This window comes from Streptomyces sp. NPDC127100, from assembly GCF_042724095.1.
Classification (GTDB): Bacteria; Actinomycetota; Actinomycetes; order Streptomycetales; family Streptomycetaceae; genus Streptomyces.
Genome location: NZ_JBHXFL010000017.1, coordinates 56,716 through 113,259, shown reverse-complemented (window position 1 = coordinate 113,259; position 56,544 = coordinate 56,716). Strand labels below are relative to the sequence as shown.

The window sequence follows — 56,544 nt, the reverse complement described above, 5'->3', positions numbered from 1 at the left end:
CGTGCCGTCCGGCGCCCGCGGCCGCTTCGGCGTCGGAGCTGCCGGCGAGGCTGCCCGCGATCTGTTCGACGGTGACGCGGACGGTCGCGCCGGGAGGCGGGAACAGGGAGCGCAGTTCGTCCTTCTCGACCTGCGGGCGCCCGCGTTCGCGCCGTCCCGCGACGATGCGCTCGGGCCGGAGCAGGACGCCCAGCAGGCCCCGGATCTCGTCCAGCGCCTGGCCGGGGACCTTGCCGACGAGGTAGGCGAGGGTCCGCAGCAGCGTGCCGAGGACGAGGCGCAGCAGCACCCAGGGCAGGGCGGCGGTGCGGACGTTGACCAGGAGGGTGTGGACGGCGCCGGCCTTGTCCACCTTGTGCGGGGAGGCGGTGGTGCGCCCCGCGCAGTCGACGGCGCGGCGTTCCCGGGAGGCCGCCTCGGCGTGGCGTACGACCGCCTCCGGGGCGACCAGCACGCGCAGCCCGGCGGCGTGCGCGCGCCAGCACAGGTCGACGTCGTCGCGCATCAGAGGCAGCCGGCGGTCGAACCCGCCGAGCCGCTCGAAGACGTCACGTCGGATCAGCATGCCGGCGGTGGACACCGACAGCACGGACCGGACGTGGTCGTGCTGGCCCTGGTCCTGTTCACGCCGGTCCAGGCCGGTCCAGCGGCGGCCGGAGTTGGCGATGGAGACGCCGACCTCCAGCAGTTGCCGGCGGTCGTACCAGCCGCGGAGTTTGGGGCCGACGACGGCGACGTCCTCGCGGCCGAGTTCGTACTCGTTGTCGACGACGCGCAGCAGCTGGGCCAGGGCGTCGGGTTCGGGAGCGCAGTCGTCGTGCAGCAGCCACAGCCACTGCACCGGGTCTCCGTGCGGGAGTTCGGGCAGGTCGTAGGCGTCGTCGCGCCAGGTGCGCGTGACGGGGTCCCAGCCGCTGGGCCGCCGCAGGTATGCCAGGTCCTCGGGGGTCAGGTGCGGTGCGGTGCGCTCGGCCTCGGCGACGGCCTGGCCGAAGCCGGTGCGCCGGGCGAGGTGCAGCACGCGGTCGTCGCCGAGGGCCTCGGTGACCAGCCGGGCGGAGTCGTCGGCGCTGCCGGTGTCGGCCGCCACGGCGTACTGGACGGGGCGCTCCTGGCCGAGCAGCCCGGCGAGAGCGTCGGGCAGCCAGCGGGCGCCGTCGTGGGAGACGAGGACCGCCGTCACGACGTGGCGCGGGAACTCAGGTGCGGCAGCGAGGTCTTGCTGGGCTGCCGTGTGGCTGTGCACGGACATCGAGGTACGGGCCCCGGTTCGGTGGACTGCGGTGGACACCCGTGCCTGTGGGGAACGGCGGGGCGTCTCGGACGAGCGCCCACACTATCGGCAGATCAAACCGGGCGGCGCGAAGCGCCTCGTCGAGGGGCGCCGGCCGGGAGACGGGCGGGCACGACGACGGCCCGCCGCCGGTGGACAACCCGCCTGCGAGGGGCCGTTCATGTCGTGGGGTACGCGCGGGGTGCGCCGCTCGCCGGACGGTGGGCCGGGGTCCGCAGCGGACGCCGGGTCAGACGGCGGCCTTCTTCAGACGGCGGCGCTCCCGCTCGGACAGTCCGCCCCAGATGCCGAAGCGCTCGTCGTTGGCCAGGGCGTACTCGAGGCACTCGGAGCGGACCTCGCAGGCGAGGCAGACCTTCTTGGCCTCCCGGGTGGAGCCGCCCTTCTCGGGGAAGAAGGACTCGGGGTCGGTCTGGGCGCACAGTGCGCGCTCCTGCCAGCCGAGCTCCTCGTCCGCGTCGTCGACCAGCAGTTGCTGCACCAGCTCGGTCATGTGCGCCCCTCGTCCGTCCTTCACGTCCCCGTGATCCAGCCGTTATCGATTCCGACTGAACGACACGAGTGAAATTACAAGTGTGCTGCTCCGGGCGAGTCAAGCCGAGATCTGCTATTAGGCCCCTTATTCACTCTGCAGAACCAAGGCCTTGCAGAAAGTGTTCAAATCGCCATAAACCTTGACATGCCAACGAGGCCGCAGAAGCCCCCGCCTCCGCACAGAGCCTGTACGGAGGAGGACGCTTCGGCGTTCGCGCTCGTTCCGGCACACTCACCGAAGCGAACCGGATCACATTCGGATCACGGGATCGCAACGGGGGTTGTGCGCCCGGCTTGTGCCGCATGTGTCCCGGAACCCCCAGGAGCAAACCTTCCATCGCGGAGATGAACCGGATGAGGTGAAACACGTCCCACATCACGGGCATCAAGTTGACAGTGCTGGTGTGAGCCGCTGTCCTTGTGGGCATGCTCGCGAACTTGGCACTCGCCTCGACCCGCACCGCCGGGTCCCACGGTGCTGCCCGCGCTCGCTGTAGCTGTCGCCGCTGTTCCAGCTGTTGAGCCGACCACGCTCCGGCTGACCCGGGTCCACTCGACCCGGCTGTGATCCCACGCCCCGACCAGGGCGTTCTTCGCGTCTCGCTCCTCTCCGCATTTCCCCGCACCCTTCCGCCGAGGAACCACCGCACCCATGAACAGCGACAGCGACCTCCAGATCGCCGGCGACATCCTCGAAGTCCCCCACCTCCTCCAGGCACCGCGCGAGCACCCGGCCACCGTCGCCGAGTTCGCCGGGCTGGTCCGCTCCCTCGCCGCGGACCGCTCCCAGTGGGAGCACCTCGTGCAGTACGACACGACGACGCGCTGGTACCACCGGCTGCGCACCGGCCCCGGCTACGAGGTCTGGCTGCTGTCCTGGCTGCCGGGGCAGGGCAGCGGGCGCCACGACCACGGCCCCTCCTCGGGTGTGTGGACGGTCCTGGACGGCTCCCTGACCGAGCGCACGGAGCGCGGCACGCGCGTGCTTGGCGCGGGGACGCAGAAGGTGTTCGCGCCGGGGTACGCGCACGAGGTCGCCAACGACACGCTGGAGCCGGCGGTCAGCCTGCACGTCTACTACCCCGGCCTCACCGAGATGCCCATGCACTCCGCGCGGTGCTCGGCCGCCGCTCCGCACGACGCGGACGCCGGGGCCGGAGCCGGGGTGCTGTGACGACTGGCTGACGCAGTGTCGTGGCCGCCTGCGAGACTGGGTGCATGCGCATTGTGGTTCTGGCAGGCGGCATCGGTGGTGCCCGGTTCCTGCGTGGTCTGAAGCGGGCCGCGCCGGACGCGGACATCACGGTCATCGGCAACACCGGCGACGACATCCACCTCTTCGGGCTGAAGGTCTGCCCGGACCTCGACACGGTGATGTACACGCTGGGTGAGGGCATCAACGAGGAGCAGGGCTGGGGGCGGGCCGACGAGACCTTCCACCTCAAGGAGGAGCTCGCGGCCTACGGCGTCGGGCCGGAGTGGTTCGGTCTGGGCGACCGGGACTTCGCCACGCACATCGTGCGGACGCAGATGATCGGTGCCGGGTATCCGCTCAGCGCGGTGACCGAGGCGCTGTGCGACCGCTGGAAGCCGGGCGTGCGCCTCCTGCCGATGACCGACGACCGCGTCGAGACGCACGTGGCCGTCGAGCTGGACGGTGAGCGCAAGGCCGTGCACTTCCAGGAGTACTGGGTGCGGCTGCGGGCCTCGGTCCCCGCCGAGGCGGTCGTGCCGGTCGGCGCGGAGCAGTCGAAGCCGGCGCCCGGCGTCCTGGAGGCCGTCGCCGAGGCGGACGTGATCCTCTTCCCGCCGTCCAACCCGGTCGTCTCGATCGGCACGATCCTCGCCGTGCCCGGCATCCGGGAGGCGATCGCCGACGCCGGGGTGCCGGTGGTCGGCCTCTCCCCGATCGTCGGGGACGCGCCCGTGCGCGGGATGGCCGACAAGGTCCTCGCGGCGGTCGGCGTGGAGTCCACGGCGGCCGCGGTCGCCGAGCACTACGGCTCGGGCCTGCTCGACGGCTGGCTGGTCGACACGGTCGACGCCGAGGCCGTGACGCGGGTCAGGGCGGCCGGCATCCTGTGCCGCGCCGTGCCGCTGCTGATGACCGACGTCGACGCCGCGGCGCAGATGGCCCGGGAGGCGCTGGCGCTGGCGGAGGAGGTGCGGGAGACGTGAGCGACGGTGCTCCCGCATACCGGGTCCGGGCGGTCCCCGGCCTGCCTGAGGTGCAGCCGGGCGACGACCTGGCCAAGCTGATCGCCGCGGCCGACCCCGGCCTGGCCGACGGGGACGTGCTCCTCGTCACCTCCAAGATCGTCTCCAAGGCGGAGGGCCGTGTCGTACGGGCCACCGACCGGGAGGCCGCGATTGACGCCGAGACGGTACGGGTGGTGGCCCGGCGCGGGGCGCTGCGCATCGTCGAGAACCGTCAGGGCCTGGTCATGGCGGCGGCCGGCGTCGACGCCTCCAACACTCCCGCCGGGACGGTGCTGCTGCTCCCCGAGGATCCGGACGCGTCCGCGCGGGCCATCCGCGACGGCCTGCGGGACACGCTGGGCGTGGACGTGGGCGTGGTCGTCACCGACACCTTCGGGCGTCCGTGGCGGGCCGGGCTCACGGACGTGGCGATCGGTGCCGCGGGCGTGCGGGTCCTCGACGACCTGCGCGGCGGCACGGACGCGCACGGCAATCCGCTGGGCGCCACCGTCGTCGCCACCGCCGACGAGCTCGCCGCCGCGGGCGACCTGGTCAAGGGCAAGGCCGCCGGGCTGCCCGTCGCCGTCGTGAGCGGGCTGCCCGGGGTGGTGACCGGGGACGACGGCGAGGGGGCGCGGGCCATGGTGCGCGGCGCGCGCGACGACATGTTCCGGCTCGGCACGTCGGAGGCGGTGCGCCAGGCGGTCACCCAGCGGCGGACCGTGCGGGCCTTCACGGACGAGCCGGTCGACCCCGGTGCCGTACGCCGGGCGGTGGCCGCGGCGGTCACCGCGCCGGCGCCGCACCACACGACGCCGTGGCGGTTCGTCCTGCTGGAGTCCGCCGCCTCCCGCACCCGGCTGCTCGACGCCATGCGGGACGCCTGGATCGCCGACCTCGAGCGGGACGGCAAGAGCGAGGAATCCATCGCCAAGCGGGTGCGCCGCGGGGACGTGCTCCGCAACGCGCCCTGCCTCGTCGTGCCCTGCCTGGTCATGGACGGCTCGCACACCTACGGGGACGCGCGGCGCGACGCGGCCGAGCGGGAGATGTTCGTGGTCGCCACCGGCGCGGGCGTGCAGAACTTCCTCGTCGCGCTCGCCGGGGAGCGGCTGGGCTCGGCCTGGGTGTCCTCGACGATGTTCTGCCGGGACGTCGTGCGGGAGGTCCTGGGGCTGCCGGAGGACTGGGACCCGATGGGTGCCGTCGCGGTCGGCCACCCCGCCGAGGAGCCCCGGCCGCGGGCGGAGCGGGACGCGGAGGCGTTCATCGAGGTGCGGTGAGGTCAGGGGCGGGGCGGTACCGGGGCGGTGCCGTCCGGCGCGGGGGTGGTGCCGCGGGCCCGTCCCGGCGCCCGGCCGCGCCGCGACGGGGTGACGCTCTACCCTCGTAGAGGCCTCTCGTTCCGCAGGGGCCTCTCCCTCTCCCGTCCCAGGGGCTTCATCGTGGCAGGACGTTTCGCTCCCCGGCCCACGCGTACGACGGTGCGCGGCGGGGAGACCGTCGTGCCCGTGGGGGCGATGCCCGCGCCCCGGCAGGCCGTCGCGCCCGGGAAGGTGCGGGTGTGGGTGCCGGACGGACCGCTGGAACTGGGGCTGGTCCTCGGGCCGCTGCGGCGCGGGCCTGGTGACCCGACCTTCCGGACGACGCCCGACGGCTCGGTGTGGCGGGCCAGCCTCACGCCCGCCGGGCCGGGCACGCTGCGGGTCTCCGCGCGCGGCGGCGAGGTGCGGGGCGAGGCCTGGGGGCCGGGTGCGGAGTGGCTGCTGGAGCAGCTGCCGCGGATGCTCGGCGCCGACGACGACCCGTCCGCGTTCGTGCCCCGGCACCGGCTGCTGGCCCACACCTCGCACCGGCGGCCGGGGCTGCGGCTGACGCGGACCGGGCTGGTGCTGGAGTCGCTGATCCCGTCGATCCTGGAGCAGAAGGTCACCACCCTGGAGGCGTACCAGGCGTGGCGGGTGCTGGTACGGAAGTACGGCGAACCGGCGCCGGGGCCCGCGCCCGCGCGGATGCACGTGATGCCGGCGGCGCGGACGTGGGCGCTGATCCCGTCCTGGGAGTGGCACAAGGCCGGGGTGGACAACAAGCGGGCGTCGACGATCCTGCGGGCCGTGCGGGTCGCCGCGCGGATGGAGGAGGCGGCCCGGATGGAGCCGGCGGCGGCGCAGGCGCGGCTGGAGGTCGTGTCCGGCATCGGGCCGTGGACCTCGGCGGAGACCGTGCAGCGCAGTCACGGGGCGCCGGACGCGGTGACGGTGGGGGACCTGCATCTGCCGGGGATCGTGGGGTTCGCGCTGGGCGGGGACCGGGACGCGGACGACGCGGTGATGCTGCGGCTGCTGGAGCCGTATGCCGGGCAGCGGCATCGGGCGGCTCGGCTGGTGCTGTTGAGTGGGCGGGTGCCGGGGAGGCGGGCGCCGCGGATGGCTCCGCGGGGGATCGAGCGGATCTGACGGGGCGGGGCCGGGGCGAGTGCCTTCTGGGCGTCGACCGGTCTCCGGTGCTGGTGCGGGGCGGGGGTGGGTCGCGTGGCCCGGCGCTGACGGGTGCCTCCCCCACTCTCGGCTTCGCTCGAGCGGGGGGACCCCCACCGCCCACCCGTGCCGCCCCTGGGGGCACCTCCCAGGCCGTTCAGGCACTGGGGGAGGCACGACTGCCCGCAGCTACGCCCTTGGCTGCGTGGGTCGCCGGCACGACTGCCCGCAGCTGCGCCCTCGGGCTTCGGTCAGGCGTCGGAGGAGAAGCGGAGGGAGGCCGGGGGTATGTGGGCGTCGCACCAGACTCGGACGCCGGAGCGGAGTTCGTTGTCGGCGCCGACGACCGCGCCGTCGCCGATGACCGTGTCCGTGAGGACCGAGCGGGTGCCGACGCGGGCGCGGGTGCCGATGAGGGAGTCGGTGATGACGGCGCCCGGCTCGATGACCGCGCCCGGCAGGATCGTGCTGCCGAAGACGCGCGCCCCCTCCGCGACGAAGGCGCCCTCGCCCACGACCGTGCCGCCGGTCAGTTTGGCGTCGGGCGCGACGATGGCCGTGGGCAGGATCAGGCGGTCACCGCAGCGGCCCGGTACCGCCGGGGACGGGGCGCGGCCGAGGACGAGGTCCGCCGAGCCGCGGACGAAGGCCGCCGGGGTGCCCAGGTCGAGCCAGTACGTGGAGTCGACCATGCCCTGGAGATGCGCTCCGGTGGCGAGGAGCTCCGGGAAGGTCTCCCGTTCGACCGAGACCGGGCGGCCCGCCGGGATGGTGTCGATGACCGAGCGGCGGAAGACGTACGCCCCCGCGTTGATCTGGTCGGTGACGATCTCCTCCGGGGTCTGGGGCTTCTCCAGGAACGCCAGGACCCGGCCCGTGCCGTCCGTGGGGACCAGGCCGTACGCCCTCGGGTCCGTCACCTTCGTCAGGTGCAGGGAGACGTCCGCGCCCGTCGTCCCGTGGGTGCGCACCAGCGCGCCGATGTCCAGGCCCGTCAGGATGTCGCCGTTGAAGACGAGCACGGGCTCGTCGGGGCCCGAGTGCAGCCGCGACGCCACGTTGCGGAGCGCGCCGCCGGTCCCGAGCGGCTCCTCCTCCGTGACGTACTCGAGGTGGAGGCCCAGGGACGAGCCGTCGCCGAAGTAGGGCTCGAAGACCTCGGCCAGGTAGCTCGTCGCGAGCACGATGTGCTCGACGCCCGCCGCCTTCGCCCGCGCCAGCTGATGGGTGAGGAACGGCACCCCGGCCGCCCTGACCATGGGCTTCGGGGTGTGCACCGTGAGCGGGCGCAGCCGCGTGCCCTTACCGCCGACCAGGAGGATCGCTTCTGTCACCTGTCGTCTCTGCTTCCTGCCGGGACCGGCCGAACTGTCTTTCGGCCGGCCAGTGTATGCAGACCGTTCCCTGGCGCCTTCGATGGCCGTGCGGTGTTCCGTCCTCAGCGGCCCTGGTACTTCGCCGCCGAGGAACGGGCCGTGCCGAGCTTGCGGTAGAGCTGCTTGCCGGGGCAGCTCGTGGCGAAGCCGTCGCGGTGACCCGAGATGACGTTCAGTCGTACGTTCTTACCTTTTCGGTAGAGATTGCCACCACCGGACTTCAGGTATGTCTTGCCGCGCGGATTCATGCCGGCGAGACCGAGCTTCCACGCGGTGAGCCGGGCGACGGCCTTGACAGCGGCGGACGACGGCTTCTTCGAGCTGTACGTGCCGAGGACCGCGATTCCCATGCTGTTGGAGTTGAACCCCATGGTGTGGGCACCCAGTACCGGCTTCGTCACTCCCCCGGCCCGGCCCTCGTAGATCTTTCCGCACTTGTCGACGAGGAAGTTGTAGCCGATGTCCCGCCAGCCCATGCTCTTGACGTGGTAGCGGTGGATACCGCGAATGACTGACGGGGCCTGCGAGCAGCGGTAGTTGTTGCCCGTGGCCGAGTGGTGCACGAAGGCCGCCTTCACCTTCTTCGTGTACACGGGCTTCTTCCGGCGCAGCTTCTCGTCCGCGCCCCAGCCGCGCCTCGTGGTGATGCCCGGGCGCGCGCCGACGTACGGCTCGGCCCGCTGCCGCTCCGTCAGGACGCCGAGGGCGAGGAGCTCGCTCACGGTCCGGGTGCGGCTCAGTGCGGGGGTCTCGGTGGCGCGGGGGCGGCCGACGGCCGCCGGGTCCGTGCGGGGTCGCGGCGGGGTGCCCTTGCCGGGGTCGACGAGTTCGAGGCGCAGGCCGGTGGGGAGCGGGGACGTGGCGCCGCCGCGTTCGTCCGCCGCGCGGACCCGCACCTCCACGCCGTTCGACTCCCCCACCCACAGCGGTGCGGTGGCGCCGCGCACCCGGCCCGAAGCGCTCTCGGCGGTGCCCGGGTCGGCGGCGTGGTCGGCGGTGTGCGTGTCGAGGTCCTGCCAGGCGGACCAGGCGCCGGTGGCGGTGGCGCGGGTGCGGACCTGGACGCGGCCGTGCAGGGCGGTGGCCGGGTCGTCCCAGACGACGCCGACCAGGGAGAAGTGCCGGGTGCCCCGGCGGGTGACGCCCTGTTCGGCGGTGCCGGGGGCGGTGGGGGCGCGGTCGCCGGCGAGGGGCGTGAGCGGCAGCGACTGGGTGCTGCCGGGGACGTACGCCCCGGCGGGTGCGGATGCCGGCGCCGCTCCCGCGGCGGTTGCCGTCGCGGGTGCGGCGGTGACCGGGAGGGCCAGTGCGGCCGCGCAGGTGACGCCTATTGAGGAAGTGAGGAATCCATGCATGCCCTCGATCCTGGACACGGCCGGACATATATGTCCATACGGGATATGACGGCCCGTAGGGTTTTTCCCTCGATCCGGTGGCGGCGATGTGGCCCGTCCGCCCGGGGCACGCATGGGGGCCCGCGTACGCTTGCGCGGATGAACGCGACCGACCGCACCCCTGCCGACCTGCTGAGTTCCGCGCTCGCCGCGGACCCGGGACGCCCCCTGGTGACCTTCTACGACGACGCGACCGGCGAACGCGTCGAACTGTCCGTGGCCACCTTCGCCAATTGGGTGGCCAAGACCGCCAACCTGCTCCAGGACGAGCTGTCCGTCGAACCCGGTGACCGGGTCGCGCTGCTGCTGCCCGCGCACTGGCAGACGGCGGTGTGGCTGCTGGCGTGCGCGTCGGTGGGTGTCGTCGCCGACGTGGCCGGTGACCCGGCGGCGGCGGACGTGGCGGTGAGCGGGCCGGAGCCGGAGTCGCTGCAGGCGGCGCGGGCGTGCTCGGGGCCGCGGATCGCGCTGGCCCTGCGGCCGCTCGGCGGGCGGTTCCTGCCGGCCGCGCCGGAGGGCTTCGCCGACTACGCGGTGGAGGTGCCGGGGCAGGGGGACCGGTTCGTGCCGTACGCGCCGGTGGACCCGGAGGCTCCGGCGCTGATCGTGGCCGGGCGGGAGTTCAGCGGGGCGGAGGTCGTGGAGCGGGCCCGGGCGGAGGCGTCGGGGCTGGGGCTCACGGGGCCGGGGGCGCGGATCCTGTCGGGGCTGCCGTACGACACGTGGGAGGGGCTGAACGCGGGGCTGTTCGGGCCGTTGGCGTCGGGTGGGTCGGTGGTGCTGTGCCGGCACCTGGATCGGGCCGGGGACGGTGTGGTGGATCAGCGCATCGAGACGGAGCGGGTGTCGGCCACGGCGCGGTGAGGTTTTCGGGGGCGGGGTGACTCCGTCGGTGCGGGTGCGGGTGCGGGTGCCGGTGCCGGTGCCGGTGCGGGTGCCGGGTGCGCCCACCTGCCGGCGTCCGTCGGGCGCCCTGCGTCGGCCCGGGCGCCGGGTGGGTGACGCGGCCCGGCGCTGACCGGGTGCCTCCCCCACTCTCGGCTTCGCTCGAGCGGGGGGGACCCCCACCGCCCACCCGTGCCGCCCCTGGGGGCGCCTCCCGGGCCGTTCAGGCACTGGGGGAGGCACGACCGCCCGCGGCTCCGGGGCGGCGGTGCGACTGCCCGCAGCTCGGGGGGCGGTGCGACTGCCCGCGGCTCGGGGGGCGGTGCCGGTCGTGACCCGTTCGGCTCAGTCGGGGCCGGGGGTTCGGCGGGGTTCGGGTCATGATCGGGGGAGCGCGGGCGGGCAGGGCACGCTCGTACGGCACGAGGGGTTGAGGCTGACGTGAGCGACAGCGCGGGCGCGTCCCCCGACGGTGCCGGGCCCCTGGGACCGGGAGCGGGGGCGTCCGCGACCGGGGACGGACGGCGGCGGCGCAGGCGGCGCAGGCTGCGGTACGCGGGCATCGCGGTCGCCGTGCTCGGCGGCACCGCCGTGGGCATCGGGTGGGCGGTGTACGCCAAGCTGAGCGGGAACATCACCGCCGACGAGGCCGCGGCGGCGGAACTCGCGCGGTACGAGAAGGAGCGGCCCACCTCGCTGGTCCGCGGCGCCCAGAACCTGCTCGTCATCGGGTCGGACTCGCGCTCCGGCGACGGCAACGAGCGCTACGGGCGGGACACCGGGACGGAGCGGTCGGACACCACGATCCTGCTGCACCTCGCGGCGGGCCGGGACAGCGCCACCGCGGTCTCCCTCCCCCGCGACCTGATGGTGCGCGTGCCCGGCTGCCACCGCCGCGACGGCTCCCGCACCCAGCCGGTGTTCACCCAGTTCAACTACGCCTTCGAGGCGGGCGGTTCGGCGTGCACCATCCGCACGGTGGAGGGACTGACCGGCATCCGGATCGACCATCACGTGGTCGTCGACTTCCAGGGCTTCAAGAAGATGGTCGACGCCCTCGACGGCGTCGAGGTGTGCCTGCGCAGGCCGGTCGACGACAAGGACGCCAGGCTGAAGCTGCCCGCGGGCCGGGTGACGCTCGACGGGGAGCAGGCCCTCGGCTACGTCCGGGCCCGCAAGTCGCTCGGCGACGGCAGCGACACCGACCGGATGGACCGCCAGCAGCGCTTCCTGGGGGCGCTCGTCAGCAAGGTGCAGAGCAATGACGTACTGCTGAATCCGGTGAAGCTCTATCCCGTGCTGGACGCGGCCACCTCGTCCCTCACCACCGATCCGGGCCTGGCGAGCCTGCGGGGCGTGTACGACCTCGCGCGCGGCCTGCGCGGCGTCCCCGCGGAGCGTGTGCAGTTCCTGACCGTCCCGCGGGAGGCGTACGCGCGCGACGCCGATCGCGACCAACTCGTGCAGCCCGACGCCGAGAAGCTCTTCACCCGGCTGCGGACCGACGAACCGGTGGCGGTCGAGCGGGGCGCGCGCGGGAACGGGTCCGGTGCGGCCGGCCCGCGCGAGGCCGAGGACGCCGATTCCCCGCAGCCGACGTTCAGCGGCAACACCGCCGACGAGGACATCTGCGAGTAAAGCGCATCCAAAGACGGCACAAGGCGGAGCCAAGACATGCGCGACGCGGCGGACACTTGTCCAGGAAAAGGGTCGGATTGCCCAGTTGTAAGGACCGTGGAATGCGTCACCGTCGTCGCCGCGCGCCGAATCCGGCGGTTAATGTGAGCGATCCGGTGTGCCCGGCCACGAGGTTCTCTCCCGCGGTCGCGCACTGAGTGACCGAGACCGGGCGCCTGGAGGGGATGGCGCGCGTGGCCCCGACGGAGGATCGGACAACCGTGGACGCGCAAGGCCGTGGGCGGGCGGAGGACATCGACCCCGCAGACCAGTGGGTGCTCAACCCGGACACCGGCGAATACGAACTGCGACTGACCCCTTCCGCACCGCAGTCGGCGCCCCCGGCTCCCCGCGGTGCCGGATCCGGCGCACCGGGCCCCTCCGGCCCGGCACGCGCCCGCACCGCACAGGCGTCCGCCGCGACCACCCCGGGGCGTGCCGTCCCGGGCCCGCGCAAGCGGCGTACGGCGCCCGAGGAACCGCCCGGGCGGCGCGGCCGGCGGCGGCCGGTGAAGAAGAGGTCGACGGGCAGGAAGGTCCTGCTGTGGACCGGCGGCACGATGGCGTTCGTCGTCCTCGGTGCCGCGGCGGCCGGGTACCTCTACCTGGAGCACCTCAACGACAACATCCAGTCCGTCGCCGACGACGGCGCGAGCACCGGTGGCTTCCAGAAGGACAAGGCCATCAACATCCTGCTGATCGGCACCGACAAGCGCACCGGCGACGGCAACGAGGGCTACGGCGACAGCGGCAGCGTCGGCCACGCCGACACCACGATCCTGCTGCACGTGTCCAAGGACCGCTCCAACGCGACCGCGCTCAGCATCCCCCGCGACCTGATCGTCGACATCCCCGACTGCCCGACCACGCAGGAGGACGGGACGCAGAAGGTCATCCCCGGCTCCACCGGCGTCCGCTTCAACACCAGCCTCGGCCAGGACGGCCGTACGCCCAGCTGCACCATGCGGACCGTCACCGAGCTGACCGGGGTCACCCCGGACAACTTCATGGTCGCCGACTTCAACGCCGTCAAGACGCTGACCAGCGCGGTCGGCGGGGTCGACGTCTGCCTCGCGAAGGACATCGACGATCCGGACTCGCACCTGGAGCTGTCCGCGGGCACGCACACCATCGAGGGCGAGCAGGCGCTGGCGTTCGTGCGCACCCGGCACTCGGTGGGCTTCGGCGGTGACCTGAGCCGCATCGAGATACAGCAGCAGTTCCTCAGCGCGCTGATGCGCAAGCTGAAGTCGAACGACACGCTCACCAGCCCGTCCAAGATGGTGAAGCTGGCGGAGGCGGGCACCAAGGCGCTGACCGTCGACGCCAAGCTGGACAGCATCGGCAAGCTGAAGGACCTCGGTCTGGAGCTGGGCAAGCTCAACACCAAGAACCTGACCTTCACCACGGTGCCGGTCGTCGACAACCCGGCCGAGAAGGTCGCGGCGACGGTCGTCCTCAAGGAGGCGCCCGCCGCCGAGGTGTTCGGCATGATCCGGAACGACATCTCGTTCACCGAGGTCAAGCAGCAGCAGAAGCAGGAGGCCGCCGCCGTCGCGGCCCGCCTCAAGGGCACCAAGTCCGATCCTTCCGAGGTCCGCGTCCGCGTCCTCAACGGCGGCGCCGTGAGCGGCAGCGCCCAGAAGGAACTCCAGTACCTCCAGACCGAGGCCGGCGTCACCAGGTCCGAGAACGCCGGCAACGCCCCCGCCGAACTCGCAAGGACCACCCTGGAGTACGCCCCCGACCAGGCCGACCAGGCCCGCGCCCTCGCCGAGATCCTCGGCCTGTCCGGCGCGGCCATGAAGCCCGGCCGGAGCGTCACCAACGCGCAGGGCCTGCCCACCATGACCCTCACCCTCGGCAAGGACTTCAAGGGCGCCGGCGTCAAGCTCAACGCCCCCTCCGGAAAGGCTCCGGAGGGGGTGGAGAAGTCCACGGCGGACAAGGTCCAGTGCGCCAAGTGACCTGAGGGCCCTCTCCGACGTCTTACCGGACGGCCGTGTTGCGGCCGTGGCGGAACCAATCCGTCGGGACGGCCGTACAGCCAAAGGGGCCGTCCGTACGTCCAACTGTGCGAACAGGAAGCGCCCGTGGGCACGACGGCCGGCGCGAGGGGTGGGGAGAGGAACATGACGCAGAGCGATGTGCGCGGGCAGGGGACACGGTCCGGTGGTGCCCGGCGCGCCCGGCACGGGGGCGAGGACGGCCCCGGTGCGGGGGCGGCGGGAGACGGCACCGGCGGGCGCGGCGGCCGGCACGGCGCGGGGCGCGGGAAGGGGCGGCGCGCGACGCGCGGGCACCGTGTGCTCAGGTGGTCCGCGTCGACGGTCGCGGTCCTGATACTCGGCACGGCCGGCGCCGGATACCTCTACTACCAGCACCTGAACGGCAACATCGAGAAGGGCGAGCGCAGCAGCGGCGACTCGAAGGCGCACAGGACCGAGCCGAACGCGGACGGCCAGACGCCCCTGAACATCCTGCTGATCGGCTCCGACAGCCGCGCCTCCGACGCGAACGTGGCGCTGGGCGGCGGCAAGGACCACCGCGACAACCCGCCGCTGGGCGACGTGCAGATGCTGATCCACCTGTCCGCGGACCGCAAGAGCGCGGCGGTGGTCAGCATCCCACGCGACACCCGGGTCGACATCCCCAAGTGCACGGACCCGGAGACCGGCACGACGTATCCGGCGACCAACACGATCATCAACGAGTCGCTGGGCCGCGGCGGCGCCGGCTGCACGCTGGCCACCTGGCAGAACCTCACCGGTGTCTACATCGACCACTGGATGACGATCGACTTCGCGGGCGTCGTGTCGATGGCCGACGCCGTCGGCGGGGTCGAGGTCTGCGTGAACCAGAACGTGTGGGACCGGCCGCTGCCGCGCGTGTCCGGCGGCTCGGGGCTGAAGCTGACGGCCGGCCCGCACAAGGTCAAGGGCGAGCAGGCCCTGCAGTGGCTGCGCACCCGGCACGCCTGGGGCAGTGACCTGATGCGGGCGCGGGCGCAGCACATGTACATGAACTCGATGATCCGCACCCTGAAGGGCCAAAACGTCTTCACCGACACCGGCCGGCTGATGGACCTGGCCGAGTCGGCCACGAAGTCCCTGACGGTCTCGGAGGAGGTCGGCACGGTCAAGAAGCTGTACGACCTGGGGATGCAGCTGAAGACGGTGCCGACGGACCGCATCACCATGACGACGCTGCCCACCGTCGAGGACCCCGAGGACGAGAACCACCTGCTGCCGGCCGGCTCGGACGCCGAGAAGGTCTGGGCGATGCTCCGCGACGACGTGTCCTTCGACGACAAGGGCGCGAAGACCGGCGGCAGGAAGGATGCCGGCAAGGGTGCCGGCGGCAACGGCACGGACGGCGCCGGCGGGACGCCCGCGGACCCGGCCGCCGCCGACGCCGAGATCGACGTGCTCGTGCAGAACGCCACCCGGTCCGACTCGCTCGGCCCGGTCAGCGGCCGTGCGGGCACGATCGCCGACGCGCTGGTGGAGAAGGGCTTCGACAAGGCCACGAAGGACACCTCGGGCGCACTCTCCGAGGAACGGACCGTCGTGCGCTACCCGGGCCCGGACCTGGCCGGGGACGCGCAGCGGGTCGCGGCGGCGCTGGGCGTTCCGGCGAACGCGGTGCAGAAGTCCGCGGACGTCTCCGGGGTCACGGTCGTCGTCGGCTCCGACTGGCGCTCGGGCACGGCGTATCCGAAGCAGAAGACGCCGGAGGCCGGTGACCTGCCCGACAACAGCGACGCCCTCAATGGCGCCGACACCGGCAAGTGCATGGACGTCTACCGGCCCTACCGCTGGTAGGCGTTCCCGGGAATGGGGCGGAATGCCCTGTTGTAGGGAAGTCGAATTTGTCACCGGTGTCGTTCGACACTGAACTGGGCGGATAGTGTGAGCGCTCCGGTGCCCCCGCCGCGAGGTCCGCCCTGGCGTCGTGCACTTGTTGACCCTTTACCGTGCGCCTTCCGGGAAGGCGCCGCGTGGCCCCGACGGAGGACTCGGAGACCGTGGACGCGCAAGGACGTGGGCGGGCGGACGACATCGACCCCGCAGACCAGTGGGTGCTCAATCCGCGGACCGGCGAATACGAGCTGCGGATGGCATCGTCCGCGCCGCAGCCGGCCGTTCCGAAGCCCCGCGAGGGCGGACCGGGCGACGGCGCACCGGGCGGGACGGACGGCGGCCGGGGCACCGACGGTGCGGGCCGCCGCCGTACGACGGCCCCCGGCCGTGAGGTACCGCCCCAGCGGCGCCGTCGCCCCGCGCCGGAGGAACCGGCGGCCGGGCGGCGCGGCCGGCGGCCGGCGAAGAAGAAGTCGACGGGCAAGAAGATCCTGCTGTGGACCGGCGGCACGACGGCGTTCGTCGTCCTCGTGGCCGGCGTCGGCGGGTACCTCTACCTCAAGCACCTCGAGGGCAACGTCTCGACGACGGACGTCGGCAGCGCGGGCAGCAGCAACTTCAGCAAGGACGAGGCCTTCAACATCCTCATCATCGGCACCGACAAGCGCACCGGTGCGGGCAACGAGGGCTACGGCGACGCGGGCAGCGTCGGGCACGCCGACACCAACATCCTGCTGCACGTGGCCAAGGACCGTTCCAACGCGACCGCGTTGAGCATCCCCCGCGACATGATCGTCGACATTCCCGACTGCCCGACCACGCAGGAGGACGGGAGCGAGAAGGTCATACCCGGCCAGCAGGGCGTGCGCTTCAACCGCAGCCTCGGGGAGAGCGGCCGGGACGCGGGCTGCACCATGCGCACGGTGAAGGAGACGACCGGCATCCAGGTCGACCACTTCATGATGGCCGACTTCAACGCGGTCAAGACGCTGACCACCGCGGTCGACGGCGTGGACGTCTGCGTGGAGCACGCCGTCAACGACAAGAAGTCCAAACTGGTCCTGCCCGCGGGCGAGTCCAAGGTGGAGGGCGAGCAGGCCCTCGCCTTCGTCCGCACCCGGCACGCCTTCGGCAACGAGGGAGACCTGGACCGCATCAAGGTGCAGCAGCAGTTCCTGGGCTCGCTCATGCGGAAGATGGCCTCCAGCGACACCCTGACCAGCCCCACCAAGCTGGTGAAGCTCGCCGAGGCCGCCACGAAGGCGCTCACCGTGGACAAGCCCATCGGCAACGTCGGCACGCTCAAGGACATCGCCCTGGAGCTGAAGAAGGTGCCGACGAAGAACATCACGTTCGCCACGGTGCCGGTGAAGGACAACCCCGCCGAGGAGATCAAGGCGACGGTCGTGGTGGACGAGGCGAAGGCGCCCCAGGTCTTCGACATGATCCGGAACGACATCTCGTTCACCGAGGTCAAGCAGCAGCAGAAGCAGGAGGCCGCCGCCGTCGCGGCCCGCCTCAAGGGCACCAAGTCCGATCCTTCCGAGGTCCGCGTCCGCGTCCTCAACGGCGGCGCCGCGGGCGGCAGCGCCCAGAAGGAACTCCAGTACCTCCAGACCGAGGCCGGCGTCACCAAGTCCGAGAACGCCGGCAACGCCCCCACCGAACTGGCGAAGACCACCCTGGAGTACGCCCCCGACCAGGCCGACCAGGCCCGCGCCCTCGCCGAGATCCTCGGCCTGTCCGGCGCGGCCATGAAGCCCGGCCGGAGCGTCACCAACGCGCAGGGCCTGCCCACCATGACCCTCACCCTCGGCAAGGACTTCAAAGGCGCCGGGGTCAAGCTCAACGCCACCTCGGTGAAGACGCCGGAGCTGGACAAGTCCACGGCCGACCAGGTGCAGTGCGCCAGTTGACCTGACGGGCCCGCCGTACGTCTCACAGGGCGACCGCGGACGGAGGACGGGCCCGCGGCGGCGGCAGGGGTGGGGAAGGACGCGGAGTGACGCAGAGCGGTGTGCAGCAGGAGGAGGACACGCGGGAGGGCGCGTCGGACGCGCCCGAGCGTGACGAGCCGGCCGTCGAGGACGTGGACGACGGCGGCGGGGACGGCGACGGCGATGCGGAGACCGGTGGGCGCGGGCCCCGCAGGGGACGCCGGGTGCTCCGCTGGACGGCGCTGACCCTCGCCGTGCTGCTGGCCGGCACGGCCGGCGCCGGGTACCTCTACTACGAGCACCTCAACGACAACATCCGCAAGGACACGCTGAACCTGGGCGACAGCAAGGTCGCCGCGCCGACCCCGAACGCCGCCGGACAGACCCCGCTGAACATCCTCGTCATCGGCTCGGACGCCCGGGACAGCGAGGAGAACCAGCAACTCGGCGGCGCGCGCGAGACGTTCGGCTCCACCCCGCTGGCGGACGTGCAGATGCTGGTGCACCTCTCCGCGGACCGCAGCAACATGTCGGTCGTCAGCATGCCCCGCGACACCCTGGTGAAGATCCCGAAGTGCACCGACCCGGAGGACGGGACGGTGTACCCGGCGAGCGAGGGCCGGGTGATGACCAACCAGAGCCTCGGCCACGGCGGTCCCGGCTGCACGGTCGCCACCTGGCAGGAGCTCACCGGCATCCACATCGACCACTTCGTGATGGTCGACTTCGCGGGCGTGGTGTCGATGGCGGACGCCGTCGGCGGCGTGCCGGTCTGCGTGGACGCCAACATCCACTCGCGCGACGGCCAGGGCCACGGCTCCGGTCTGAAGCTGGAGAAGGGCACCCACCCGGTGAAGGGCGAGCAGGCCCTCCAGTGGCTGCGCACCCGCTACGGCTTCGAGGACGGCAGCGACCTGGCCCGCGCCAAGGCCCAGCACATGTACCTCAACTCGATGGTCCGCGTGCTGCGCGAGAACGCCACGCTCGGCAGCCCGGGCCGGCTGCGCGCGCTCGCGGAGCAGGCCACCGAGGCGCTCACGGTCGACCCGGGCCTCGACACGGTCAAGAAGCTGTACGACCTCAGCGGCGAGCTGCGCACGGTCGAGCCGGAGCGCATCACCATGACCACCATGCCCAACCGGTACGTGGGCGCGCGTGTGGAGCCGACCGAGGACGCGGAGCAACTGTTCCGGCTGGTGCGGGAGGACATCGCGCTGGACGGCAAGGACGCGAAGAAGGAGCCCGCGCCGGACCCGGAGCCGACGGCCCCCGCCGACCCGGCCGCCGCCGACGACGAGATCGCGGTGCAGGTCCGCAACGGCACCCGTACCGACAGCCTCGCGGCGGCCCGGGGACGCGCCGACACGGTCGCCGGGCTGCTGGTGGAACAGGGCTTCGCACGGGCCGTCGCCGACCCCTCGGTACTGCCCAGCGAGGACCGCACAGTCGTCCGCTACCCCAGCGCCGACCTGGCCGGCGACGCGCAGCGGGTCGCCGCGTCCCTGGGGATACCCGCCGGCTCGGTACAGAGGTCGACCGAGGTCTCCGGCGTCACGCTCGTCGTGGGCGCGGACTGGCGCGAGGACACGGCGTACCGGGCGCCCGGCGCGGACGACCGGACCCCGGAGTCGGCCGAGGCCCTCAACGGCGCGGACACGAGCGCCTGCATGCACGTGAACCCGGGGTTCACGTGGTCCTGAGCGGCGTCAGCGGGCGCCGGCGGCGTCGGCGTCCGGCTGGACCGCCGGGCGCCGCGACGCGATGACCCGCTTCGCCAGGGACCGGGGGCTGGTCAGGAAGCCGAAGCCCCACGACATGTGCATGGTCGCCAGCGCCACCGGGATCTGCGCCCGCGCCTTCGGTCCGAGCCCCTTGCCGGCCGGGAGCGAGCCCGCGGCGATCGCCGCGAGGTAGGCGCCGGGCACGACGAAGCCCCACGGGGTCAGCGCGGCGCCCACCACGACGCCGGCGGCGATCGCGCACACCGCGGTCGGCGGGGCGAGGTAGCGCAGGTTGATGGAGCCGGAGTGGTAACGGGCGACGACGTGCCGCCAACGGCCGTAGTCCTTGTACTGCTTGGCCAGCGCCCGCACCGAGGGCCGGGGCCGGTAGGACACCTTCAGCTCGGGCGAGAACCAGATCAGGCCGCCGGCCTCACGGATGCGGAAGTTCAGCTCCCAGTCCTGGGCGCGGATGAACTCCTCGTTGTACCCGCCCTGCCGCTCCAGGGCCTCTCGGCGGAACACGCCCAGGTACACCGTCTCGGCCGGGCCCGCCGCACCGCCCGTGTGGAAGGCCGCGTTGCCCACGCCTATCCTCGACGTCATCGCGGCGGCGACGGCGTCCTCCCAGGCGTTCTCGCCCTCGGCGTGCATGATGCCGCCCACGTTCTGCGCGCCGGTCTCCTCCAGCAGCCGTACGGCCGTGGCGATGTAGTTCGGCGACAGCATGCCGTGGCCGTCGACGCGGACGACGACCGGATGGCGCGAGGCCTTGATCGCGGCGTTCAGCGCGGCGGGCGTACGGCCGGTGGGATTCGGCACGGTGTGGACGCGGGGGTCCTCGCGGACGAGTTCGGCGGCGATCTCTTCCGTGCGGTCCGTGGACGGACCGACGGCGATCACGACCTCCATCTCGCCGGCGTACTCCTGGGCGAGGATGGCGCGGACGGCGCCGCGCAGGTGCCGCTCCTCGTTGAGGACGGGCATGATCACGGAAACGGCGGGCGGCCGCACGTCGGACTTGGCGTTCATCGGTGCTCACGTTACCGCGAACGGGGGACACGGGTGCGCGCCGCGGGGGTCACAACCCCGGGCAGCAGATCGTATCGGCCTACGGTGCTCACGGATCCCACGTCCGGCCCCAGGTCCCGCCCCCGCGGAGGTGTCACCCTTGCCCACGCCGCCCCGCTCCCCCAGGGTCCCGGCGTCGCCCCCACGGGGCGGCCCCCCGCCGCAGCGCACCCGCCGCCCGCCGGGGCCCGCCGTACGGCGGAAGAAGCCGCGCTGGGCCATGCGGGCGGTGACGGCGCTGTCGGTAGTGGTGCTCGCCTCCGCCGGGATCGGGCACGCGGTGCTCTCCGGGCTGGACGCGGACATCGCCCGCGTCGACGCCTTCAAGGACATGAAGAACCGTCCGCGGGGCGGGAACGGCATGAACGTCCTGCTGGTCGGCACCGACGGCCGCGACCGGATCGGCGCGGAGGAGCGGCGGAAGTACCGGCTCGGCGGCGCCCCCTGTCACTGCACCGACACGATCATGATCGTCCACATCTCGGAGGACCGGGAGCGGGCGAGCGTGGTCAGCCTGCCGCGCGACTCGTACGCCGTGACGCCCGACCACACCGACCGCACGACCGGCGAGCACCACCGGGCACACCCCGTGAAGCTCAACGCGGCCTACGCCGAGGGCGGGCCCCAGCTGACCATCAGCACCGTCGAGAACATGACCCACGTGAAGATCGACCACTATCTGGAGGTCGACTTCACCAGCTTCATGAAGACGGTGGACGTGCTCGGCGGGGTGCGGATCTGCACCGTCCAGCCGCTCAAGGACCGCTACACCGGGCTCGACCTGCCGGCCGGCACCCACGAGCTGACCGGCGGACAGGCCCTGCAGTACGTCCGCGCCCGCCACCTCGACGGGGCCTCGGACCTGAGCCGGATGAAGCGCCAGCAGCGCTTCCTGGCCGCGCTGATCGACCGGGCGACCTCCTCCGGGCTCCTGCTGAACCCGCTCAAGTTCCGCGACGTCACGCGGGCGGTGCTGGGCTCGGTGCGGGCCGACAAGGGCTTCGGCACCGACGAGCTGCTGGCCCTCGGGCGGGCGATGCGGAGCTTCTCGCCGTCGTCGTCGGAGTTCACCACCGTGCCGATCGGGCAGATGGGCTACGCCGTCGAGGGCGTCGGCTCGACCCTCAAGTGGGACCCCGCCCGGTCGGAGCGGATCTTCGGCGCGCTGCGCGAGGACAGGCCGCTGGCACCCCCCGGACGCAGGCCCGAGGGCCCGGCACCGGTACCGGTGCCGGTCGACCCGAAGCGGATCCGGGTCCAGGTGGAGAACGGCACACACACCGCCGGGCTCGGCAGGCGCGTGGACGACGCGCTGGCCGCGACCGGCTTCCTCACCACCCGGGCACCGGTGAACGCCGACACCACGGTCGCACGGACCGTGGTCGCCTTCGACCCCCGCTGGGACAACTCGGCGAAGTCGCTGGCCGCCGCCCTGCCCGGCAGCCGGCTCAGGCCGGTCAAGGGCCAGGGGGCGACGCTGAAGGTGATCGCGGGCGCCGACTTCGAGCAGGTGGCGAAGGTGAGGGCGGCGGACCCGCCGCAGGATTCGGGCACGGTGGTACGCGGCGACGAGGTGGTGTGCGGGAAGCCCTGACCGGCTCCGGCCTCAGTTGCCGGAGACGGTGACCTTCTCGTCGTTCCTCAGCTGCTCCACCAGCTTCTTCACCTTGGCGTCGTCCCAGGTGAGGTTGCCACCGACGCTGCCGGAGACGGGCATGTTCATCGAGGTGCCGTCGCCGCCGCTGACACTCTTCATCGCCCAGAACATGCCGGCCAGGTCGAACAGGCCCATGTCCTTGTCCACGACGAGCGAGTCCAGGCCCGCGCCCATGGTCGGGTACAGCCTGAACGGGTTCAGCACGGTCGACGGGGTGGCCACCTGGCTCGCCAGGGCCGACAGGAACTTCTGCTGGTTCTTGGTGCGGTCCAGGTCGGAGCCGGGCAGCGCGTACCGGGTACGGACGAAGGCCAGGGACTCCTCGCCGTTCAGGGTCTGCTTGCCCTTCTTGAAGTCGGCGCCGGACTTCTTGTCCTTGATGTCCTGCGGGATGTCGATCTCGACGCCGCCGACCGCGTCCACGATGTTCGCGAAGCCGGCGAAGCCGATCTCCACGTAGTGGTCGATGCGCAGCCCGGTGTTGAACTCGACGGTGCGCACCAGCAGCTCGGGGCCGTCCTCCGCATAGGCGGCGTTCAGCTTCACGTGCCGGCCGGTGCCCTCGTACTTCTTGCCGGACTCCGAGCCGACGAAGCTCGGGATCTCCACGTCCGAGTCGCGGGGCAGCGACACCAGCGTCGACCCGTTGTCGCCGGTGTGCAGGATCATCATCGAGTCGGTGCGCTTGCCCTCGGCGTTGCCGGTGTGCAGGTCCTTCATCTGGTCCTTGGTCATGCCCTCGCGGCTGTCGGACCCGACGATCAGGTAGTTCGTGCCCTCGCCCGCTCCGGGCCGGTCGATGACCTTCGACAGGTCGACGTCGCGGTTGAGCTTGGAGTCGGCCCAGAAGTAGGTCCCGACCGTGGTGACGACCAGCACGGTCACCACGGTGATCGCCGTCCACTTGATCCGGCGCCGCCAGTCGGGCGCGGACCGCGGGCCGCCCGGGCCGGGGCCGCGGCCGCCGGGGCTGCCGTAGACCTGGCCGGTGTTGTAGCCGCTGTCGTACCCGTCCTGGCCGCCGTGGCCCCGGCCGTCGACGTACGACGGCTGCTGCGGCACCCCGCCCCCGTACGGAGGGGCCGTGCCCTGGCCGGGCGGCGGCGCCGCGCCGCGGCGGACCTGACGCATCACGCGGGCACTCTCGGGCTGTGCGCTCGCGCTGCCGCGTCCGTACCGGCCGGCGCGGTTGTCACCGGGTCGCCCCTCGGGCCAATCAGTCATGCGGACCAGTGTGCAGGTACCGGCGGTGCGGCCGACAGGGCCGTCGGAAAATAGGGGCGGCGCTGTTGCGAAGCTGACACAAAATACCCCCGTGCCGTCCCGGCATAAGGTGGAGGGCATGACAGACCAGGCAGAACAGGCCTCGGACGCGGAGTCGGCGGCATCGGAGATCCCGGGCAAGCCGACCTCGGCCTCCCGCACCACCCTCAGCCACATCATGACGCACAGCGACACCAACCTTCTGGGCACGGTGCACGGCGGCGTGATCATGAAGCTGGTCGACGACGCGGCCGGCGCGGTGGCCGGCCGGCACTCCGGCGGGCCCGCCGTCACCGCGTCCATGGACGAGATGGCGTTCCTCGAACCGGTCCGCGTCGGCGACCTCGTCCATGTGAAGGCGCAGGTCAACTGGACCGGCCGCACCTCCATGGAGGTCGGCGTGCGGGTACTGGCCGAGCGCTGGAACGAGTCGGCCCCCGCCACCCAGGTCGGCTCGGCCTACCTGGTGTTCGCCGCGGTGGACGCCGACGGCAAGCCCCGCTCCGTGCCGCCGGTGATCCCGGAGACCGAGAAGGACAAGCGGCGCTACCAGGAGGCCCAGATCCGCCGCACCCACCGGCTGGCCCGCCGCCGCGCGATCATGGAGCTGCGGGAGCGCCGGGTGGCGGAGGGCTACGAGGACTGAGCCCCCTCACCCGCACGGGAAGGGCGCCCGGGACGGTCGGTCCCGGGCGCCCTTTCGCGGTGCGGGGGTTACGGCAGGTTGCGCGCCATGACGATGCGCTGGACCTGGTTGGTGCCCTCGTAGATCTGCGTGATCTTGGCGTCGCGCATCATGCGCTCGACCGGGTAGTCACGGGTGTAGCCGTAGCCGCCGAGGAGCTGGACGGCGTCCGTGGTGACCTCCATCGCCACGTCCGAGGCGAAGCACTTGGCGGCGGCGCCCTGGAAGGTGAGGTCGCCGTCACCGCGCTCCGACTTGGCCGCGGCCGCGTAGGTGAGCTGCCGGGCGGCCTCGATCTTCATGGCCATGTCGGCGAGCATGAACTGGATGCCCTGGAAGTCGGCGATCGGCTTGCCGAACTGCTTGCGCTCCTTGACGTAGCCCTTGGCGTAGTCGAGGGCGCCCTGGGCGATGCCGAGGGCCTGGGCGGCGATGGTGATGCGGGTGTGGTCCAGCGTCTTCATCGCGGTCGCGAAGCCGGTGCCCTCCGCGCCGATCATGCGGTCGGCGGGGATGCGGACGTTGTCGAGGTAGACCTCGCGGGTCGGCGAGCCCTTGATGCCGAGCTTCTTCTCCGGCGCGCCGAAGGAGACGCCCTCGTCGGACTTCTCGACGACGAAGGCGGAGATGCCCTTGGAGCGCTTGGTGGGGTCGGTGACGGCCATCACCGTGTAGTACTCGGAGACGCCCGCGTTGGTGATCCAGCGCTTGACGCCGTTGAGCACCCAGAAGTCGCCGTCGCGGACCGCCTTGGTCTTCATGCCGGCCGCGTCGGAGCCCGCGTCGGGCTCGGAGAGGCAGTAGGAGAACATGCCGTCGCCCTTGGCGAGCGGGGTCATGTACTTCTTCTTCAGCTCCTCGGAGCCGGAGAGGATCACCGGGAGCGAGCCGAGCTTGTTCACCGCCGGTATGAGGGAGGAGCTCGCGCAGACGCGGGCCACCTCCTCGATGACGATCACCGTGGCGAGGGCGTCGGCGCCCGCGCCGCCGTACTCCTCGGGGACGTGCACGGCGTGCAGGTCGTTCGCGGTCAGGGCGTCGAGGGCCTCCTGCGGGAAGCGGGCCTCCTCGTCCACCGCGGCGGCGTGCGGCGCGATCTTCGCCTCGGCCAGCGAGCGGACGGCGTCGCGGAGCATGTCGTGCTCCTCGGACGGGCGGTACAGGTCGAAGTCAGCCGATCCGGCCAAGGTCTCTCACGCTCCAAAACACTGTGATGCTGGGCACGCTAACTACCGTTAAGTAACCCAAATTTTAGAACGCCGCCCGCGTCGCTGGATAGGTGAGGTTGACGACAGCCGGCCGGGGCCTTCGCCCGGCGCCCCGGATATGCTCGGGCGCGCACCTCAGCCGTACACCCCTGGAGCACCTCATGGCCCTCAAGATCACCGTGATCGGCACCGGCTACCTCGGCGCGACCCATGCGGCGGCCATGGCCGAGCTCGGTTTCGAGGTGCTGGGCCTGGACGTGGTGCCCGAGAAGATCGAGATGCTCCAGCGGGGCGAGGTCCCGATGTACGAGCCGGGTCTCGAGGAACTGCTGCGGGCGCACGTCGCGGGCATCGAGGGGTCCAGCGGGCGGCTGCGCTTCACCACCGACTTCGCGGAGGTCGCGGCCTTCGGCGACGTGCACTTCCTGTGCGTGAACACGCCGCAGAAGCACGGCGAGTACGCCTGTGACATGTCCTACGTCGAGTCCGCGCTGGCCTCGCTCGCGCCGCATCTGCGCGGCCCCGCCCTGGTCGTCGGCAAGTCGACGGTGCCGGTGGGCAGCGCCGACCGGCTGGCCGGCTACCTCGCCGAGCACGCGCCGGCGGGCGGCGACGCCGAGCTGGCGTGGAACCCGGAGTTCCTGCGCGAGGGCTTCGCCGTGCAGGACACCCTGCACCCGGACCGGATCGTGGTGGGCGTGCGCAGCGAGCGGGCCGAGAAGCTGCTGCGCGAGGTGTACGCCACGCCAGTCAACGAGGGCTCGCCGTTCGTCGTCACCGACTTCCCGACGGCCGAGCTGGTGAAGACCGCGGCGAACTCCTTCCTGGCCACCAAGATCTCCTTCATCAACGCGATGGCGGAGGTCTGCGAGGCCGCCGACGGCGACGTCGCCAAGCTGGCGGAGGCCATCGGGCACGACGACCGGATCGGCAGGAAGTTCCTGCGGGCCGGGATCGGCTTCGGCGGCGGCTGCCTGCCGAAGGACATCCGGGCGTTCATGGCGCGCGCCGGTGAGCTCGGTGCCGACCAGGCGCTGACGTTCCTGCGCGAGATCGACTCGATCAACATGCGCCAGCGCGGCCAGATGGTCGAGCTGGCCCGGCAGGCGCTGGGCGGCGGCCCGTTCCTGGGCAAGCGGGTCGCGGTGCTCGGTGCCACCTTCAAGCCCGACTCGGACGACGTACGGGACTCGCCCGCGCTGAACGTCGCCGGGCAGATCCACCTCCAGGGCGGCCAGGTGACGGTGTACGACCCGAAGGGCATGGAGAACGCCAGGCGGCTGTTCCCGACGCTCGGTTACGCGGACTCGGCACTGGAGGCGGTGCGGGGCGCCGACGTCGTGCTGCATCTGACGGAGTGGCGGGAGTTCCGCGAGCTGGACCCGGAGTCGCTGGGCGAGGCCGCGGCGGCACGGGTGATCCTCGACGGCCGCAACGCCCTGGACCCGGAGGCCTGGCGGCGGGCCGGCTGGACCTACCGGGCGATGGGCCGGCCGACCGCCTAGGTCCGCGCACCGGCGGGTGAACCACGGGGCCGTCACGCCTCCTTGGCGCGGTACCGGCGCATCTTGGCGCGCGCCCCGCACACCTGCATCGAGCACCAGCGCCCGCGTCCGGCCGGGCTGCGGTCGTAGTAGGCCCAGTGGCAGTCGGCGGCCTCGCACGCCTTGAGGCGGCTCCAGGTGCCCGCGACCAGTGCCCCGGCGACGGCTGTTGCGACGCGGGCGAGCAGGGATCCGCCGCGGGCCGGGGCGAGGGCGGCGGAGCCGTCGGCCGTGTCGACCGTCACGACCAGCGGGGCCCCCGCCAGCAGTCCGCCCAGCGGGGCGACCGCGCGGTGCGGCGGGTGGCCGGCGTGCGCGAGCAGGGCGGCGCGCAGCGACTCGCGCAGGTCCCGCGCGGCCGGCACCTCCTCCTCCGTCAGGCCGAACCGGGCCCGGCCCTCCGGCGTGCCCAGCGAGTCGGCGCCCGTCTCCAGGTCCAGCGTGTTCACCAGGGCCTCGATCAGCTCCAGGCCCCCCGGTGCGGGCGATCTCTCACTCATGCTTGCGACGTTACCGCCAATGGGGCAGCATGCAGTAACCGTTACTGGTTACCCGCATCATGCTGGTAACCGCGGACTTCGAGGAGGAAGTCATGGCCGTGGCCGAACTGGGCGCCGTCGTCCTGGACTGTCCCGACCCCCGGGCGCTGGCCCGCTTCTACGCCGGCGTGCTGGGCGGCACCGTCGAGGAACAGAACGACGGCCAGGACGAGTGGATCGACCTGAGGCTGCCCGGCGGGAAGGCACTGGCGTTCCAGGCCGCCCCCGAGTACGTGCCGCCGAAGTGGCCCGGGCCCGACGGCTCCCAGCAGTTCCACCTCGACCTCACCGTGGCGGACCTGGACGCGGCCGAGAAGGCCGTACTTGAGCTCGGCGCCCGCCCGCTGGACGCCGAGGACCGGACCCGCACGTTCCGCGTTTACGCCGACCCCGCCGGGCACCCGTTCTGCCTCTGTGCCTGCTGACACCGCCTCACATCACCGGGAGGAACCCCCCATGGCACCCGTGGCACGTTTCCGTTCCGTCGTCGTCGACTGTCCCGAGCCCCGCGAACTGGCCCGCTTCTACGCGCAGGTGGCGGGCGGCACCCCCGACGAGCAGGACCCGGACTGGGTCGTTCTCCAGATGCCCGGCGGGCCGCGGCTGTCCTTCCAGCGGGCACCGGAACTCGCCCCGCCGGAGTGGCCTCGCTCCGACCGCAACGCCCAGCAGTTCCACCTCGACCTCGACGGCGGGGCGACCTGGGAGGAGATGGACGCGGCGCACGAGAAGGTGCTCGCGCTGGGCGCCCGGCCGCTGGACCTGGAGGACCGGGAGAAGAAGGGCTTCATGGTGTACGCCGATCCGGCGGGGCATCCGTTCTGCCTGTGCCGGATCGAGCACGGCTGACCCCGGCGGCGCTCAGCCGTCGAGCTCGGCGATCGTCGCCGTCGACGGCTGGCGCCGCAGCTGCGCCGCGCGGGCGGCGAAGGCCGCGCCCCGCAGCACGCGCTGCACGTTGCCCCAGGTCAGCAGGGCGACGTCCGCCTCGTCCCAGCCCCGGCGCAGCAGCTCGGCGACCAGACGGGGGTAGCAGGAGGCGTCGCCGAGCTCCAGCGGATGGGTGCCGCCGGCGTCGTAGGTGCCGGACAGGCCGACGCTCCGCGGGCCGGCGACCCGGCGGACGTGGTCCAGGTGGTCGGCGACGTCGCGGACGGCCGGGCCCGTCTGCTCCGCGGCCAGCGGCACCATGCACAGGCCCTGGGCCGCGCCGAGCTCGGCGAGCAGGTCGTCGGGGAGGTTGGCCGGGTGCGGGCGCAGGGCCAGGGCGGCGGACCGGGTGCACAGCACGGGCGCCTTGGAGACGGCGAGCACACGGCGGACGGTCCCCGCTCCGGCCCCCGAGAGGTCGGCGACGACGCCGAGCCGGTTCATCTCGCGGACGACCTCCTCGCCGAAGCGGCTCAGACCGGCCTCGCCCGCCCAGGAGGCGCCGGTCAGCGTGAGCACCCGCAGACCGAGGGCGTGCAGGGAGCGCAGGATGCCGAGGCTGCCGCCGAGCGCGGCGGCTCCGGCGGGGCCCGGCAGCACGGCGACCCGGCCGCAGTTACGGGCGTCGATGACCTGCCCGGCGTCGTACGCCAGCCGGAGGCCCTCGGGATGGGCCCGGACGACCGTCCTGGCCAGGTCGAGCTGCTCCAGGGCGGCGCCGACGGCCCGGTCGCCGTCGGCGCCCCCGGGCAGGTGCAGCGACCAGAACAGCGCGCCGACGTGCCCCGCGCGCAGCCGGGGCACGTCGGCGCGGACGCCGCTCTCGCCGAGTTCCAGGTCGTAGAAGGGCAGGTGCCCGAGCGCCCGGGGCAGGCCGCAGTAGCCGTCGGCGACGGGGTGGGCGGCCAGCACGGCGTGGGCCCGGGTCAGGGGCTCGTCGTCGGGGTCGGAGACGGGCGCGTAGGGCTCGGGCGGGAAGGCCTCGTCGGGCAGCGGCACGGACAGGTCGTCGAGCTCGCCGGCCTCCGCGCCGGTGTGCAGGTCGTCCTGGAGGTCTGCCATGGCGTGCTCCGTACGGTCGTCGTGCGTTACGGCCACCGTCACACGCGGCAGGTGGGGCTTCCTGGTGGGCGCGGCGTCCGGGGTAACGGCGCCGGGGCCCGCGCTCAGCCGCGGGCCGCGTCGATCACCTCGTCCAGGGTGTCCCGGGAGCGGACCAGGTCGGCGATGGTCCGGTCGATGCGGTCGCGTTCCGCGGTGAGGTCGGCGACCAGCTTCGGCGTGGCGACGGCCGAGGGTCCGCCGTCCCCGTCGCGCATGCAGGGCAGCAGGTCGGCGATCCTGCTGCTGGCCAGGCCGGCCGCGAACAGCTCCTGGATGCGGACGACCCGGTCGACGGCCGCCTCCGGGTACTCGCGGTGCCCGCCGGGCGTACGCTCGGCCGCGAGCAGCCCCTGCTCCTCGTAGTACCGCAGCGAGCGTTCGCTGACGCCCGTACGCCGGGCGAGTTCGCCGATCCGCATGCCGTCGCCTCCGGGACTTGAATCTGACACTGATGTCAGGTTCTAGCGTACGGGCATGCCGAACACGACAGCGCTCCTCGACTCCGCCCCGCTCGGACCGCTCACCCTCCCCAACCGCCTGGTGATGGCCCCGCTCACCCGCAACCGCGCCGAGCCCGACGGCACTCCGACGCCGCTCATGGCCACGTACTACGCCCAGCGCGCCTCCGCCGGCCTGATCGTCGCCGAGGCCGCGACGCCGAACGCGGTCGGGCAGACGTACCCGAACATCACCGCCGTCCACAGCGCCCGGCACGTGGCGGGCTGGCGGCAGGTCACCGACGCCGTGCGGGAGGCGGGCGGGCGCATGTTCCTCCAGCTCCAGCACGGCGGCCGGGTCGGCCACCCCGCGACCAGCGGGCTGACGCCCGTCGCGCCCTCGCCGGTGCCGCTGCCCGAGACGATCTTCACCCCCGGGGGTCACCGGCCGGCCGTCGTCCCGCGGGAGATGACCGCCGAGGACATCCGCACCACCGTCGCGGACTTCGCGCGTGCCGCGCGCAACGCGCTCGACGCCGGGTTCGAGGGGGTGGAGGTGCACTCCGCCAACGGTCACCTGCTGCACCAGTTCCTGGCCGCCAACACCAACCGCCGCACCGACGGGTACGGCGGCCCGGTCGCCGGACGGATCCGGTTCACGGCCGAGGTGACCGAGGCCGTGGCCGCCGAGATCGGCGCCGAGCGGGTGGGCCTGCGCGTCTCCCCCGGCAACACCGTCAACGGCATCGCGGAGGGCGGGACGGAGGAGATCTACACCGCGCTGGTGGAACGGCTCGGCGGGCTCGGGCTCGCCTATCTCCACCAGGTCTTCGCCGACCCCGACGACCCGGTGTTCCGGACGATCCGCGCCGGTTGGCCGGGCGTGCTGATCGCCAACCCGGTGCTGGGCGGAAATCCGGCCACGGACGCCGTGCGCCACGCGTCCGAGCGGCTGCTGGCCGCCGGCGCCGACCTGATCGCCCTGGGCCGGCCCTTCCTGGCCAACCCCGACCTGGTGACGCGGCTGCGGATCGGGGCGCCGCTGAATCCGGTACGGGACCGGTACCTCATGTACGTGGGCGGGGCGACCGGTTACACCGACTACCCCGCCCTCGAGGGGACGGCTCAGCCGTCCAGGTCCTCCAGCGTCGCGTTGGACGGCCCCCGCGTCGCCTGAAGCCCGCGGGCGACGTCCTCTGCGGCGCCCAGCACCCGTACCGCGTTCTTCCAGGTCAGCTTGGCCAGGTCGGACCGGGACCAGCCCCGGTCCAGCAGCTCGGCGACGAGGTTCGGGTAGCCCGAGACGTCGTCGAGGCCGGCCGGCGTGAAGGGCGTGCCGTCGTAGTCGCCGCCGATGCCGAGGTGGTCGATGCCGGCGGCCTCGCGCATGTGGTCGAGGTGGTCGGCGACCGTGGACACCGTGGCGACCGGGCGCGGGGTGCGCTCCTCGAAGGCCGCGTGGACCCTCATCGCCTCCGGGCTCGTGTCCAGGTGGTGGAAGCCGTGCGCGCGCATGTTCTCGTCGGCGGCGGCCGTCCAGTCCACGGCGGCCTGGAGCACGAACTTCGGCACGAAGGTCACCATCGCCATGCCGCCGTTGGCGGGCAGCCGCTCCAGCACGTCGTCCGGGATGTTGCGCGGGTGGTCGCAGACGGCCCGGGCGGAGGAGTGCGAGAAGATCACCGGCGCGGTGGAGGCGTCCAGCGCGTCCCGCATCGTCGTCGCCGCGACGTGCGAGAGGTCGACCAGCATGCCCTCGCGGTTCATCTCCCGCACGACCTCGCGGCCGAAGGCCGACAGGCCGCCGACGCCGGGCTCGTCGGTCGCCGAGTCCGCCCACGCCACGTTGTCGTTGTGGGTGAGGGTCAGGTAGCGCACGCCGAGCGCGTACAGCGCCCGGAGCGTGGCGAGGGAGTTGTCGATGGAGTGGCCGCCCTCGGCGCCCATCAGCGACGCGATCCGGCCCTCTGCGCGGGCCGCCTCCATGTCGGCGGCGGTCAGCGCGGCGCGCAGGTCCTTGGGGTGGCGGTCGATGAGCTGCCGTACGCAGTCGATCTGCTCCAGCGTCGCCGTCACCGCGCCCGGCAGGTCCGAGCGGACGTACACCGACCAGTACTGCGCGCCGACGCCGCCGGCCCGCAGCCGGGCGAGGTCGGTGTGCAGGTGGGCGGACTGGTCCTCGGCGATGTCACGGGTGTCGAGGTCGTAGCGCACCTGCTCGCGCAGGGCCCAGGGCAGGTCGTTGTGACCGTCGACGACGGGGAACTCCCGCAGCAGCTCCCGGGCCCGGTCCAGCGAGGTCATCCGCGTCACTTCCCGAAGCCGAAGGCGGCCGCCGAGCCCGCGACCTTGTTGCGCAGGCGCTTGCCCTTCTCGGTCGCCTGGTCGTTGAGGTCCTGCTGGAACTCGCGCATCCGGGCGAGCAGCTCCTCGTCGTGGGCGGCGAGGATGCGGGCGGCCAGGAGGCCGGCGTTGCGGGCGCCGCCGACGGAGACGGTGGCGACGGGGACGCCGGCCGGCATCTGCACGATGGACATCAGGCTGTCCATGCCGTCCAGGTACTTCAGCGGCACGGGGACGCCGATGACCGGCAGCGGGGTGACCGAGGCGAGCATGCCGGGCAGGTGGGCGGCGCCGCCCGCGCCCGCGATGATCGCCTTGAGCCCGCGGCCGGCGGCCTGCTCGCCGTACGCGATCATCTCGCGCGGCATGCGGTGCGCGGAGACGACGTCGACCTCGTAGGGGATCTCGAACTCGTCGAGCGCCTTGGCGGCGCCCTCCATGACGGGCCAGTCGGAGTCCGACCCCATGACGATGCCCACGACCGGGCTGACCGGGCTCATTCGGTGATCGTCCCTCTCAGGTAGCCGGCAGCGTGACGGGCGCGCTCCAGCACGTCGTCCAGGTCGTCGCCGTAGGTGTTGACGTGGCCGACCTTGCGGCCGGGCTTCACGTCCTTGCCGTACATGTGGATCTTGAGCTGGGGGTCGCGGGCCATGCAGTGCAGGTACGCGGAGTACATGTCCGGGTAGTCGCCGCCGAGGACGTTGACCATGACCGTCCACGGTGCGCGCGGGCGGGGGTCGCCCAGCGGCAGGTCGAGGACGGCGCGGACGTGGTTGGCGAACTGCGAGGTGATCGCGCCGTCCATCGTCCAGTGTCCGGAGTTGTGCGGGCGCATCGCGAGCTCGTTGACGAGGATGCGGCCGTCGCGGGTCTGGAACAGCTCGACGGCGAGGTGGCCGACGACGCCGAGTTCCTTGGCGATGGCGAGGGCCATCTCCTCGGCCCGCAGCGCCAGGTCCCGGTCCAGGTCGGGGGCGGGCGCGATCACCGTGTCGCACACGCCGTTCACCTGCTGGGACTCGACGACGGGGTAGGCCACCGCCTGGCCGTGCGGGGAGCGGACGACGTTGGCGGCCAGCTCGCGGACGAAGTCGACCTTCTCCTCCGCCAGCACGGGCACGCCGGCGCGGAAGGGCTCGGCGGCCTCCTCGGCGGAGTCGACGACCCACACGCCCTTGCCGTCGTAGCCGCCGCGGACCGTCTTGAGGACGACCGGGAACCCGTCGCCCTCCGCCGCGAAGGCGGCCACGTCGGCCGGATCGCTCACGATCCGGTGCCGCGGACAGGGCACACCGATCGCGTCGAGCTTGGCGCGCATCACCCCCTTGTCCTGGGCGTGGACCAGCGCGTCGGGCCCGGGGCGCACGGGGATGCCGTCCGCCTCCAGAGCCCGTAGGTGCTCGGTCGGTACGTGTTCGTGATCGAACGTGATCACGTCGCACCCCTTCGCGAACGCGCGCAGCGTGTCGAGGTCGCGATAGTCGCCGACGACGACATCGCTGACGACCTGCGCCGCGGAATCCTGCGGGGTGTCACTGAGGAGCTTGAACCTGATGCCCAACGGGATGCCCGACTCGTGTGTCATACGAGCGAGCTGGCCTCCGCCGACCATGCCGACTACCGGGAACGTCACGCCCCTAGCGTATCGGCCGCTCGGGGCCCACCGGATTCCCGGCCGTTTCCCGGCCCTCCCCCGGCCCTCTCGCCGTGCGATACCGGCTCCCGCAGGAAGATCGCGTGCCCGGCTGGTTAGCATGACTGGATCGACACCGACCGGACGGGGGCCTGCACGACCATGGGACATGGTTCCTCGGGTGCCCCCGCGGCGCCCCCGGTGCCCGGGGCGCCCCGCGGCGGCCTGCGGAACCGGCTCGACCGGCTGGTCCGCGAGGCCCTGAAGTTCGGGGCGGTGGGCGGCGCGGGCGTGCTGGTCAACCTGCTCGTCTTCAACCTGGTCCGGCACGTGACCGACCTCCAGGTCGTGCGGGCGAGCATCGTCGCCACCGTCGTCGCGATCGTCTTCAACTACCTGGGCTTCCGCTACTTCACCTACCGGGACCGCGACAAGAGCGGCCGCACCCGCGAGATGTCGCTGTTCCTGCTGTTCAGCGCGGTCGGCCTGGTGATCGAGAACGGTGTGCTCTTCACGGCGACGTACGGCTTCGGCTGGGACAGCCCGCTGCAGAGCAACATCTTCAAGTTCCTCGGCATCGGCCTCGGCACGCTGTTCCGCTTCTGGTCGTACCGCAGCTGGGTCTTCCGCACGCTGCCCGCCTCCGGGCACGCGACGCGGGAGGGCTCCTTCGGGGAGCCCGGACACCCGGCGGCGGTCCGCGAGACCGACGGCGCCCCGGCCCGCCGCTGACGGCGCCTAGCGCACCGTCACGCCCTCGTCCGGCGACGACTTCTTCGGCGGCGTCCGCGACAGGAACAGGCCGAAGACCGGGGGCCTGGACTGGAGGAGCTCCAGGCGGCCGCCGTCCGCCTCGGCCAGGTCCCGGGCGACGGCCAGGCCGATGCCCGTCGAGTTGCGCCCGCTGATCGTGCGCTCGAAGATCCGCGCCCCCAGGTCGGCCGGGACGCCCGGTCCCTCGTCGGTGACCTCGACGACCGCCTGGTTGCCCGTGACCCGGGTGCGCAGGGCCACCGTGCCGCCGCCGTGCATCAGGGAGTTCTCGATCAGCGCGGCCAGCACCTGCGCCACCGCGCCCGGCGTGCCCACGGCCGTCAGGTGCCGCTTGCCGGAGCTGACGATCGCCCGCCCGGAGCTGCGGTAGGCGGGGCGCCACTCGGCGATCTGCTGCTGGATGACGTCGTCCAGTTCGAAGGTGACGGCGGAGCCGCTGCGCGGGTCGCGGGAGTTCGTCAGCAGCCGGTCCACGACGTCCGTCAGCCGCTCCACCTGCGACAGCGCGATCGTCGCCTCCTCCTTCACCGTCTCCGGCTCGTCGGTGAGGGTGATCTCCTCCAGCCGCATCGACAGCGCCGTCAGCGGCGTGCGGAGCTGGTGGGAGGCGTCGGCGGCCAGGCGGCGTTCGGCGGTCAGCATCCGGGCGATGCGCTCGGCGGAGGAGTCCAGCACGTCCGCGACCCGGTCCAGCTCGGGGACGCCGTAGCGCTTGTGCCGGGGGCGCGGATCGCCGGAGCCGAGGCGCTCGGCGGTCTCGGCGAGGTCGGTGAGCGGGGACGCGAGGCGGTTGGCCTGGCGGATCGCCAGCAGCACCGCGGCGATCACCGCGAGCAGCGCCACCAGGCCGATGATGAGCAGGGTCCGGCCGACCTCCCGGGTCACCGAGGAGCGCGGGTCCTCCACGAGGACCGTCTCGCCCTCCTCGCCGGTGGCCTTGCCGCGGATGACGTCGCCCTCCGGCTTGCTGCCGACCTCGATGACCGGCCTGCCGGGGATGCGGATCACGGCGTACCGGGCGTCGGCGACCTGCTCGCGCAGGAAGCCCGCGTCCACGGACCCGGTGCCGAGCAGCCGGCTGTCCACGATGCTGGCCAGCCGCACCGCCTCCAGGTCCACGCGTTCCTGGGCGGTGCTGCTGATCGTCCGGGCCTCGACGATGACCAGGGAGACGCCGAAGACGGCGATCACGACGAGCACCACGGCGAGCGTGGACTGGATCAGTCGGCGGCGCATGTTCCCCTACGTACCCGCGTACGGCCCCGGAGGGCTCAGTTCTTCTCGAAACGGAAACCCACGCCCCGCACGGTGGCGATGTAGCGGGGGTTGGCCGCGTCGTCGCCCAGCTTCTTGCGCAGCCAGGAGATGTGCATGTCGAGGGTCTTCGTCGACGACCACCAGGTGGTGTCCCAGACCTCGCGCATGAGCTGGTCGCGGGTGACGACCCGGCCGGCGTCGCGCACCAGCACCCGCAGCAGGTCGAACTCCTTGGCGGTGAGCTGGAGCTCCTCGTCGCCCATCCAGGCGCGGTGCGACTCGACGTCGATGCGCACGCCGTGCGTGGCGGGCGGCTGCTGGGGCTCGGCGGCGCCGCGCCGCAGCAGGGCGCGGACCCGGGCGAGCAGCTCGGCCAGCCGGAAGGGCTTGGTGACGTAGTCGTCCGCCCCGGCGTCCAGGCCGACGACGGTGTCCACCTCGTCGGCGCGGGCGGTCAGGATCAGGATCGGCACGGCGTGCCCTTCCGAGCGCAGCCGGCGAGCGACCTCCAGTCCGTCCATGCCGGGCAGCCCGAGGTCCAGCACCACCAGGTCGATGCCGCCCTGCATCCCGGCGTCGAGCGCGGTGGGGCCGTCCTCACGCACCTCGACCTCGTACCCTTCGCGGCGCAGTGCGCGGGCCAGCGGCTCCGAGATGGACGCGTCGTCCTCGGCGAGCAGTACACGGGTCATGAGCTGATGGTAGTCCGCTCGGAGCAACGCCCGGGGTGTGATCGTCGCGAGGGACTCTTACCTCCGGACATGCCGGACACATGCGGAATCCGGCGCCGGGCACGGCCCGCGCGGCCCTCGCCGCCGCCCCGGTGGCGGGCCTGCGGCTGTGGGGTGCCATCCTGGGATGGACCTTCGAATGACCGTTCCCGGTTCCGTCGAAACCTGTGATTCGCGTCTCAAGTCCTTCCATACCGGGCGGTGTCCTGCCGTATGGTGAATCAGCGCCTGTAGCACCCGGACGACCTTTGGCGACAGTTCGACGCTGAAGGTCTCTTTCGCGTGCGGGCCGGTTCGTGACCGGCCTTGAAAGGAATGACCTGTGGCCGGGCCTCATCGCGTGCAGAGAAGCGCGCGGAGGCGTGGATCCCGGTGGTCGCCGTCCATCGCTCCGTGATCCGGAGCGGAATCCCTCAGGCGTGGGGTCGGACGGTTGAGCCCGCCGGTGCCGGCTGCCCCCCACCGGGCGCGCATCGCCTCATGAGCGCGTCCCGACAGCAAGGAACGACCATGGCGTCCAGCCTGACGAAGGACTCGGTCCGCCCGGGTACCCCCGGTTCCGAGAAGACCTTCTTCGGCCACCCCCGCGGACTGGCCACTCTCTTCATGACCGAGATGTGGGAGCGATTCTCCTACTACGGCATGAGGGCTCTGCTCCCGCTGTACCTCGTCGCTCCTGGCGGCCTCGGGCTCAGCGCCGGCAGTGCGACCGCGATCTACTCGGTGTACCTGTCCCTGGTGTACCTGCTCACGATGCCGGGCGGCTGGTTCGGCGACCGCGTCTGGGGCCCCCGCAAGACCGTCGCCATCGCCGGCGGCGTCATCATGCTCGGCCACCTCACGCTGGCGCTGCCCTCCTCCGGCACGTTCTACGCGGGCCTCGGCCTGGTCGCCATCGGTTCGGGTCTGCTGAAGGCCAACATCTCGACGATGGTCGGCCAGCTCTACGACGGCCCGGACGACCCGCGTCGCGACGGTGGCTTCACCGTCTTCTACATGGGCATCAACCTGGGTGCCTTCGTGGCGCCGCTGACGATCGGCACCATCGGTGAGAACGTCAACTGGCACCTGGGCTTCGCGCTCGCCGCGGTCGGCATGGCGCTCGGTGTGGTCCAGTTCCTGATCGGCAGCCGCCACCTCGACCCCCACTCGAGCGTCGTCCCGAAGCCGCTGTCGGTGGAGGAGAAGACCTCCACTCTGCGCAAGGCCGCGTTCTGGGCCGCGATCGCCGTCGTGTTCTACGCGATCGTCGGCTTCTCCGGTCACTACACGCTGAACTGGATCCTGGTCCCGCTGACCCTGCTCGGCGTGATCATCCCGATCCTGGTGCTGACCCGCATCAAGCGCGACCGGTCGCTGGACCGTGCCGAGCAGTCGAAGATGTCCGCGTACATCTGGTTCTTCGTCGCCGCGGCCGTGTTCTGGATGATCTACGACCAGGGCGGCTCGACGCTGTCGATCTTCGCCGACTCCTCCGCCGAGAACAGCGTCCTCGGCTGGGAGTTCCCGGTCTCCTGGTACCAGTCGGTCAACCCGGTCATCATCATGGCCCTGGCCCCGGTCTTCGCTTCCCTCTGGCTGGCGCTGGCCCGCCGCGGCAAGGAGCCGAGCACGATCGTGAAGTTCTCGTTCGGCCTGGTCCTGGTCGGCGCGTCCTTCTTCCTCTTCCTCGCCCCGCTGGCGATCGCGGACGGCGGTCACAAGGCGGCCGCGATGTGGCTGGTGGCGATCTACTTCGTCCAGACCTGCGGTGAGCTGCTGCTCTCCCCGGTCGGCCTGTCGGTCACCACGAAGATGGCGCCGGTGAAGTACGCCTCGCAGATGATGGGCGTCTGGTTCCTGGCCGTCACCGCGGGTGACGCCACGACCGGCCTGCTCTCCATCGCCGGTGTCGACCTGAACAAGACGGGCATCGTCGCCCTGGAGGCCACGCTCGCCGTGGTCGCCGGTGCCGCGGTGTGGATGTACCGCAAGCGCGTCAAGGAACTCATGGGCGACGTCCGCTGAGGCCTGCCGGCCGGACCTCGCTTCCGGAGGGCCACCGCATCCAGTCGTGATGCGGTGGCCCTCCGGGCGTTTTCCGGGGGGTGCGCGGTCCGGGCCACGACGGCAGGCGGGCGGCGGCGAGGGCGTGCGTACGGGGCGAGGAGAGCGGCGGCGGGACACGCCAGGCCACCGAGAGGGCCGCTGAGCGGGCGCGTGCGAGGTCGGGGCGCACCTGGTGGGGCTCTCGGGCCCCGTGGCGCGGCCCGGGAGCAGGCGGAGCGCTCGACGTGGCACCGCCGCGATCGGAGGCGGTTCGCCGTGACCGACGACGCCGATGACGGATGGACGCGCGCTGCCCACGCGGACGCGGTCGGTCGCCGGGGCTGGTGAGCCGGGGGCGGACAGGCGCGCGCTGCCCACGCGGGCGTGAGCGGTCGCCGGGGCTGATGAGCCGGGGGCGGACAGGCACGCGCTGCCCACGCGGGCGTGAGCGGTCGCCGGGGCTGATGAGCCGGGGGCGGACAGGCGCGCGCTGCCCACGCGGGCGTGAGCGGTCGCCGAGGCTGATGAGCCGGGGGCGCGAGGCGCGCCTGGGCGATCGGTTGGGGGTGGTGGGGCTGCGGCGCCGGTGACGGAGTGCGTGCCGGTGTGGCCGTGAGCGGTCGCCGGGACGGGGGACGCCGGCGACACCTGGGGCGAAAGTTACGCCGGGGCGCCCAGTTCCGCCCAGACCCGCTTGCCCGCGACGCCCGGGGTCCGTACGACGCCCCAGTCCAGGCACAGGCGCTGCACGATGAACATGCCGTGGCCGCCGGGGCGGCCCGCGCGGTGCGGGGTGCGGGGTGCGGGCTGGCCCGCGCCGCGGTCGGAGACCTCCAGCCGGATCACCTTCTTGTCGCAGGTGATCCGCAGCTCGTCCGGCCCCTCCGCATGCAGGCACGCGTTGGTGACCAGCTCGGAGACGACGAGCAGCACGTCCTCCGCGGCGGCACGCTGGTCGGCGGTGGCGGAGGGCAGCCAGCCCCACGCGTACAACGCCTCGCGGGTGAAGTCACGGGCGAGCGGAACGACGCCGCTCTGATCGTCGAAGCTCAGCGTGCGGACCTGCGGGCCGGCCACGGCCGCCGCCGCGGACGCGGGCACGCCGACGGGAGCGGGCGTGCCGCCTGCCCCGGGCTCTTCGGACCCGGGTGCGTCCCCCTCGGACGCCCCGGAAGCGCCGCTGGGCTCCGGACCGCGGTCGCCCGGCGAGTAGGGCCGGGTGGTGCTCATCAGCGCTTCACCTCACCGATTCACCAGTTCACGTTTCAAAGTCGTACACAGTCACAGTCGAAGTCACGGTCAGGATGTCTCCTGCCCGACCGGACCGCCGGAACACCCCTGTAGTCGCCACGAATCACGGGACGGGGCAAAAACGCCGGCCTCGAAGGCCGCACGAGACCCGCCGCGGTGACCGCGGACCACGGCTCAGCCTGACTCGTCCGACAGGGCCGCCTCGAGCGTGTCGTGGAGGGTGAAGACCGCTTCGGCCCCCGTGATCTCGAACACGCGCGCCACCACCGGCTGCATGGCCACAAGATGTACGCCACCCCCCGCGGCCTCCGCCTTCAACCGCGCGCCCAGCAGGACGTTGAGTCCCGTGGAGTCGCAGAACTCCAGGCGCGAGCAGTCGACGACGAGCCGGTTGAATCCCTTGTCGAGGCACTCGTCCAGCGGCTCGCGCAACAGCTCGGCGGTGTGGTGATCCAGCTCACCCGCCGGGGTCACGACGGCACTGGGGCCTTCCTCGCGCACCTCGACCAGAAGCCGGCCCGACTGTGCGCTGCCGACCGTCCCGCGGTCCATGCCGTCTCTTCTCCCGACGTCGTGACTCCTTGCTGACGCTCTCGAACACTACGCCTTCCCGCGGCACTCCGACACCCGAACAAGTGCACACAAACGGACATACCCACACAGAACACACTTGCGGTGGGCTCGGTAAACCCGGTAGGCCTAGTAGGAACACACCCGACACGGCCGGCTTTGGAGGCGCCGCACACCGCAGTGCACGCAATTGGCATCGGCAGCCGTATGCCGAGAACGATGGAGGACATCATGTCACCCCGGCTCGACGGATCGCGTACCCAGGAAGCGACGTCGACACTCCCTCCGGAACATCTGGATCCCATCGAGCATCATGACGCTCCCGTCGGCGACGACGGCACACTCGCCGGGCTTCCGGACATCCCCGCCTACGACGAGGTGACTCCGGCAGACGCCCGGGCCCTGTCGAAGACCCTCTTCGAGCGGCTGGAGTCGCTGGAGGAAGGCACCTGCGACTACTCCTACGTGCGCAACACGCTCGTCGAGCTCAACCTCGCGCTGGTCAAGTTCGCCGCCTCCCGCTTCCGCTCCCGCAGCGAGCCGATGGAGGACATCGTCCAGGTCGGCACGATCGGCCTGATCAAGGCGATCGACCGCTTCGAGATGTCGCGCGGCGTCGAGTTCCCCACGTTCGCGATGCCGACCATCATCGGCGAGATCAAGCGCTTCTTCCGCGACACCTCGTGGTCCGTGCGCGTCCCGCGCCGGCTGCAGGAGCTGCGGCTCGACCTGGCCAAGGCCGGCGACGAGCTGGCCCAGCGCCTCGACCGCGCCCCGACCGTGGCCGAACTGGCCGAGCACCTCGGCCTGTCCAGGGACGAGGTCGTCGAGGGCATGGCCGCCTCGAACGCCTACACCGCATCCTCGCTGGACGCCCAGCCGGAGGAGGACGACGCGGAGGGCGCGCTCGCCGACCGCATCGGGTACGAGGACCACGGCCTCGAGGGCATCGAGTACGTGGAGTCGCTGAAGCCGCTGATCGCCGAACTCCGGCCCCGTGACCGGAAGATCCTGTCCCTGCGTTTCGTCGCGGGCATGACCCAGTCGGAGATCGGCGAGGAGCTCGGCATCTCCCAGATGCACGTGTCCCGGCTGCTGTCGCGGACGCTGGTACGGCTGCGCAAGGGACTCACGGCCGAGGACTGATCCTCGCCGGGTGACGCTTGTCCTCCAGAGGGACGGTCCGGGCCGGGCCGTCCCTCTTCGGGTTCCGTGCCCGGCGCCCCTCCCCCGGCCCTGACGGCGCCGCGCCGGGCGTCACACCACGCGTACGCCGCGCCGCCACACGGCGTCGACCAGCGGCACGCCGGGCCGGTAGGCCAGGTGCACGTGGCTCGGCGCGTCCAGGAGGCTCAGGTCGGCGTAGGCGCCCGGGGCGATGCGGCCGACGTCGTCGCGGCGCAGGGCCGCCGCACCGCCCGCGGTGGCCGACCAGACCGCCTCGTCCGGTGTCATCCCCATGTCCCGCACCGCGAGGGCGATGCAGAAGGGGACGGAGGACGTGAAGGACGAGCCGGGGTTGCAGTCGGTGGAGAGGGCGACCGTGACACCGGCGTCGAGGAGGCGGCGGGCGTCCGGCCACTCGGCGCGGGTGGAGAACTCGGCGCCGGGCAGCAGGGTGGCGACCGTGTCGCTGTGGGCGAGGGCGTCCACGTCGGCGTCGGTGAGGTGGGTGCAGTGGTCGGCGCTGGCCGCGTCCAGCTCGACGGCAAGCTGGACGCCGGGGCCGTAGGAGAGCTGGTTGGCGTGGACGCGCGGGTGCAGGCCCCTGGCCCGGCCGGCGGTGAGGATCGCGCGGGCCTGGTCGCCGTCGAAGGCGCCCTTCTCGCAGAACACGTCGACCCAGCGGGCGTGCGGGGCGCAGGCGTCGAGCATCTCGCCGGTGACCAGGGCGACGTACGCGGCCGGGTCGTCGGCGAGTTCGGGGGCGACGACGTGGGCGCCGAGGAAGGTGACCTCGTCGGTGTGCCGGGCGGCGATGCGCAGGGCGCGGGACTCGTCGGCGGTGGTCAGGCCGTAGCCGGACTTGGTCTCGAAGGTCGTCGTGCCCTGGCGCAGGGCCTCCGCGAGGTGGCGGACGAGCCCCGCCTCCAGTTCCTCGTCGCTCGCGGCGCGGGTGGCGGCGACGGTGGTGCGGATGCCGCCGGCGCTGTAGGGGCGGCCGGACATGCGGGCGTTGAACTCCTCGGTGCGGTCGCCCGCGAAGAGGAGGTGGGAGTGGGAGTCGACGAAGCCGGGGAGGACGGCCCGGCCGCCGGCGTCGACGCGGTCGTCGGCGGCGGGCGCTCTGCTCGCTTCACCGGCCCACGCGATGCGGTCGCCGTCGATGACGACGGCCGCGTCCCGGACCAGTCCGAGGGGGGATCCTCCCCCACTCTCGAACTTGCTCGAGCGGGGGGACCCCCGTCCGAGCGAGGGGTCGTTGGTGACCAGCGTGGCGATGTTGGTGATGACGGTGCTGCTCATGGTGTCCGTGACGTCCTCGTGGGGGCGGGGTCGGGTGGTCAGGCGCGCAGGGCCTCGACGGCCCGCGCGAGGGCCTGCGGCACGTCGGGGACCAGGGTGTGGGCCCCGTCGCGTACGACGTGCCGCCCGCCCACGACCGTGTGCCGCACGTCCGCCGCCGTCGCCGCGAACACGGCCGTCTCGGCGCCGAGCCTGGGCAGCGGCCCCGCCGTCCTGACCGAGTCCAGCGCGATCGTCGTGAGGTCGGCGCGGGCCCCGGCGTCGATGCGGCCGGTGTCGTCCCAGCCGAGGGCGGCGTGCCCGTCCTCGGTGGCGGCGCGCAGCAGGGCGGCGGCCGTCCAGTGGCCGCGGGTGCGGGTGCGCAGCCGCTCGTTCAGCTCCATCGCGCGGGCCTCCTCCAGCAGGTCGACGACGGCGTGGCTGTCGGAGCCGAGGGAGAGGGGCGAGCCCGCCCGCTGGAGGGCGGGCGCGGGTCCGATGCCGTCGGCGAGGTCCCGTTCGGTGGTCGGGCACATGCAGGTGCCGGTGCGGCTGCCGCCGAGCAGGGCGATGTCCTCGTCGGTGAGGTGGGTGTTGTGGACGCCGGTGGTACGGGGTCCGAGCACGCCGTGGTCGGCGAGGAGACGGGCCGGGGTGCACCCGTGGGCCCGCAGGCACGCCTCGTTCTCGGCGGTCTGCTCGGACAGGTGGACGTGCAGCGGCGCCCCCCGTTCCTCCGCCCAGCGCGCCACCGTGGCCAACTGGGCGGCGGGTACGGCCCGTACGGAGTGGATCGCCGCCCCGATCCGCGCGTGGTCCCGGTCCCGGAGAGCCGAACAGCGTTCCGCCCAGGCGTCCGCCGTCCCGTCGGAGAAGCGGAGCTGGTGGGTGTTCGGGGGCTCGCCGAAGCCGGCGGAGAGGTAGCAGGTGTCGAGGAGGGTGATGCGGATGCCGGCTGCGGCCGCGGCCTCGATCAGGGCCTCGCCCATCGCGTTGGGGTCGGCGTAGGGGGTGCCTGCGGGGGCGTGGTGGACGTAGTGGAACTCGCCGACGGTGGTGATGCCGGCCAGGGCCATCTCGGCGTACACCGCGCGGGCGAGGTCGTGGTACGCCTCGGGGGTCAGCCGGTCGGCGACGGAGTACATGACCTCGCGCCAGGTCCAGAAGGTGCCGGAGCCGACCTGGACGGTGCCGCGCAGGGCGCGGTGGAAGGCGTGGCTGTGGGCGTTCGCGAGCCCCGGCAGGGTCAGGCCGCGCAGGATCTCGGCGCCGGGCGGCGGGGCGGGGGCGCCGGTGCGGACGGCGGCGATGCGGCCGTCCCGTACGTCCACGGCGACGCCCGGCTCGACGTGGGTGCCGAGCCAGGCGTGCTCCAGCCAGTACGTCCGCGGGGTGGGAGTCACGTGCGGGCCAGCCCTTCCAGTACGTCGGCGAGTGCGTTCACCCCGGCCACGCAGTCGTCCTCGGCGGCGGATTCGGCCGGGGAGTGCGAGACACCGGTGGGGTTGCGTACGAACAGCATGGCGGTCGGGACGCGCCCGGAGAGGATTCCGGCGTCGTGTCCGGCTCCGGTGCCGAGGACCGGGATCTCCGCTTCGGCGCCGCTGCCCAGGATGCGGGCGAGTTCGTCGCGCAGGGCGTGGTCGAACTCCACGACGGGCGTGAAGGACTCGCGGACGACGTCGAGGTCGACGCCGTGGGCGGCGGCGTGCGCGCGGGCGGCCCGCTCGACGCCGGTGACCACGGTGTCCAGGGTCGCCTGGTCGGCGGCGCGGGAGTCGAGCCAGCCGCGGACGAGGGAGGGGATGGCGTTGACGCCGTTCGGCTCGACGGAGATCTTGCCGAAGGTGGCGACGGCACCGGCGAGTTCGGCCTCACGGCGGGCGGCGAGGACGGTCTCCGCGTAGCCGAGCATGGGGTCGCGCCGGTCGGCGAGCCGGGTGGTGCCGGCGTGGTTGGCCTCGCCGCGGAAGTCGAACCGCCAGCGGCCGTGCGGCCAGATGGCGCTGGCGACGCCGATCGGGTCGCCGGACAGGTCGAGGGCGCGGCCCTGCTCGACGTGGAGTTCGACGAAGGCGCCGATGCGGCCGAGCCGTTCGGGGTCGGGGCCGATGGCGTCCGGGTCGTGTCCGGCGGCCTCCATGGCCCGCGGCAGCGTGACGCCGTCGGCGTCGGTCAGGCGGTGGGCCTGCTCGACGGTGAGGGCACCGGAGGTCAGCCGGGAGCCGACGCAGGCGAGGCCGAAGCGGGCGCCCTCCTCGTCGCCGAAGTTGACGATGCCCAGCGGCCTGGTGATCCGCGCTCCCCTGCGGCGCAGTTCGTCCAGGGCCGCGAAGGCGGAGACCACCCCGAGCGGGCCGTCGAAGGCGCCGCCGTCGGGCACGGAGTCCAGGTGGGAGCCGGTGACGACGGCGTTCCCGGCGGCCGGGTCGCCGAGCCAGGCCCACTGGTTGCCGTTGCGGTCCAGCTCGTACGTCAGCCCGCGCGCCTCGGCCTGTTCCCGGAACCAGGCCCGGCAGTCGGCGTCGGCGCCGGTCCAGGCGAAGCGGCGGTAGCCGCCGGAGGCGGAGCTGCGGCCGACCGGCAGCAGCTCCGCCCACATGCTGTGGAAGCTCACGCGGCGCCGTCCTCGTCGCCTTCGCGCATCGGCACCCGCACGCCGCGCTCCGCGGCGACCGACTCCGCGATGTCGTACCCGGCGTCGACGTGCCGGATGACGCCCATGCCGGGGTCGTTGGTGAGGACCCGGCGGATCTTCTCGCCGGCGAGGGCGGTGCCGTCGGCGACCGTGACCTGCCCGGCGTGGATCGAGCGGCCCATGCCGACGCCGCCGCCGTGGTGGAGGGAGACCCAGGAGGCGCCGGAGGCCACGTTGACCATGGCGTTGAGCAGCGGCCAGTCGGCGATGGCGTCGGAGCCGTCGAGCATGGCCTCGGTCTCGCGGTAGGGGGAGGCGACGGAGCCGCAGTCCAGGTGGTCGCGGCCGATGACGATCGGCGCGGCCAGCTCGCCGCTCGCGACCATGTCGTTGAACCGCTCGCCGGCCTTGTCGCGCTCGCCGTAGCCGAGCCAGCAGATGCGGGCGGGCAGGCCCTGGAAGTGGACCCGTTCGCCGGCCATCTTGATCCATCGGGCCAGGGACTCGTTCTCGGGGAAGAGCTCGAGGATCGCCTTGTCGGTCCTCGCGATGTCGGCGGGGTCGCCGGACAGGGCGGCCCAGCGGAAGGGGCCCTTGCCCTCGCAGAAGAGGGGGCGGATGTAGGCGGGGACGAAGCCGGGGAAGGCGAAGGCCCGGTCGTATCCGGCGAGCTGGGCCTCGCCGCGGATGGAGTTGCCGTAGTCGAAGACCTCGGCGCCGGCGTCCTGGAAGCCGACCATGGCCTCGACGTGCCGGGCCATGGACTCGCGGGCGCGGGTGGTGAAGCCCGCCGGGTCCTTGGCGGCGGCGTCGGCCATGTCCTCGAAGGCGATGCCGACGGGGAGGTAGGCCAGCGGGTCGTGGGCCGAGGTCTGGTCGGTCACGATGTCGATGGGGGCGCCCATGGCGAGGAGCTGCGGCACCAGCTCGGCGGCGTTGCCGAGGACGCCGATGGACAGCGGCTTGCGCTGGTCACGGGCCTCGGTGGCCAGCTGGAGGGCGTGGTCGAGGGAGTCGGCCCGCACGTCGAGGTAGCGGTGCTCGATACGGCGGTCGATGGCGCGGGGGTCGCAGTCGACGCAGATCGCGACGCCGTCGTTCATGGTGACCGCGAGGGGCTGGGCGCCGCCCATGCCGCCGAGGCCGGCGGTGAGGGTGATGGTCCCGGCGAGGGTGCCGTTGAACTTCTTGGCGGCGACGGCGGCGAAGGTCTCGTAGGTGCCCTGGAGGATGCCCTGGGTGCCGATGTAGATCCAGGAGCCGGCCGTCATCTGCCCGTACATGGTCAGGCCGAGGGCCTCCAGGCGGCGGAACTCCTCCCAGTTGGCCCAGTCGCCGACGAGGTTGGAGTTGGCGATGAGGACACGCGGGGCCCACTCGTGGGTCTGCATGACGCCGACCGGCCGGCCCGACTGGACGAGCATCGTCTCGTCCTGCTTGAGGGTCTCGAGGGTGCGGACCATGGCGTCGAAGGAGCGCCAGTCGCGGGCCGCCTTGCCGGTGCCGCCGTAGACGACGAGCTTGTCGGGGTGCTCGGCGACCTCGGGGTCGAGGTTGTTCTGCAGCATCCGCAGGGCGGCCTCCTGCTGCCAGCCCAGGGCGCTCGGCTGTGTACCGCGTGGCGCTCGGACGGGGCGGGGTCCGGACATGGTCTGCCTCCTGGTGGCTTGCTCCCGGCGGATTGTTACTGCGGATATTCATATCCTCGCTTCGTGAATAGAACTAGTCAATACGTCCGTGTCCCGGCGCGGCCGCGTCGCGGATGTTTGGCTGGAGGCCGGGCCGGGGCAGGCGGGCGGGCGGGCGAGGAGACGGAGGAGCACGTGGACAACGGCACGGGCACGAGCGGTGAGCTCGACGGCACCGACGGGATGCGGGCGGCGCGGCGCGACGAGGCGGTGCGGGCTGCCGTGGAACAGGGGCTGCTCGGCCCCGGCGCCCCGGTCGTCGGATTGCTGGACGTCGCCGGGATCCGGGAGTCGGCGGCGGCGCTGCGGGCGGCGTTCGAGGCGGTGACGGCGCCGGGGACGCCGGTGCTGCACGCCTTCGCGGTGAAGGCGACCCCCTTGGTGCCGGTGCTGCGGCTGCTGCACGAGGAGGGCATCGGCACGGAGGTCGCGAGCCCGGGCGAGCTGGCCCTGGCGCGTGCCGCGGGCGTGCCGGCGGAGCGCACGGTGCTGGACTCGCCCGCCAAGACGCCGGACGAGCTGCGCGAGGCGCTGGCGCTGGGCGTCGCGGTCAACGCGGACAACCCGCAGGAGCTGGCGCGCCTCGATGCCCTGATGGCGGCGGGGGCGAGCCGGTCCCCGCTCGGCATACGGGTGAACCCGCAGGTCGGAGGTGGCTCCATCGAGGCGCTCTCGACGGCCACGGCGACCTCGAAGTTCGGCGTGGCGCTGCGCGACGAGGGGGCCCGCGAGTGGGTGGTCCGGGCGTATCTGGACCGGCCGTGGCTGACCCGGCTGCACGCGCACACCGGCTCGCAGGGCATCCCGCTGACGCTGATGGCCGAGGGGGTGGCGGCGACGTACGCGCTCGCCGAGGAGATCAACGAACGGGCCGGGCGCCGGCAGGTGGACACGGTCGACATCGGCGGCGGGCTGCCGGTGAACTTCGCGTCGGACGAGACGACGCCGACGTACGCCGCGTACGCGCGCGTGCTGCGCGAGGCGGTGCCGGGGCTGTTCGACGGGCGGTACGGGCTGGTCACCGAGTTCGGGCGGTCGCTGCTGGCCAAGCACGGCACGGTCGTGGCCCGGGTGGAGTACGCCAAGAGCGCCGGGGGCCGGCCGGTCGCGGTGACGCACGCGGGCGTGCAGGTGGCGACGCGGACGGTGTACGCCCCTGGGGCGTGGCCGCTGCGGATCGCCGCGTACGACGGCAAGGGACTGCCGAAGGAGGGGCCGGACGTGGTGCAGGACGTGGCGGGTCCGGCGTGCTTCGCCGGCGACCTGCTGGCGACCGGGCGCGCGCTGCCGCTGCTGGAGCAGGGGGACTACGCGGCGGCGCTGGACACGGGGGCGTACTACTTCGCTCACCACTACGCGTACAACTCGCTGGCGCGGCCGGCGGTGTACGGGTTCGCCGGGGGCGGCGGCGGGGGTGTCGCCTTCGCCACCGTGCGCAGGGCGCAGGAGGTCGAGGAGATCGTGGCCGAGGCGGGGGGAGAGCACGCCGACGCGCTGACCGGAGCCCTTGGCCGCGGGGGCGCGGGTCCCTCCTAGGCGCGTCCGTCGTGGCGGATCGCGCGGCCCCCGCGCCCCTGACGGGGGCCTGCGCGACCGCCCCCGCTCAGACCGGCGCCGCCGTCCTGCGCCTCGCGCCGCCGGGGGCCGCGTCGCCCGCCGCGACGCCCGTGCTGCGGTACGTCCTGACGGCCCTGCCCGCCGGGCGGCCGCCGGTGCGGGCGAGCCAGTCCACGCGGACCCAGAGCAGTGCGTCCCCGCCCTGTTCGCGGCGGCCGATCCAGGCGGACTTCAGCCACAGCCCGGCACCGCAGCCCGCCATCAGCAGTCCCGCCGCGGCCGGTACGGCGAAGGCGCTGCCGAGCGCGGCGAGGAAGGCGAGCAGCAGCCACCAGCGGTGGCCCCGGCGCCAGTTGCGCACGGTCACCGCGCGGTCCTGTAGCACGTCGTGCTTGCCCGCGCGGGTGGCCGAGCCGGCCAGGGCGGTGTACCGCCCGCGGCGCGCCGAGGCCACCACGGCCGTCGCCACGACGAACAGCGCCGCGCCGGCCAGGACGCCGATCCGGCGCCCGGTCAGTCCGGGCACCAGCACACCGATGCCCGCCGCGAGCGCGCCCAGCCACCACAGCGGCGCCGCCCCCGCCCGTACGACGACGGCGACCCGAGCCAGTCCCTGTCCTCCGCGTGCCACGTGCCGGCCTCCTCGTCCCCAGTCCTGTCAGTTCGATACGTCCGACGGATGTGTCGGGCGCCGCACTGTAACGGGGGAAGCTGAGACGAATCTGAGAACCCGTCGGCCGTCGCGGTCACTCCACGAACAGGCCCCGGGCCACGGCCTCGGCGTCGAACTCCTCGAGCCGGGCCTGGGCGTCCGGCAGTCCGTCGCACATCGCCTCCAGCAGCACCCGGCCGAGCAGCATCGGCGCGCAGGCCGTGTCGAAGGCGAGGCCGGTGCCGACGGCGGCCGGCAGCAGCAGGTCGGACACCTTGGCGACCGGCGCGAAGGCGGAGTCGGCGACGGTCACCACCGTGAGCCCCGCCTCCTTGGCGTGGGCGAGCGTGTCGACGACCTCGCGCGGATGCCGGGGCAGGGCGAAGCAGAGCAGGGCGCTCGCGCCGGCCCGGACGGCGGCGTCGATGCGGTCGTGGAGCATCGTGCCGCCCTCGTTGAGGAGCCGCACGTCGGGGTGGACCTTGGCGGCGAAGTAGGCGAAGCCGTGCGCCTGGGCGGCCGCCGCGCGCAGCCCGAGCACCGGGAGCGGCCGGCTGCCGGCGAGCACCCGGCCCGCCTCCCGCACCGGCCCCGGGTCGGCCAGCGCCTCCGCCAGGTGCCGCAGGTTCGCGATCTCGGCCTCCACGGCCTGCTGGTACTCGTTCCAGGAGCCGGTGTCCGCCGCCGGTTCCGCGGGGGCGACCTCGCGCAGGTGCCGGCGCAGCGCCGGGTAGCCGTCGAAGCCCAGGGCGACGGCGAAGCGGGTCACGGACGGCTGGCTGACCCCGGCCAGCTCGGCCAGCTCCACGCTGGAGAGGAAGGGCACGTCGGACGCGCGCCGCACCATGCTGTGCGCGATGCGCCGCTGGGTCGGCGTCAGCCGGTGCCCCTCGAAGAGCGCCTGCAGCCGCGCGGCCGGGCCGTCCGTCCCGCTCATGACGTGCTCCCCCTCGACCTATTCACCCGTACCGGTTTCTGCATACCGTTATACAGGTCGCACGGGACCGGGACACCCGGCGCCGGGACACCCGACGCCGGGACGGCCGGGCCCGCCGGGGGAGTCAGCCGCCGGTGGCCTCCGCCTCCCGCGCGCCGGCCGGGACCGGCAGGAATCCCGGCAGCCACCGGGCCGCCTCCGCGCGGAACGGGATCTCGCACTCGAGCTGGCACAGCACCGCGGTGGCGGCGCCGACGACGCGGTTCACCAGCACGTAGGCGGGCGGGAGGTTGAAGCGGCGCAGCAGACCGCCCTCGCGCAGGTCGACGGCCTGCACGACCTCCTCGCGGAGCCATTCGCGGGTGAAGCGGTACGTCTCCGCGGCCGACGGCGTGGCCACCGGCAGCAGGAACGCGCCGAGGGCGTCGTGGTCGAGGGGGGCGCCCGCCGTGACGAAGCCCTCCCGCACGAGGAGTTCCTGGGCGGCGGCCCAGTCCCCGTCCTGTGCCAGCCGGATCAGGCTGCCGAGAGCCGGGGGGAAGCCGTCGGGGAGGTGCTTGACGGCACCGAAGTCCAGGACGCCGAGCCTGCCGTCCGGAAGCAGGCGGAAGTTCCCGGGGTGCGGGTCGGCGTGCAGGCGCCCCGCCCGCTCGGGCCCGGAGAACAGGAAGCGCGCGTACCTGAGGCCCGCGGCGTCGCGCTCGGCCTGCGTGCCCTCCCGGATGACGGCGGCGAGCGGTGTCCCCTCCAGCCACTCCGTGACGAGCACCCGCCGGGTGAAGGCCACCACGCCAGGGACCACGATCTCCTCGTCGCCCCGGTAGGCGTCGGCGAACGCCTGCTGGGCCTCGGCCTCGAGCCGGTAGTCCAGCTCCTCGGCGACCCGCTCGCGCAGCTCGCGCAGCATGGGCTCGACGTCCAGGCCGGGGGTGACCAGGGAGAACAGCCGGATCAGCCGGCCGAGCCGGGCGTAGTCGCCGAGCAGCGCCTCGCCGGCGCCCGGGTACTGGATCTTGACGGCGACGGTCCTGCCGTCGGTGTGGACGGCCCGGTGCACCTGGCCGATGGACGCGGCCGCCGTGGGCGCGTCCTCGAACGCGCTGAACCGGTCGCGCCAGTCGGGGCCGAGCTCCTCCCGGAGGACGGCGTGCACCTGGTCGGCCGGCAGGGCGGGCGCGGCCTCCTGGAGCAGGGTCAGAGCGGCCCGGTAGGGACCGATCACCTCCGGCGGGAGGGCCGCCTCGAAGACGGACAGCATCTGGCCGAACTTCATGGCCCCGCCCTTGAGTTCGCCCAGGACGCGGAAGAGCTGGCGGGCGGTGCGGCGCTGCAGTTCACCGGCGATCAGGTCACCGGGCTCCCCCAGCAGCCGCCGCCCGAACCCGAGCGCGGAGCGGCCCGCGAAGCCGAGCGGCAGGGACATCAGCCGTGCGCCGCGGGTGAAGGAGGAGCGGGGTATGGCGCGGGCGGCGGGCACGTCGTCCCCCGGCCCCGCGGCGGGGTCGCCGGCAGGTGCCGCGGCCCGCTCGTCGCCGGCGGCCGCCGTGTCGCCCTCGTCCACCGCGGCCCGGTCACCGCCGGCCGGCGGTGCCGCGGGCGACTCGACCGCGGGTTCCGCCGCCCGCTCGTCCCCCGCGTCCGTGGGGTCCCCGGTGCCGTCGGGCGTCGGGTTCCGGTGGGTCTCGTTCGTCGTCATCGCGGGCTCCCGGCCGTCGCGGTGGCCCGCACGGAGCCCTTGAGTCCGGCCACGGCGTTGGCGATCAGGGTGAGACCCGCGTCCTCCCCGGTCGTCATGATCGACTCGGGGTGGAACTGCACGGCCGCCACCGGCAGGGTGCGGTGCTCGACGCCCATCACCGTGCCGTCGGCGGTGCGGGCGGTCACCCTCAGCTGCTCCGGCAGCGTCGCCGGATCGGCGTACAGGGAGTGGTAGCGCCCCGCGCGGAACCGGGTCGGCAGGCCGCGGAACACGGTTCCCCCGTCGCCGGCGACCTCGACCGACGACGGCTTTCCGTGCACGGGCCACGGCAGCGTGCCGAGGGTCCCGCCGAAGTGCTCCACGATGCCCTGGAGACCCAGGCAGACCCCGAACACCGGCAGTCCGCGCGCCAGCACCCCGTCCAGCAGGGCGGACATCCCGAAGTCCGCCGGGCGGCCGGGGCCGGGCGAGAGGAGGACCAGGTCGGGCGCCAGGGTGTCGAGCAGGTCCAGGGGGAATCCGGCGCGGTACGTGACCACCTCCGCGCCGGTCTGCCGGACGTAGTCGCCGAGCGTGTGGACGAAGGAGTCCTGGTGGTCGACGAGCAGCACGCGGCGCCGGCGGCCGGCCTGAGCGGGCACGGCCGCGGACCGTCCGCGGGCCCGCCCCGCCCCGCCCGCGTTCTCGACCGCGTCGAGGAGCGCGCCCGCCTTGAGCACGGTCTCGTCCTCCTCGGCCCGCGGGTCCGAGTCGAACAGCAGCGTCGCCCCGGCCCGCACGGTGGCGACGCCGTCGCGGAACTGGACGGTGCGCAGGGTGAGCGCGGTCTCCAGGCCCCCGTCGAAGCCGATGCGGCCCACCGCACCGCCGTACCAGCGGCGCGGGCTGCGTTCGTGCTCCTCGACGAAGGCGATGGCGGCGCGCTTGGGGGCTCCCGTGACGGTCACCGCCCACATGTGGCTCATGAAGGCGTCGAGCGCGTCGCGGTCGTCGCGGAGCCGGCCGCGGACGTGGTCGACGGTGTGGATGAGCCGGGAGTACAGCTCGATCTGCCGGCGGGCCAGGAGCTCCACGCTGCCCGGCACGCACACCCGCGCCTTGTCGTTGCGGTCGACGTCCGTGCACATCGTCAGCTCCGACTCCTCCTTGTCGGAGCCGAGCAGCGCCCGGATCTGCTCGGCGTCCTCCAGGGGGTCCCGGCCGCGGGCGACGGTGCCGCTGATCGGGCAGGACTCGACGGTGCGGGCCCGCGGATCGACGCGCACGAACATCTCCGGCGACGCCCCCACCAGGTGCTCGCCGTCGGCGAGGTTCATCAGCAGGCCGTACGGCGCCGGATTGCGGGTCCGCAGCCTGCGGAAGACCTCGGAGGGCGGTGCTTCGGCGCGCCGGTGGAAGCTCTGGCCGGGCACCACCTCGAACAGGTCGCCGGAGCGGAACCGCTCCTTGGCGAGGCGGACGAGCTCCGCGTAGGCCCCCGGGGCGTGGTCGCGCGGGGCCGGCGGCCGGGCCGGCGGTGCGAGGGGCGCGGCGGGTGTGGCGCGGTCCAGCCCGGCGGTGCTCCGGCCTGCGTGGGAGAAGTCGTAGCTGTGCCGCACCGCGGTGCCCCGGTGCCGGTCGACGCACAGGATGCGGTCCGGCAGGTGCAGGGCGAGGACGCGGTCGCGCGGGTCGCGGTCCCGGTGCTGCGGTACGGGGTCGAGTTGCAGGACGAGGTCGTAGCCGAACGCCCCGTACAGGCCCCACACGTCGTCGTGCGGTCCGGCCAGGGCGGCGACGACGGCGCGCAGCACGGTGAAGGCCGAGGGCAGCCGGGTGCGGTCCTCCTCGGCGAAGGGGGCCCGGTCGGGCCGTGCGCCGCCGCTCGGGTCGATCGCGACGGTGACGGTGCCCGCGGTCTCGTCCCGGCGGGGCCGCAGCGGGGCCAGGGCGTGGAACAGCGCGGGAAGCAGGACCCGGCCGCGTTCGTTGAGCGCGCGCAGCCGGACGTCGTCCTGGTGGGCGGTCACCTCGACGGGCGGGTCGACGTAGGCGATGTCGTACGGCCGGTAGCGGCCCGGCTGGTCGCAGCGGCCCGACATGAGCAGTCCGCGCCGGGTGTCCAGGGCTTCTTCCAGACGGGCGAGCTCGGTCTCCGCCCGTGCGAGGTCCAGGGGTTCGGACCGGCGGGTCACCTCGGCGCCGGCCGGGGTGGTCCACTGGTGTGCCGTCGCCGCGGTCCGGTGGGTCGTTGCCGTCATCGTGGTCCTTTGCGTCGGGTCGTCGGCGGATTCGCCGGACTGGTGCGGGCCGGAGCCGACGGCCGGGCGGCGGGGCCGGGCCGGTGCGGCCGGGAAGCAGCGCGGGCGGGGAGCGGCGCGGGCGGGGAGCGGCGCGGGCGGGGAGCGGCGCGGGCGGGGAGCGGCGCGGGCGGCCGGGTCAGACGCCCAGGTCCCGGCCGATGATCTCCTTCATGATCTCGTTGGTGCCGCCGTAGATCGGGTGCACCCGGTTGTCCACGAACGCCCTGGCGACGGGCGTCTCCCGCATGAAGCCGTAGCCGCCGTGCAGCTGGACGCAGCGGTCGAGCACCCGGCGCTGGACGTCGGTGGCCCACCACTTGGCCTTGGCCGCGGCCACCGCGTCGAGACGCCCCGCGTTGTGCTCGATCACCGCCCGGTCGACGTAGGTGCGGGCGACGTCCAGTTCGGTGGCCATCTCGGCCAGTTCGAAGCGGACGTGCTGGAACGTGCCGACGGGCTGTCCGAAGGCGGTGCGGTCCTTGCAGTACTCGAGGGTCTGGGCGAAGGCGGTCTCGGCGGCGGCCACGGCGTAGGCGGCGATGCCGAGCCGCTCCTGCGGCAGGTTGGCCGCCAGGTGCAGGAAGGCGCGGCCGGGGGTGCCGAGCAGGTTGGCCGCCGGGACCCGGACGTCGTCGAAGAACAGCTCGGCGGTGTCCTGCGCGGCCATGCCGATCTTCTCGAGCTTGCGGCCGCGGGAGAAGCCGGGCATGCCGCGCTCGACCACGAGCAGGCTCAGGCCCCGCGCGCCCGTGCCGGGGCGGGTCCGGGCGACGACGACGACCAGGTCGGCGTGGATGCCGTTGGTGATGAACGTCTTGGCCCCGCGGAGCACGTAGTCGTCGCCGTCCTGGAAGGCGGTGGTCCGGATGGCCTGGAGGTCGCTGCCGGCCTCGGGTTCGGTCATCGCGATGGCGGTGACCAGGTCGCCCGAGCAGAAGCCGGGCAGCCAGCGCCGCTTCTGCTCGTCGGTGGCGAGCTCCAGGAGGTAGGGCGCGACGACGTCGTTGTGCAGGGCGAAGCCGATGCCGGTCGCGCCGACGCGCATGATCTCCTCGCTGAGGACGACCTGGTAGCGGAAGTCGCGGACGCCCCCGCCGCCGTGCTCCTCCGGCACGTCGATGCCGAGCAGTCCGAGCTTGCCGGCGCGGCGCCACACCTCGCGGTCGACGAGTCCCGCGCGCTCCCAGTCCGCGTGGAACGGGACGATCTCCCGCTCGACGAAGTCGCGCACCATGGCCTGGAAGTCGCGGTGGTCCTGGGTCAGTTCGCTGTCGCGCATGTCCCTCGCTCCGTCTGCGGGCCGGCCGTGCGGTGGATGATCTGTTCGACGGTCCCGGTGCAGGCCCGGGTGCCGTACTGCTCGAAGCGCACCTCGGCCACGGCCCGCCGGGTGGAGCAGCTGGTCAGTACGGTCTCGATGCGGACGGGGCCGGGCACCAGCGGTGCGTGGTAGTCGACGGACAGTCCGGCGGTGAGGAAGCCGGCGCCGTCCGGGATGGCCGACAGCATCACCAGTCCGGCGAAGTGGTCGACCAGGCAGGCGATCCAGCCGCCGAAGACGACACCGGGAGTGAGGGTCAGCTCCTCGTCGAAGGACGTCTCGCAGACGACCAGGCCGGGCAGCCACGAGGTGGCGGGCGGCAGCGCGAGCGTGCGGGCGGCCGGCGGGGCGGGCACCGTGCCCTCGGCCAGACCGGCGAGCATGCGCCGGCCGCTGGTGTCCGCACCGTCCGGTGCCAGGCCGCGCAGCCGGGTCGGCCGGGTGGGTGGCGGGGTGGTTTCGAGCATGCTGGCATCTCCGCGTTTCCAGGGTTCGGGGACCGGTACGGGGCACGGTGTGCCGCCCCGCCCGGCGGGTGCGGGCGCCGCGGGTCGCGTGTCCGTGGGTCCCGTGGCCGGGCCGGGGGATGGGGCCGCCGCCGCGGCGGGGCCGGGGGTGGTACCCCGGCGCGGCGGCGGCCCGGTTCAGGGGGCCGGGGTGCCGTCCGAGGGCGCCGCGCTGCCGAGGTCGGCGACCTGCTCGATGTCGCGGTGCCGCAGCGCCATCTCGTGCTGGGTCAGCGCGTCCACCGCGGCCTTGTCGTCCAGGGCACGCAGCGCCTCCTCGTCCACCTCGTGGAAGCCGAGGACTCCCATCTTGGCCAGCGCCTCCTGGACCCGGGGCCCGAACATCCCGATCTCCTTGAGGCCGGGCACGATGCGCATGAAGACCAGCCGGCGGAACTCCCGCTTGGCGGGCGAGCGCCGGGAGGCCTTGATCG

Annotated in this window: 48 protein-coding genes (2 of these 48 cut by a window edge); 20 read left to right on the top strand and 28 right to left on the bottom strand. The window is 73.2% G+C overall.

Annotation, left to right across the window (positions count from 1 at the left end):
* Together ACFWJB_RS18280 and ACFWJB_RS18275 are read right to left on the bottom strand one after the other, a co-directional pair.
* Window positions 1-1,252, bottom strand: partial view of a glycosyltransferase family 2 protein gene (locus ACFWJB_RS18280; protein WP_386923297.1) — the 5' end (the start) only. 2,507 nt of this gene lie to the left of the window's left edge; only the first 1,252 of its 3,759 coding nucleotides appear in the window; its start codon is at window positions 1,250-1,252; its stop codon lies off the left edge, out of view.
* 271 nt (window positions 1,253-1,523) lie between these two features.
* A complete protein-coding gene (locus ACFWJB_RS18275) occupies window positions 1,524-1,787 on the bottom strand; it encodes a WhiB family transcriptional regulator (protein WP_003975777.1) in 264 nt (87 codons plus the stop codon).
* 693 nt (window positions 1,788-2,480) lie between these two features.
* Here ACFWJB_RS18275 and ACFWJB_RS18270 point away from each other — a divergent pair.
* The 4 genes from ACFWJB_RS18270 (at window position 2,481) to ACFWJB_RS18255 (ending at window position 6,483) form a co-directional block, all read left to right on the top strand.
* On the top strand, window positions 2,481-3,002 hold the full coding sequence (locus tag ACFWJB_RS18270; RefSeq protein ID WP_385461235.1) for a cysteine dioxygenase: 522 nt from the start codon (window positions 2,481-2,483) through the stop codon (window positions 3,000-3,002).
* Window positions 3,003-3,046: 44 nt separating this feature from the next.
* A complete protein-coding gene (gene cofD, locus ACFWJB_RS18265) occupies window positions 3,047-4,006 on the top strand; it encodes a 2-phospho-L-lactate transferase (protein WP_385461238.1) in 960 nt (319 codons plus the stop codon).
* Window positions 4,003-5,310, top strand: a complete 1,308-nt coding sequence (locus ACFWJB_RS18260; RefSeq protein WP_386923294.1) for a coenzyme F420-0:L-glutamate ligase — start codon at window positions 4,003-4,005, stop codon at window positions 5,308-5,310. The genes cofD and ACFWJB_RS18260 overlap by 4 nt, the downstream gene beginning before the upstream one ends.
* A 162-nt stretch (window positions 5,311-5,472) precedes the next feature.
* Window positions 5,473-6,483, top strand: a complete 1,011-nt coding sequence (locus ACFWJB_RS18255) for a DNA-3-methyladenine glycosylase family protein (protein WP_385461244.1) — start codon at window positions 5,473-5,475, stop codon at window positions 6,481-6,483.
* 272 nt (window positions 6,484-6,755) lie between these two features.
* Here the strand turns inward: ACFWJB_RS18255 and ACFWJB_RS18250 are convergent, their stop codons facing one another.
* Both ACFWJB_RS18250 and ACFWJB_RS18245 read right to left on the bottom strand, forming a co-directional pair.
* Complete coding sequence (locus tag ACFWJB_RS18250) at window positions 6,756-7,838, bottom strand: sugar phosphate nucleotidyltransferase (RefSeq protein ID WP_386923292.1); 1,083 nt, start codon at window positions 7,836-7,838, stop codon at window positions 6,756-6,758.
* 104 nt (window positions 7,839-7,942) lie between these two features.
* Window positions 7,943-9,235 carry a peptidoglycan recognition protein gene (locus ACFWJB_RS18245; RefSeq protein ID WP_386923290.1) on the bottom strand — a complete coding sequence of 431 codons (1,293 nt, stop codon included), beginning with the start codon at window positions 9,233-9,235 and terminating at the stop codon, window positions 7,943-7,945.
* Between the two features lie 138 nt (window positions 9,236-9,373).
* Between ACFWJB_RS18245 and ACFWJB_RS18240 the strand changes: the two genes are divergently transcribed.
* From ACFWJB_RS18240 to ACFWJB_RS18215, 6 genes are all read left to right on the top strand, one after another.
* The gene (locus tag ACFWJB_RS18240; protein ID WP_386923288.1) at window positions 9,374-10,138 is read left to right on the top strand and encodes a TIGR03089 family protein; all 765 of its coding nucleotides are present in this window, start codon (window positions 9,374-9,376) and stop codon (window positions 10,136-10,138) included.
* 462 nt (window positions 10,139-10,600) lie between these two features.
* Complete coding sequence (locus tag ACFWJB_RS18235; protein ID WP_386923286.1) at window positions 10,601-11,797, top strand: LCP family protein; 1,197 nt, start codon at window positions 10,601-10,603, stop codon at window positions 11,795-11,797.
* Window positions 11,798-12,057: 260 nt separating this feature from the next.
* Window positions 12,058-13,803 (top strand): LCP family protein, encoded by a 1,746-nt coding sequence (locus tag ACFWJB_RS18230; RefSeq protein ID WP_386923284.1) that lies wholly within the window; start codon window positions 12,058-12,060, stop codon window positions 13,801-13,803.
* A gap of 165 nt (window positions 13,804-13,968) precedes the next feature.
* A complete protein-coding gene (locus ACFWJB_RS18225) occupies window positions 13,969-15,660 on the top strand; it encodes an LCP family protein (RefSeq protein ID WP_386923282.1) in 1,692 nt (563 codons plus the stop codon).
* 203 nt (window positions 15,661-15,863) lie between these two features.
* Complete coding sequence (locus ACFWJB_RS18220) at window positions 15,864-17,615, top strand: LCP family protein (RefSeq protein WP_386923313.1); 1,752 nt, start codon at window positions 15,864-15,866, stop codon at window positions 17,613-17,615.
* Window positions 17,616-17,701: 86 nt separating this feature from the next.
* Window positions 17,702-19,336, top strand: coding sequence for an LCP family protein (locus ACFWJB_RS18215; protein ID WP_386923280.1), 1,635 nt, complete (start codon window positions 17,702-17,704; stop codon window positions 19,334-19,336).
* A gap of 6 nt (window positions 19,337-19,342) precedes the next feature.
* Here ACFWJB_RS18215 and ACFWJB_RS18210 read toward each other — a convergent pair whose 3' ends face one another.
* Window positions 19,343-20,389 (bottom strand): glycosyltransferase family 2 protein, encoded by a 1,047-nt coding sequence (locus tag ACFWJB_RS18210; RefSeq protein WP_385461268.1) that lies wholly within the window; start codon window positions 20,387-20,389, stop codon window positions 19,343-19,345.
* 259 nt (window positions 20,390-20,648) lie between these two features.
* Between ACFWJB_RS18210 and ACFWJB_RS18205 the strand changes: the two genes are divergently transcribed.
* Window positions 20,649-22,022: an LCP family protein gene (locus tag ACFWJB_RS18205; RefSeq protein ID WP_386923277.1), complete on the top strand. Its 1,374-nt coding sequence runs from the start codon at window positions 20,649-20,651 to the stop codon at window positions 22,020-22,022.
* A 12-nt stretch (window positions 22,023-22,034) separates the two neighbouring features.
* Here ACFWJB_RS18205 and ACFWJB_RS18200 read toward each other — a convergent pair whose 3' ends face one another.
* Entirely contained in the window at window positions 22,035-23,309 is a 1,275-nt protein-coding gene (locus ACFWJB_RS18200) for an LCP family protein (RefSeq protein ID WP_385461274.1), read from the bottom strand.
* 118 nt (window positions 23,310-23,427) lie between these two features.
* Here ACFWJB_RS18200 and ACFWJB_RS18195 point away from each other — a divergent pair, with 118 nt between their 5' ends.
* Window positions 23,428-23,994: an acyl-CoA thioesterase gene (locus tag ACFWJB_RS18195; protein WP_385461277.1), complete on the top strand. Its 567-nt coding sequence runs from the start codon at window positions 23,428-23,430 to the stop codon at window positions 23,992-23,994.
* A gap of 68 nt (window positions 23,995-24,062) precedes the next feature.
* Here ACFWJB_RS18195 and ACFWJB_RS18190 read toward each other — a convergent pair whose 3' ends face one another.
* A complete protein-coding gene (locus tag ACFWJB_RS18190) occupies window positions 24,063-25,220 on the bottom strand; it encodes an acyl-CoA dehydrogenase (RefSeq protein WP_385473312.1) in 1,158 nt (385 codons plus the stop codon).
* A 182-nt stretch (window positions 25,221-25,402) separates the two neighbouring features.
* Here ACFWJB_RS18190 and ACFWJB_RS18185 point away from each other — a divergent pair, with 182 nt between their 5' ends.
* Entirely contained in the window at window positions 25,403-26,746 is a 1,344-nt protein-coding gene (locus tag ACFWJB_RS18185; protein ID WP_385473315.1) for a UDP-glucose dehydrogenase family protein, read from the top strand.
* A gap of 32 nt (window positions 26,747-26,778) precedes the next feature.
* Here the strand turns inward: ACFWJB_RS18185 and ACFWJB_RS18180 are convergent, their stop codons facing one another.
* A complete protein-coding gene (locus tag ACFWJB_RS18180; protein ID WP_385473318.1) occupies window positions 26,779-27,285 on the bottom strand; it encodes a CGNR zinc finger domain-containing protein in 507 nt (168 codons plus the stop codon).
* A 92-nt stretch (window positions 27,286-27,377) separates the two neighbouring features.
* Between ACFWJB_RS18180 and ACFWJB_RS18175 the strand changes: the two genes are divergently transcribed.
* A complete protein-coding gene (locus tag ACFWJB_RS18175; protein WP_386923311.1) occupies window positions 27,378-27,749 on the top strand; it encodes a VOC family protein in 372 nt (123 codons plus the stop codon).
* A gap of 31 nt (window positions 27,750-27,780) precedes the next feature.
* Entirely contained in the window at window positions 27,781-28,173 is a 393-nt protein-coding gene (locus ACFWJB_RS18170; protein WP_386923274.1) for a VOC family protein, read from the top strand.
* Window positions 28,174-28,185: 12 nt separating this feature from the next.
* Here the strand turns inward: ACFWJB_RS18170 and ACFWJB_RS18165 are convergent, their stop codons facing one another.
* Window positions 28,186-29,316: a dipeptidase gene (locus tag ACFWJB_RS18165; protein WP_386923272.1), complete on the bottom strand. Its 1,131-nt coding sequence runs from the start codon at window positions 29,314-29,316 to the stop codon at window positions 28,186-28,188.
* A gap of 104 nt (window positions 29,317-29,420) precedes the next feature.
* Window positions 29,421-29,777 carry a MerR family transcriptional regulator gene (locus tag ACFWJB_RS18160; RefSeq protein ID WP_385459053.1) on the bottom strand — a complete coding sequence of 119 codons (357 nt, stop codon included), beginning with the start codon at window positions 29,775-29,777 and terminating at the stop codon, window positions 29,421-29,423.
* Window positions 29,778-29,832: 55 nt separating this feature from the next.
* Between ACFWJB_RS18160 and ACFWJB_RS18155 the strand changes: the two genes are divergently transcribed.
* Window positions 29,833-30,972 carry an alkene reductase gene (locus ACFWJB_RS18155; RefSeq protein ID WP_385458933.1) on the top strand — a complete coding sequence of 380 codons (1,140 nt, stop codon included), beginning with the start codon at window positions 29,833-29,835 and terminating at the stop codon, window positions 30,970-30,972.
* Here the strand turns inward: ACFWJB_RS18155 and ACFWJB_RS18150 are convergent.
* The 3 genes from ACFWJB_RS18150 to ACFWJB_RS18140 are packed head-to-tail and all read right to left on the bottom strand — an operon-like array spanning window position 30,921 to window position 33,774.
* Window positions 30,921-32,099 carry a dipeptidase gene (locus ACFWJB_RS18150; RefSeq protein ID WP_386923270.1) on the bottom strand — a complete coding sequence of 393 codons (1,179 nt, stop codon included), beginning with the start codon at window positions 32,097-32,099 and terminating at the stop codon, window positions 30,921-30,923. The genes ACFWJB_RS18155 and ACFWJB_RS18150 overlap by 52 nt on opposite strands.
* A gap of 5 nt (window positions 32,100-32,104) precedes the next feature.
* Window positions 32,105-32,638 (bottom strand): 5-(carboxyamino)imidazole ribonucleotide mutase, encoded by a 534-nt coding sequence (gene purE, locus ACFWJB_RS18145; protein ID WP_386923268.1) that lies wholly within the window; start codon window positions 32,636-32,638, stop codon window positions 32,105-32,107.
* The gene (locus ACFWJB_RS18140; protein WP_385458939.1) at window positions 32,635-33,774 is read right to left on the bottom strand and encodes a 5-(carboxyamino)imidazole ribonucleotide synthase; all 1,140 of its coding nucleotides are present in this window, start codon (window positions 33,772-33,774) and stop codon (window positions 32,635-32,637) included. The genes purE and ACFWJB_RS18140 overlap by 4 nt, the downstream gene beginning before the upstream one ends.
* A 162-nt stretch (window positions 33,775-33,936) precedes the next feature.
* Between ACFWJB_RS18140 and ACFWJB_RS18135 the strand changes: the two genes are divergently transcribed.
* The gene (locus ACFWJB_RS18135; RefSeq protein ID WP_385458941.1) at window positions 33,937-34,506 is read left to right on the top strand and encodes a GtrA family protein; all 570 of its coding nucleotides are present in this window, start codon (window positions 33,937-33,939) and stop codon (window positions 34,504-34,506) included.
* 6 nt (window positions 34,507-34,512) lie between these two features.
* Here ACFWJB_RS18135 and draK read toward each other — a convergent pair whose 3' ends face one another.
* Together draK and ACFWJB_RS18125 are read right to left on the bottom strand one after the other, a co-directional pair.
* Window positions 34,513-35,784: a two-component system sensor histidine kinase DraK gene (gene draK, locus ACFWJB_RS18130; protein WP_385458943.1), complete on the bottom strand. Its 1,272-nt coding sequence runs from the start codon at window positions 35,782-35,784 to the stop codon at window positions 34,513-34,515.
* A gap of 35 nt (window positions 35,785-35,819) precedes the next feature.
* Window positions 35,820-36,497: a response regulator transcription factor gene (locus ACFWJB_RS18125; protein ID WP_077798502.1), complete on the bottom strand. Its 678-nt coding sequence runs from the start codon at window positions 36,495-36,497 to the stop codon at window positions 35,820-35,822.
* A 549-nt stretch (window positions 36,498-37,046) separates the two neighbouring features.
* Between ACFWJB_RS18125 and ACFWJB_RS18120 the strand changes: the two genes are divergently transcribed.
* Window positions 37,047-38,543, top strand: a complete 1,497-nt coding sequence (locus tag ACFWJB_RS18120) for an MFS transporter (RefSeq protein ID WP_385458946.1) — start codon at window positions 37,047-37,049, stop codon at window positions 38,541-38,543.
* Window positions 38,544-39,224: 681 nt separating this feature from the next.
* Here the strand turns inward: ACFWJB_RS18120 and ACFWJB_RS18115 are convergent.
* Window positions 39,225-39,794, bottom strand: coding sequence for an ATP-binding protein (locus ACFWJB_RS18115; protein ID WP_385458948.1), 570 nt, complete (start codon window positions 39,792-39,794; stop codon window positions 39,225-39,227).
* A gap of 195 nt (window positions 39,795-39,989) precedes the next feature.
* Complete coding sequence (locus tag ACFWJB_RS18110; protein ID WP_385458949.1) at window positions 39,990-40,367, bottom strand: STAS domain-containing protein; 378 nt, start codon at window positions 40,365-40,367, stop codon at window positions 39,990-39,992.
* A 249-nt stretch (window positions 40,368-40,616) separates the two neighbouring features.
* On the opposite strand from ACFWJB_RS18110, the gene ACFWJB_RS18105 reads away from it, so the two are divergent.
* Complete coding sequence (locus ACFWJB_RS18105) at window positions 40,617-41,531, top strand: RNA polymerase sigma factor SigF (RefSeq protein WP_385458951.1); 915 nt, start codon at window positions 40,617-40,619, stop codon at window positions 41,529-41,531.
* A 111-nt stretch (window positions 41,532-41,642) separates the two neighbouring features.
* Here the strand turns inward: ACFWJB_RS18105 and hutI are convergent, their stop codons facing one another.
* The 4 genes from hutI to hutU are packed head-to-tail and all read right to left on the bottom strand — an operon-like array spanning window position 41,643 to window position 47,117.
* Window positions 41,643-42,851, bottom strand: a complete 1,209-nt coding sequence (gene hutI, locus ACFWJB_RS18100) for an imidazolonepropionase (protein WP_385458953.1) — start codon at window positions 42,849-42,851, stop codon at window positions 41,643-41,645.
* A gap of 38 nt (window positions 42,852-42,889) precedes the next feature.
* Complete coding sequence (locus ACFWJB_RS18095) at window positions 42,890-44,233, bottom strand: formimidoylglutamate deiminase (protein ID WP_386923263.1); 1,344 nt, start codon at window positions 44,231-44,233, stop codon at window positions 42,890-42,892.
* Window positions 44,230-45,447: an allantoate amidohydrolase gene (locus ACFWJB_RS18090; RefSeq protein ID WP_386923261.1), complete on the bottom strand. Its 1,218-nt coding sequence runs from the start codon at window positions 45,445-45,447 to the stop codon at window positions 44,230-44,232. The genes ACFWJB_RS18095 and ACFWJB_RS18090 overlap by 4 nt, the downstream gene beginning before the upstream one ends.
* On the bottom strand, window positions 45,444-47,117 hold the full coding sequence (hutU, locus tag ACFWJB_RS18085; RefSeq protein ID WP_386923259.1) for a urocanate hydratase: 1,674 nt from the start codon (window positions 47,115-47,117) through the stop codon (window positions 45,444-45,446). Before hutU ends, ACFWJB_RS18090 begins: the two co-directional genes overlap by 4 nt.
* 222 nt (window positions 47,118-47,339) lie before the next feature.
* Between hutU and ACFWJB_RS18080 the strand changes: the two genes are divergently transcribed.
* The gene (locus tag ACFWJB_RS18080; protein WP_386923309.1) at window positions 47,340-48,692 is read left to right on the top strand and encodes a diaminopimelate decarboxylase; all 1,353 of its coding nucleotides are present in this window, start codon (window positions 47,340-47,342) and stop codon (window positions 48,690-48,692) included.
* Between the two features lie 67 nt (window positions 48,693-48,759).
* Here the strand turns inward: ACFWJB_RS18080 and ACFWJB_RS18075 are convergent, their stop codons facing one another.
* From ACFWJB_RS18075 to ACFWJB_RS18045, 7 genes are all read right to left on the bottom strand, one after another.
* Window positions 48,760-49,344, bottom strand: coding sequence for a hypothetical protein (locus ACFWJB_RS18075; RefSeq protein WP_386923257.1), 585 nt, complete (start codon window positions 49,342-49,344; stop codon window positions 48,760-48,762).
* A 115-nt stretch (window positions 49,345-49,459) separates the two neighbouring features.
* Window positions 49,460-50,302 carry a MurR/RpiR family transcriptional regulator gene (locus ACFWJB_RS18070; RefSeq protein WP_385458963.1) on the bottom strand — a complete coding sequence of 281 codons (843 nt, stop codon included), beginning with the start codon at window positions 50,300-50,302 and terminating at the stop codon, window positions 49,460-49,462.
* Between the two features lie 124 nt (window positions 50,303-50,426).
* Window positions 50,427-51,998: an ABC1 kinase family protein gene (locus ACFWJB_RS18065; protein WP_386923255.1), complete on the bottom strand. Its 1,572-nt coding sequence runs from the start codon at window positions 51,996-51,998 to the stop codon at window positions 50,427-50,429.
* The gene (locus ACFWJB_RS18060; protein WP_386923253.1) at window positions 51,995-54,241 is read right to left on the bottom strand and encodes an anthranilate synthase component I; all 2,247 of its coding nucleotides are present in this window, start codon (window positions 54,239-54,241) and stop codon (window positions 51,995-51,997) included. The genes ACFWJB_RS18065 and ACFWJB_RS18060 overlap by 4 nt, the downstream gene beginning before the upstream one ends.
* Before the next feature lie 178 nt (window positions 54,242-54,419).
* Window positions 54,420-55,562, bottom strand: a complete 1,143-nt coding sequence (locus ACFWJB_RS18055; protein ID WP_386923251.1) for an acyl-CoA dehydrogenase family protein — start codon at window positions 55,560-55,562, stop codon at window positions 54,420-54,422.
* Complete coding sequence (locus ACFWJB_RS18050; protein WP_386923249.1) at window positions 55,544-56,071, bottom strand: PaaI family thioesterase; 528 nt, start codon at window positions 56,069-56,071, stop codon at window positions 55,544-55,546. Before ACFWJB_RS18050 ends, ACFWJB_RS18055 begins: the two co-directional genes overlap by 19 nt.
* A gap of 177 nt (window positions 56,072-56,248) precedes the next feature.
* Window positions 56,249-56,544: the 3' portion of a diiron oxygenase gene (locus ACFWJB_RS18045; protein ID WP_386923247.1), read on the bottom strand. It continues 832 nt past the right edge of the window; 296 of the gene's 1,128 nt are visible here — the last part of the coding sequence; the start codon falls outside the window, past its right edge; its stop codon occupies window positions 56,249-56,251.

Excerpts from the sequence above, each read along its gene's own strand:
- ACFWJB_RS18275 (WP_003975777.1), bottom strand. The coding sequence starts at position 1,787 with ATGACCGAGCTGGTGCAGCAACTGCTGGTCGACGACGCGGACGAGGAG.
- ACFWJB_RS18270 (WP_385461235.1), top strand. The coding sequence starts at position 2,481 with ATGAACAGCGACAGCGACCTCCAGATCGCCGGCGACATCCTCGAAGTC.
- cofD (WP_385461238.1), top strand. The coding sequence starts at position 3,047 with ATGCGCATTGTGGTTCTGGCAGGCGGCATCGGTGGTGCCCGGTTCCTG.
- ACFWJB_RS18245 (WP_386923290.1), bottom strand. The coding sequence starts at position 9,235 with ATGCATGGATTCCTCACTTCCTCAATAGGCGTCACCTGCGCGGCCGCA.
- ACFWJB_RS18240 (WP_386923288.1), top strand. The coding sequence starts at position 9,374 with ATGAACGCGACCGACCGCACCCCTGCCGACCTGCTGAGTTCCGCGCTC.
- ACFWJB_RS18225 (WP_386923282.1), top strand. The coding sequence starts at position 13,969 with ATGACGCAGAGCGATGTGCGCGGGCAGGGGACACGGTCCGGTGGTGCC.
- ACFWJB_RS18210 (WP_385461268.1), bottom strand. The coding sequence starts at position 20,389 with ATGAACGCCAAGTCCGACGTGCGGCCGCCCGCCGTTTCCGTGATCATG.
- ACFWJB_RS18205 (WP_386923277.1), top strand. The coding sequence starts at position 20,649 with ATGCGGGCGGTGACGGCGCTGTCGGTAGTGGTGCTCGCCTCCGCCGGG.
- ACFWJB_RS18200 (WP_385461274.1), bottom strand. The coding sequence starts at position 23,309 with ATGACTGATTGGCCCGAGGGGCGACCCGGTGACAACCGCGCCGGCCGG.
- ACFWJB_RS18195 (WP_385461277.1), top strand. The coding sequence starts at position 23,428 with ATGACAGACCAGGCAGAACAGGCCTCGGACGCGGAGTCGGCGGCATCG.
- ACFWJB_RS18185 (WP_385473315.1), top strand. The coding sequence starts at position 25,403 with ATGGCCCTCAAGATCACCGTGATCGGCACCGGCTACCTCGGCGCGACC.
- ACFWJB_RS18180 (WP_385473318.1), bottom strand. The coding sequence starts at position 27,285 with ATGAGTGAGAGATCGCCCGCACCGGGGGGCCTGGAGCTGATCGAGGCC.
- ACFWJB_RS18175 (WP_386923311.1), top strand. The coding sequence starts at position 27,378 with ATGGCCGTGGCCGAACTGGGCGCCGTCGTCCTGGACTGTCCCGACCCC.
- ACFWJB_RS18170 (WP_386923274.1), top strand. The coding sequence starts at position 27,781 with ATGGCACCCGTGGCACGTTTCCGTTCCGTCGTCGTCGACTGTCCCGAG.
- ACFWJB_RS18165 (WP_386923272.1), bottom strand. The coding sequence starts at position 29,316 with ATGGCAGACCTCCAGGACGACCTGCACACCGGCGCGGAGGCCGGCGAG.
- ACFWJB_RS18160 (WP_385459053.1), bottom strand. The coding sequence starts at position 29,777 with ATGCGGATCGGCGAACTCGCCCGGCGTACGGGCGTCAGCGAACGCTCG.
- ACFWJB_RS18155 (WP_385458933.1), top strand. The coding sequence starts at position 29,833 with ATGCCGAACACGACAGCGCTCCTCGACTCCGCCCCGCTCGGACCGCTC.
- ACFWJB_RS18150 (WP_386923270.1), bottom strand. The coding sequence starts at position 32,099 with ATGACCTCGCTGGACCGGGCCCGGGAGCTGCTGCGGGAGTTCCCCGTC.
- purE (WP_386923268.1), bottom strand. The coding sequence starts at position 32,638 with ATGAGCCCGGTCAGCCCGGTCGTGGGCATCGTCATGGGGTCGGACTCC.
- ACFWJB_RS18135 (WP_385458941.1), top strand. The coding sequence starts at position 33,937 with ATGGGACATGGTTCCTCGGGTGCCCCCGCGGCGCCCCCGGTGCCCGGG.
- draK (WP_385458943.1), bottom strand. The coding sequence starts at position 35,784 with ATGCGCCGCCGACTGATCCAGTCCACGCTCGCCGTGGTGCTCGTCGTG.
- ACFWJB_RS18125 (WP_077798502.1), bottom strand. The coding sequence starts at position 36,497 with ATGACCCGTGTACTGCTCGCCGAGGACGACGCGTCCATCTCGGAGCCG.
- ACFWJB_RS18120 (WP_385458946.1), top strand. The coding sequence starts at position 37,047 with ATGGCGTCCAGCCTGACGAAGGACTCGGTCCGCCCGGGTACCCCCGGT.
- ACFWJB_RS18115 (WP_385458948.1), bottom strand. The coding sequence starts at position 39,794 with ATGAGCACCACCCGGCCCTACTCGCCGGGCGACCGCGGTCCGGAGCCC.
- ACFWJB_RS18110 (WP_385458949.1), bottom strand. The coding sequence starts at position 40,367 with ATGGACCGCGGGACGGTCGGCAGCGCACAGTCGGGCCGGCTTCTGGTC.
- ACFWJB_RS18105 (WP_385458951.1), top strand. The coding sequence starts at position 40,617 with ATGTCACCCCGGCTCGACGGATCGCGTACCCAGGAAGCGACGTCGACA.
- hutI (WP_385458953.1), bottom strand. The coding sequence starts at position 42,851 with ATGAGCAGCACCGTCATCACCAACATCGCCACGCTGGTCACCAACGAC.
- hutU (WP_386923259.1), bottom strand. The coding sequence starts at position 47,117 with ATGTCCGGACCCCGCCCCGTCCGAGCGCCACGCGGTACACAGCCGAGC.
- ACFWJB_RS18080 (WP_386923309.1), top strand. The coding sequence starts at position 47,340 with ATGCGGGCGGCGCGGCGCGACGAGGCGGTGCGGGCTGCCGTGGAACAG.
- ACFWJB_RS18070 (WP_385458963.1), bottom strand. The coding sequence starts at position 50,302 with ATGAGCGGGACGGACGGCCCGGCCGCGCGGCTGCAGGCGCTCTTCGAG.
- ACFWJB_RS18065 (WP_386923255.1), bottom strand. The coding sequence starts at position 51,998 with ATGACGACGAACGAGACCCACCGGAACCCGACGCCCGACGGCACCGGG.
- ACFWJB_RS18060 (WP_386923253.1), bottom strand. The coding sequence starts at position 54,241 with ATGACGGCAACGACCCACCGGACCGCGGCGACGGCACACCAGTGGACC.
- ACFWJB_RS18055 (WP_386923251.1), bottom strand. The coding sequence starts at position 55,562 with ATGCGCGACAGCGAACTGACCCAGGACCACCGCGACTTCCAGGCCATG.
- ACFWJB_RS18050 (WP_386923249.1), bottom strand. The coding sequence starts at position 56,071 with ATGCTCGAAACCACCCCGCCACCCACCCGGCCGACCCGGCTGCGCGGC.